This is a genomic window from Candidatus Dadabacteria bacterium (assembly GCA_026705445.1).
Lineage (GTDB): Bacteria > Desulfobacterota_D > UBA1144 > Nemesobacterales > Nemesobacteraceae > Nemesobacter.
On record JAPPAR010000022.1, the window covers coordinates 1 to 55,922 of the forward strand.

Consider the following 55,922-nt stretch of genomic DNA (forward strand, 5'->3'; position numbering starts at 1 on the left):
AGCTCGGCCAACGTTATTTTTAAGCTGCTTGAGATCTTCAATCCTAAAAGCGCCAAGGCCAAGCCGTCAAAAGGCAAGAATGACGGTCTCATATCTGGAAGTTCTGAGTTATTAGGGTTTAAAGTGATAAACGACGAGAGGACAAATTCCATAATAGTGATTGCCGACCCGAGGGATCTTCCCCTGATAAAGGAGACGATCGCTGTTTTGGACATCGAGAGCGAGCACGCAGAACAGGACGTTTACGTTATACCGGTTAAAAATGCCGATGCTGAGCAGATAATCGAAGTTCTGGGAAATCTGTTTGCGGAGGGGAAAGGAGGCGTAGTGTCTTCAGTTTCCTACCAGGATCAGACGCGGCAATCCGGCAGAACCGGCCAGCCTTCAAGTCGTCTCGGAGAGGGGAAAGTGGGCGGTAGCGGAGGTGTCGGTGGTTTAGGTTCCCAAGGCGGGAACATCCAGAGGGGAGGGAGCGAGCAGACCGGTTCTTCAGTCATAGTGTCTTCGGGCGATGGGCTTAAGATAACTTCGGACCCGGCGACAAATTCCATCATAGTGATCGGTTCTCTCACGCAGTACAGAATGGTCAAGCAGATAGTGGATAAGCTTGACGTAAGGAGAAGGCAGGTGTTCGTGGAAGCTGCCATACTCGAGGTGGGCCTTGATAACCTTAATGCGCTGGGAACCAATTTCGGTCTCGGCGTTACAATCGAGGGCGACAACCTAGGTTTTATCGGACAGCAGCTGCCGGGCATCCCAAGTCTTCTCGGAGTTGCGGCTGATCCCACAATTGCAACTGCTTCCATAGGCAGTCTCTCGGGGCTCTTTCTCGGAGTGGTAGGAGAGGAAGTTGACCCCGACGGTTCGGGTCCGCTTCCGTCTCTTCCTTCGTTCTCCGCGGTGTTTCAGGCGCTGAGTTCCGTGACCGACGTCAATGTTCTTTCAACCCCGAGTATTATTACAACCGACAACGAACCGGCCGAGATAGTGGTGGCTGACGTAATACCGTTTCCGATGGGTAGCACTGTTGGAACAAGCGGCGTTACAGTTCAGACGATCGAGAGATTGCCGGTAGGAATAAGGCTCAGCATCACCCCTCAGATAAGCGAAGGAGAATACCTTAACCTTGACATAGTGACCGAGGTTTCCTCTACCCGAGAGGCGCCCGCGGGACTTAACACCGCCCAGTTCGGCATTGCGACTACAACAAGAAGTGCCGATTCGTCGGTTATAGTCAAAAATGGGCAGACCCTCGTTATAGGTGGGCTGGTTCAGGACAGAGAAGAGGTGCTCCACAACAAAACACCTCTGCTCGGAGATATTCCGCTGATTGGAAACCTGTTCAGGTTCAAGCGCAATCAGAACAGGAAGCTTAACCTGATGATACTTCTTACCCCAAGGATAGTTGAGACGGAAAGCGATATGAAGCAGTTGCTTATGGATTACCAGAGAAGAAAGACCTTGCTTCATAGAAGGGATCTGAATACGCTTGAGTAGGGAAGTTTTTAGAAAATGAAGGCCCTTGACGAAATAATAGGCAGGCGTTACCCCGAGGTTATGGGGAGGATTGAAGAGCTTAAAGGGAAAAACGGTCGGAACACAGAAGACATACTGCTTAAAACTGACTTACTCAAAGACTCCCCGGCTCTAGATGTTCTTTCCGAGTTTTACGGAGTCGAAAAAGTCGAATCGATTCCCGAAGACGATATAGATTATGAACTGATAAAACAGTTTCCGATCAGCTTCGCGAAGAGATTCAGAATACTCCCTATAAGCAAAGACAACGGAACGCTCAAAGTCGTATTCGCACCGCCTCAAGAGCTCTATGCCCTTGACGAGGTCCGCTCCCGCTTTAACTGCTCGCTTGAAACTTACATTACCCTTGAGCGCGTGCTGACCGACAGCATTAACAGGGTTTACGAGCAGGGCAAAGACGTTGTGTCAGAGGATATAAACGAAGGTTCGGGACTCTCCGACATGGAGTTTACCGAGCCCCAGGATCTGATTGAGGCCGAAGATGAAGCTCCGATCATAAAATTCATAAACACGCTTCTTTTTCAGGCGGTAAGGGAGCACGCAAGCGATATTCACATAGAGTGTTTCGAAAAAGAAGTGCTGGTACGGTTCAGAAAGGACGGCATTCTGCACGACGTGACGAAAGTTCCGAAGACAGTTCAGTCTTCGGTGATCTCACGTGTGAAGATCATGTCTGAACTTGATATAGCCGAGAGAAGAAAGCCTCAGGATGGAAGCATAAGGCTGAAGATCGGAGGAAGGGATATCGACGTAAGGGTTTCGACGGTTCCCACCTCATGGGGAGAGAGCGTGGTAATGAGGCTGCTTTACAGGTCTTCGGTGCTGATGAGCTTCGAGCAGTTGGGTCTTGAAGGAAAAAAACTCGAGACGGTGGAATCCCTTATCAAACGTCCTCACGGGATCATTCTCGTTACGGGACCCACGGGAAGCGGAAAGACAACAAGCCTCTATGCTGCCCTGCAGAGAATCAATCTTCCCGACAAGAAAATAATCACTATAGAAGACCCGGTTGAATACCAGATACAGGGAATTAACCAGATCCAAGCCAACACCAAGGTCGATCTTACGTTCGCAAACGGACTTCGCTCAATACTCAGGCAGGACCCCGACGTTATACTAGTCGGGGAAATAAGGGACAGGGAAACTGCCGATATTTCCATGAACGCTTCACTCACTGGGCATCTCGTATTTTCCACGCTGCATACCAATGACTCGGTAAGCGCCGTGACTAGGCTTGCCGATATGGGAGTGGAGTCCTTTCTTATAGCTTCTACCCTCTCAGCGGTCATAGCCCAGAGACTTGTCAGGATTCTTTGCATGCAGTGCAGAGAGCGGTACGTGCCGATTGATGAGGAGATCGGTCGTATAGGACTTGCTTGCGAGGCCTGTCCAGAAGGAAAGATATACAGAGCCAAGGGATGCCAAGAGTGCATGGGGACGGGATTTTCGGGAAGAATAGCGATTTTTGAGATACTGCTTATCGATGATGAACTCAAAAACACTATTCTTACACACCCGGATTCTTCAACGCTTAAGGAAAAAGCCCTGAGAAACGGACTCATTACCCTTAGAATGGACGGTGCCGACAAAGTCGCAAAAGGCATAACGTCAATTGACGAAGTGCTCAGGGTTACGGAAGAGGAGCTGGCGGAGAGCTAGACCGCGGCTATCTTTAACATCGGTATTTCAAATGCCTGTTTATAACTATAAAGCCATCAACGACAAGGGCGAATCGATAAAGGGAGTTATCAGCGCGGAATCGGTCAAGATCGCAAGCGACAAGCTCAGAAAAGGCGGCATCTATCTTTCCTCTATAAAGGAGGCGAGTGGATCTCGCCGCTCGTCGGTGAGCCTTCCGTGGAACAGGGTGAGCATCTCGGAACTTGCCGTTATGACAAGACAGTTCTCAACCCTGATTTCATCAGGCCTTCCTCTTGAGACCTCACTTGTGGCCCTTTACGAGCAGACTGATGACCAGAAACTCAAGGGAATTCTCTCTCAGGTGCGAAGCCGGGTGAGTGAAGGCAGTTCTCTTCACGCCGCACTTGAGGAGCACAAAGGGGCTTTCTCTGATCTTTACGTGAGCATGGTTCGTGCCGGCGAGGCTAGCGGCACTCTTGAAGTCGTCCTCGACCGTCTTGCGGATTTCCTTGAAAAGCAGCTCGAACTGACTTCGAAGATCAGGGGTGCCATGATATATCCGGCGATAATGTTTGTCGTCGGGCTCGGGGTACTGGTTTTCATGATGACTTTCGTAATTCCCAAAGTCGCCGGTATATTCGAGGCCAGTAACAAGGCTTTGCCGTTTGTTACCGTAATGCTTATAGGTGCAAGTGATTTTCTCAGGGAGAATTTTGTCCTTCTGCTGGTTTTCTTGGCCGTAGTATTGTTTTTTGGACACAGGTACGTAAAAACTCCTTCCGGAAGGAAGGTCTACGACAGGTTTTCCCTGAGGATTCCAGTGTTCGGGAAAATGTCTTCAAAAGTGATGATTTCCCGTTTCACAAGAACGCTTGCCACGCTACTTTCAAGTGGCATTCCTCTTCTTGAGTCCATCAGGGTGAGCGAATCAGTTATGGGAAACAGTCTTTATGTTGACAATATAAGGGATGTTCGGGTCAAGGTTGCAGAGGGAGCGGCGTTCGGAGGTTGCCTTGGGCAGACCGGGATTTTCCCTCCCCTGATGGTGAGAATGGTGTCTGTGGGCGAGGAGGCGGGTAAAATGGAAGTCATGCTGTCGAAAGTGGCCGATATGTATGATACCGAGGTCGACGGCATGCTTGCCACGCTGACTTCCCTTCTTGAGCCGGTAATGATACTGATTATGGGCGTCGTGATGGGTTTTATAGTTTTTGCTATACTTTTACCTGTGTTGAATCTAACTTCTGTAATAAGCTGAACAGGGAGGTAGAGAAAAATGAGATCCCAGATGGGTTTTACTCTGATTGAAATTATGGTGGTCGTGCTTATCATAGCGGGGCTTGCCTACATAGTGGGAACGAACGTGATAGGTCAGGGAGAGAGGGCAAAGGAAAAACAGGCCATGATTCAGATCAAGCAGTTTGAGCAGGCGCTCCAGCTGTTTAAGTTTGATAACGGTTTTTATCCTGAAACCCAGCAGGGGCTACGCGTTCTGGTCGAACCGGTAACGGTGGGCAGGGAGGCCAAGAGGTGGAGACGTTATCTTGAATCCGCGAGCGTTCCACTTGATCCTTGGGGGAACGAGTTTGTGTATTTCGGGGTCGATCAGACCGAGGACGGATTGTACTATATAAGGTCTAACGGTCCGGATGGGATAGGGAATTCAGACGATGATCTGTCCAACAGAGACAGATGAGAAAAAAATCCGCTGGTTTTACCTTAATTGAACTCATTGTGGTCGTTTTTCTGCTCGGAGCTTTTTTCTCCGTGGCCATGCCCAGAGTCCTCAAAACGAGTGACATGAACCTTCGCAGTGCTTCAAGAGGGCTTGTCACTACGATAAGGCATATTTACAGCAAAGCCATTTTTGAAAAACGGATATACAAGCTTTCTTTCGATATCAATACCGGGGAATACTGGGCAGAATTTCTTGAGGAAAACCAGTTCCGCTTGGAAGAGGATTCCACATCTGGATTCAGAAAGCTTCCCAGCGGGGTTTTTTTCAGCGATATACAGACGGAGAGAACCCAAGGAAAGATTGGTTCCGGAAGAGACGCATTTATACTTTTTCTGCCGACGGGGATTGTTGACTCGGCGGTTATTCACCTGCGAACTGGTGAGGACAATTTTTTCACGCTCTCCACAAACCCCTACACTGGGGCCACTAAGATTTTTGACGAGTACGTCGAATTTAACAACCGGTTTCAGAACCTGGCGGAACGGTAGGGAGAGGACTGTATGAAGGCCTCGAAAAGCAGCATTTGCGGATTTACGTTGCTCGAAGTCATGGTTGCCGTGGGATTACTTGCCTTCGCGATGGTGTCAATCCTCGGCATTGTAGGTCACAATGTAAATCTTGCTACAAGGTCTACCAACTACCTGATAGCCACAAGTCTGGCCGATGACATAGCTTCACGGATCGACGCTGAAGGGCTCACGTCGGACTCGAAGAGAAGCGGGAAATTTGAAAATTATCCCGGTTTTGAATGGTATCTCACAGTTTCCCCTTACAACTTAACCCAATTCGAAGCAAAAATGACCATTATCAGTGTTCTTATAACTTGGGACGACGGGGAGGAAAGCTATGAAATCAGCTTCGTCGATTCGGGATGATAAAAGCGGTTTCACCCTTATAGAGGTTCTTATCGTCGTCGCCATAACGGTCATCGTGCTCACGATGCTCTATAGTTCCTTTTCCCAGCTTATAACAGTCAAACGCAGGGTTGAGGCGGAAAACGAATTGATCCAGGAAGCGAATACTATCCTGCTTAAAATGCGCCATGACCTGGTAAATGCTTTTCCCAGAGGGAGCATCAATTCCGAGGTTTCTTCTCCTTCCGCGTATAGCTACTTTACCGGGAGACTCGAAGGGGATAACAGCAGAATAGTATTCACCTCTTTTGCGAAGGACCCCACCCATTATTCCACCCAATCCGGCCAGAGCGAGATCTCCTACTATCTGGTTCCGCTCCGCGGAGAGCGCGAAGATATGTTTGCCCTTATGAGGAAGGATAATTACTGGATCGGAAATGATGAGGCTGGAGCCGCATATCCGATTTCGGAAAGGGTGCTGAGTTTCAGGGTGAATTTTCTTTCCGGACGATCCCCGGCATCGGCTAACGAGCAAGAGGTGTGGGAGTGGAATTCGTCAGTAATGCGAGGATTTCCAAAGGCGGTTCAAGTCCAGATCATTCTTTTGGGAGCAGGAGATCAGGAGGAGGCTTATTCCATGATTGTTGCTATACCGGTGGCTGACTGAATGCGCAGAGCAGATCCGAAAACAGCGCAGAAAGGAATAGTACTTGTTATCGTTGTCATAACGATTGCAATACTTTCCACAATCGTGATTGATTTCATATACTCGACCCGTGTGAGTTACGAAATTTCCGCGAACAGCTCAAGCGATGTCCAGGCAAGACATATTGCGAAATCAGGGGTGAGAGTCGTGCGGGGGGTGCTGAGAAAGAAAACGCCGGAGGACCTGCCCTTGCTGCAGGGGATCCTTGGGCAGGCAATAAGCTCAGAAAACGGTTCCGGTGGCTGGAAGCTTTCCATCATCTCTTTTCCCATTGGAGAAGGAAACATATCTCTTCAAGTTGTAGACGAGAGATCGAAGGTCAATCTCAATGCTCTTGTGGACCAGAGATCGGGCCGGGTGGATTTTCAGGTCCGAACGCAGCTAAATGAACTTTTCCGCTTTCTCGGGGTGGAGACGGACAAGGCCGATCTCTTCGTGGCAAGTCTGGTGAACTGGCTTGACGGGGCGGCGCCGGGTAGCGGAAACGATCAGGATCCCGATGGAGCCGGTGGGAACTATTACGCAAAACTTGATAATCCTTATTATATCAAGGACGGACTGCTTGACAGCGTTGAGGAAATTAGGATGATTGAGGGGATGGATAAGGATTTCTTTTTCCAGGTCAAAGACTATCTCACCGTATATCCTAAAGACAAGAAGGTGAATTTCAGCACCGCTTCAAAAACGGTGATAATGGCTACCATTAAGGCTGCGGGGGTCTCGGTCAACGAGAGGCAGAACGATCCCCGGGAGATAAAAGACAGCCTAGTCGGGAGGATGGCCGACGAGATAATCCTTCGCAGGAGCACCAAGAGAGTCATATCTGCCAGCGAGACCACGAAAATCTTAAAGGGAGTGGATTCCAGTCTAAAGATAAGCTCCGGCATTTCGGGAGTGGTTCTTAAGGGCGGGAAAAGTGATGTCTACACCGCTGTTTCCACGGGTATAGTGGGAGAGCAAATTCCCGTTACAAGGCAGGTTCAGGCCGTTATCCGTAAAGACCTGAAAAAGAAAAATTCGTATCCGACCGTGGCGTCTTGGAGAGAAAGATAAAAGCCGAAGTGGCGGAATAGGCAGACGCGCAGGATTCAGGATCCTGTGGGCATTGCGCCCGTGGGGGTTCGACTCCCCCCTTCGGCAGAGCATAAAAAAAGGGGTGCCTTTTCGAAGGACACCCCTTTTTTATCAGCTTTTTTCCTGCTTATACGTCATAATAAAGCATGAACTCATACGGTACGGGCCTCAACCTGATCGGGTTGATTTCATTTTCCGTTTTGTAGTCAATCCATGTCTCGATTACGTCCTCTGTGAAGACTCCTCCTTTGAGCAGAAACTCGTGGTCATCTTCAAGGGCTTTAACGGCCTCTTCAAGCGAACCTGGTACGGAGGGAACGCTTGCTAGCTCCTCGGGCCCCAGAGCATAGATATCCTTATCCAGCGGATCTCCCGGCTTGATCTTGTTTTCGATTCCGTCAAGTCCAGCCATCAACATAGCGGAAAACGTCAGGTAACCGTTGCATGAAGGATCCGGGAACCTGGTCTCTATTCTCTTTGCCTTGGGGCTGGGAGAATACATGGGGATCCTTACCGCAGCACTTCTGTTTCTCGCCGAATAGGCGAGGTTAACAGGAGCTTCGAACCCGGGAACGAGCCTTCTGTATGAATTCGTTATCGGGTTGCTGAATGCACATATGGCCCTCGCATGCTTCAATATTCCGCCTACATAATGCATCGCAAGGTCGCTCAGTCCCGCGTACCCCTTTCCTGCGAAAAGAGGCTTTCCGTTTTTCCACAGGGACTGGTGAACATGCATTCCGGAACCATTGTCGTCGAAGACGGGTTTCGGCATGAAAGTGACCGTTTTCCCGTGTTCCCGGGCAACGTTCTTTACCACGTACTTGTACCATTTCATGTTGTCTCCCATGTCGACCAGCGGGGCGAAACGCATATCGATTTCAGCCTGCCCCGATGTCGCAACCTCGTGGTGATGGGCTTCGACGGAAATACCAAGGCTTAGAAGCGTGCTTACCATTTCGGAGCGTATGTCGTGCATGCTGTCTGAAGGAGGCGTTGGAAAGTAGCCCTCCTTGTGCCTGAGCTTGTGACCGAGGTTCGGCTGCTCATCAGCCCCGGAATTCCAGATGCCTTCCTCCGAATCTATGAAGTAGTAACCACCACGTGGACTCTGATCGTATCTTACATCGTCAAGAATGAAGAATTCCAGTTCTGGACCGAAGTAGGCGGTGTCTGCGACCTTTGTACCCTGCATGAAGGAAACAGCTTTTCTCGCTATGTTTCTCGGGTCTCTGGTATAAGGTTCCCTTGTTATGGGATCCTCAATATTACATATTATGACGAGAGTCTGGGCCTGCATGAAAGGATCGACCTTGCAGGTGGTGGAATCCGGCATAATGAGCATATCGCTTGTGTTAATCGCCTGCCATCCCCTGATGCTTGAACCGTCAAAACCAAGGCCGTTTTCAAAAAACGACTTGTCAACTTCCTCCGCCGGTATGGTGAAGTGCTGCCACATTCCTATAAAATCAAGAAATCTGAGATCGACAAACTCGATCTCGTAATCTTTTATGAATTTTATTACTTCAGCCGGCTTCTTCGGAGAAGCGGGCTGACCCGACTTAGTAGCCATGATTAATAATCCTCCTTAATGCAATTGTTTCCAGAGAAAAGTTTCTTTGGTGCGAGCGCTAATTATATAGCATCCTCGCCCCTTTCTCCAGTTCTAATTCTTATTACGTCTTCGGCCGGGAACAGGAATATCTTTCCGTCTCCTATCTTTCCGGTTTTCGCGCTTTCCCTTATGGTCTCGATTACCTTGGAGACCATATCGTCGGAAACCACTATTTCCAGCTTTATCTTAGGTAAGAAGTCAATGACGTATTCTGCACCCCTGTAAAGTTCCGTATGACCTTTCTGACGGCCGAACCCCTTTACCTCGACAACTGTCAGACCCTGAATTCCTATCTCCCTGAGAGCCTCCTTTACGTCCTCCAGTTTGAACGGTTTGATAATGGCCTCTATCTTCTTCATGGTGGTAAAATCCTCCTACGCTTATTATTCAACTACAATTAAAGTATCAAAAAATATACCATTTCTTTTGTTTCTAAGTGAACTGGTTCTTAAAATAGAGGCATAGAATAACTGTTTCTTTTGCGAAGGGGAAGTTTTTTGTTTTATAACTAATTCTTATAATTAAATATTTTTCAGAATCCGAGGTCGACCCGATTTATATTTCTGTTCGTAAAAAAATCTCTTTTTCCCGCGAACGGTGTTTCAGATTTTTCCGACGATGCACGTTTATTGTGCATAACATCTTAAAATTTAATCACTCCTGCGGCGATGTTGATTTTGAATGTTGTTAATGATATTTTCTCCCAATGACTCACCGAAAACTTGGCTATGAGTTCAAAGATCCCTCTCTGCTTGAAACGGCGCTTACCCACAGTTCATATGCAAACGAGTTTTCATGTCCCAGCAACGAGAGACTTGAGTTCCTCGGAGATGCTCTGCTTGGATGCATGGTTAGTGTACTGCTTTACGAAAAATACCCTTCATACACCGAGGGAGATCTCTCAAAGATCAGAAGCCGGGTGGTAAGCGGTGCGAATTTTGCGAAATACGCCGAGATGCTAGGACTGGGAGAGCAGATAAGGCTTGGAAAGGGAGAAGAAAGCACCGGGGGGAGAGAAAGAGAGTCAAACAACGCAAATGCCTTTGAGGCACTCATAGGAGCGCTGTATCTTGATGCGGGCTACGAGAAAACTTTCGAGGTTGTGTCTCGACTGTTTCAAGACGCTGTTGAGGAAGACGATTTTCCCCATGACAGCAAGACGCAGCTTCAGGAAGTTTCCCAGAGCGTCTTCGGAAAGACGCCCGAGTACAGGGTTCTGAGCGAAGAAGGTCCCCCGCATGAAAGGACTTTCACAGTGGAGGTAAGAATTTCTTCCGACCTGGCGGGTACGGGCAAGGGCAGAAGCAAGAGACAGTCCGAGCAGTCCGCGGCGCGCGATGCGCTCAGGAAGCTTGGGTATTAGGTCTTAATTCCTTTCTATTTCCAGGTCGTTTATCTTTTTTGACAGGGTGTTTCTGTTTATCCCCAGTATTGCTGCCGCCTGTTTCATGTTTCCGTCAGTTTTTGCGAGAATGACTTTGATTAACTGTTTTTCAACTTTCCCGATTACTTGCTCGTGGATGTTCTGCAGGGACAAGTCAGAATTTTCTACCATCATGCGAACAAGCTCTTCGGTTTTCCTATCCGTCGTTTCCGTTTCTCCGTAGCCGGTTTGCGAATCGACAGCTTCTTTTGTCTCCTCACCGCTTACTATGCTGTCGGGAGTTAAAACCAGAAGACGTTTTATAGTGTTTTCAAGTTCTCTTACGTTTCCGGGCCAACTGTGGCTGATCAGTAACTGCTCCGCTTCGGGGGAGAGCACCTTTTTCTCGGTGCCGAATTCAGCGGAGTATTTATTCAAAAAATGTCGAACCAGCTCCTTTATATCCTCTTTTCTTTTCCTGAGAGGGGGTAGGTTTATGCTTATGACGTTTAGCCTGTAAAACAGGTCCTCTCTGAAAGAACCTTCCGTGACAGCATCTCTTAGGTTTTTATTTGTGCTTGCGATTATTCTGGGGTCAACGGAGACCGGTTTTTCACTGCCGAGCCTGTAGATCTGTTTTTCCTCGATGGCCCTTAGGAGCTTTGACTGCAGGTCGGTTGAAAGTTCCCCTATTTCGTCTATGTGAAGGGTTCCGCCGTCGGCTTCTTCAAATCTTCCCTTCTTCAAGGTGATGGCGCCGGTGAATGCCCCTTTTTCGTATCCGAACAGTTCACTTTCGATAAGTTCCTTGGGGATCGCGGATATATTTACGGATACCAGTCTTTTCTTTCTTCTCGGACTGTTGTAATGGATGGCTCTTGCGATAAGCTCTTTCCCGGTGCCGCTTTCCCCTGTTATCAGCACGGTGATGTTTTTGGAGGCGGTGCGACCGATAAGCTTGTATACGTTCAGCATGTCGGGTGAACTGCCGACTATTTCTTCGAACGAAATATTCTCCTCGGAATCCTGAGACAGCCTTATTTCTCTCTCGGCTTCGTAGTTCTTTATGGCCCGCTCGGCAAAGAGTTTTACCTCTTCGAGGTCAAACGGCTTGGTCAGATAGTCATAGGCCCCAAGCTGTATTGAATCTATGGCGTTGCTGACGGTATTCTGCGCGGTAATGAATATTATTGGCGAGTCAATTTCTCTGTTTCTAAGCTGGTTGAGAACTTCAAACCCGTTCATATCCGGCATGTTTATGTCAAGAAGAATCAGGGAGTATGGATCCTCGCATGCTTTTCGGACGGCGTCTTTTCCGTTCTCGGCACACTCGACTTCAAAGCCCGATTTCTTAAGGGATGTCTCGAGTATCCACCTGATGTCCTCTTCGTCGTCGGCTATTAGGATACGATTCTTCATGATCTGGTTTCTCCAGCCGCCAGGTCGCGATTGCGTTGCCTGTTCCCAAGAAGCTGATAATTTCTAGCTTGCCGGGAGCTGTATCTTGAATTCGGAGCCCGTTCCCTCTTCACTCTCCGCGGTAATTATTCCTCCGTATTTGGCTATTACTTGGCTCGATATAAAAAGACCAAGCCCTGTTCCTTTCCTTTTGCTCGAGAAAAACGGGGTGAATATTTTTTTCAGGTCTTTTTTCTGTATTCCTGTTCCGTTGTCTTTTACCGATATCAGGACCGTGTGTTTATTGCGTATCTTGTAATCCGTTACCCACTTGGTGCTGACCGTTATCTGCCCTTTGTCCTTTATCGAACTCACCGCGTTTTGGATAATGTTTATGAACACCTGTTTCAGGGAGTTGTAGTCTCCTGGTATGGGAGGAATGGTAATATCGAGCTTGTGCTTGAATTTTATGTTTTTATGCAGATTCGATTCAAGAAATATTATGTCAATCAGGATTTCATTTATATCTACCGACATCAGATGCTGCGTTGATACCGATGACGGTTTCACGAGTCTGTCAACCAAGTCTCTCAGTCTTTCCGTTTCCTTTATTATTATCTTCGAACACCGGTTCTTCTCCGTTTTTGACAGCGTGCCGTTTAGAAGTTGTGCAGCTCCCTTTATGCCGCTCAGGGGATTTCTTATTTCGTGCGCGAGCCCCCTTACAAGGGTTTCGTAATTTTCTTCCAGGCTGCAGTTCCTGCTGATGATGGACATCATGTTCATTTTTTCAGTGTTTCTTATCTGGATCACAAGTCCATTCATCCTGCCGTCGCTTCCGTGTATCGGAGATACGGTGCATTCCACGTTGATCGAAGAGTTGCGGGATATGCGGAAAAGCAGATCGTTTTCTTGCACAACTCTTTCTTCTTTTACCGCCCTTGAGCAGAGGGTGGTTATTTCTTCCGGCAGAAACTTTGATATATGATTTCCGATTGTCTTTCGCCTTGAGATATTGAGTATGGTCTCAGACGGCTCGTTAACGGAAATTATATTAAGATCCTTGTCAGCTACTATCACTCCCTCGGGAAGTGAATCCAGAAGATCCTTGTAGAACGTCGCATGTTCCTGCGGTTCTATGCCCGTAAGCATTTTTCTCGCTACGGCTGGTTCTCTCATATTTCTTCGATTCTTATGAAAATTGCGTCGGCTACGGATGTCATGGATTTTCTTATCCTATCAAGAGCTTTCCTGAGACTTTTCTCCCACGACTCGTGGGTCATTATTATGATGGGAACCTCCCCGCCGTTTGTTTCCCTTGTCTGCTGAATTATGGACTCTATGCTTATTCCGCACTTCCCGAGAATCGTGGTTATTTTCCCGAGCGTGCCGGGCTTGTCCTCGACCTGGAATCTAAGGTAGTAACGGCCCGTAAGACCGTCGGTGCTGACAAGAGACCTGCGTCCGGCGTCTTCCGCGTAAAGCATGGGAGGAGCAGGCTGCGAACCGTTTTGGGCGGTTTTTGCAATTGAAACCAGATCGCCCACAACGGCGCTTGCTGTCGGAAGCATCCCGGCCCCCATTCCATATAACATTGTCGGACCTACCTTGTCTCCCACGATATGGATTGCGTTAAACGCGTCTTTTACATCGGCAAGCTGAGTGTTTTTTCTTATAAGGGCCGGATAAACTCCAGCCTGTATGCCCGAGTCGGTTAGCTTGGCTATTGCAAGCAGTTTGATCTTGTAGCCGAGCTGCTCGGCGAAGCTTATATCGATTGAAGAGATGTTTCTTATCCCCTCGACGTATATGTTCTCGAATTTCGGAAAGAATCCGTAGGCAAGCATTATCAGAATCGACAGCTTGTGTGCGGCGTCAATGCCGTCTATGTCAAACGAAGGGTCGGCTTCTGCGTATCCCTCTTTCTGGGCGCGCTGCAGCATTTCGTCAAACCCTTTTTTCTCCTCCGACATGTTGTGGAGTATGTAGTTGCACGTCCCGTTCATTATTCCGTGTATGGAGAGAATGTTGTTTGCCACATAGCTCTCATGCGTCGCCTTGATTATGGGTATTCCTCCTCCGACGCTTGCTTCAAACGCCACGTGAACCCCGTTTGCGGCCGCTTCCCTGAATATTTCACCCCCGTGGTGGGCCAGAAGGGCCTTGTTTGCGGTTACGACGTTTTTCCCGTTTCGTATCGCGGCCAAGACCAGCTCGCGCGCTGCCGTAGTTCCACCGATAAGCTCGATTATTATCGAGATGCTCTCGTCGTCTATGAGTTCGCGTGCATCGGTGGTAAAAAGTTTCCTAGGGATTTTTACCGGGCGTTTTCTCTTTATGTCGATATCGGCTACTTTCTTGATTTTGAGCCTTATCCCGGTTCTTTTTTCTATTATGTCTCTGTTTTCGCTTATTGTCTTATAAACTCCGCAACCTATGGTTCCGGCGCCTATAAGACCTATATCTACGGAATTCATCCAACAATCTCCTTTTTTTAACGCACAAAAAGAAAATTATACATAATCCGCTTTACAATACAGAGGGGCCGCTGTCTTGGAGCGGAGGTTTGACAGTCATGTTTCCTGAAATAGACTAATTACTCCTGTTTTTCGTGGGGCCGTAGCTCAGCCCGGGAGAGCGCATGAATCGCACTCATGAGGTCGCGGGTTCAAATCCCGTCGGCTCCACCACTTTTCGTTTACTGTAGAGGGTGAGTTTGCTTAGCTGTGGCGATGAAGGAAGATATACTGGAACAGATTGTCGAGGATTATTTGCTCCACGAAGGGTATTTCGTTCGGCATAATTTGAAGTTTCGCCCACGTAAAGATCATCCCGATTTTAAACCGGAACAAGATTCTGTCCATAGCGATATTGATGTGCTCGGCTATCATCCTTCTAAGACTGGTCATGACAAAGTGTGGGTTGTAAGTTGCAAGAGTTGGCTAGGAGGTTTTTATCCGTCTGGGATACTTGAGGCGATTTTGGATAACAAGAAACTCAATGGCCGCGATGCTTGGAAAGGTTACCGTGAGCTTACCTGTCCAAAATGGTCAGAAGCCTTCTTGAAGGCCATAAGGGATGCTACTGGTGAAGGTTCTTTCACTTACTTTCTTGCCGTGACTCGCATAAAGACTAAAAAAGGCAAAAAGGCTAAAAGCCAGGAAGAAGAGAGGCGGACATGGGAAAGCCACAAGCCTTTTCAGGAGGCACTGGACGGAAATCCGCACCGGATCATTACGCTTCACGAAATGACTGACAAAATCACTGGAAAAGTAGCCAAGACTGGGACTCCAGAGACAACAGAAGTTGGGCGAATGATTCAACTTTTTTTGGCCGCTGAGATAATTACTGCTCCGAAGACAGATTGACCTGAGTGATGTTCTTTACCCTTCAACCTGATGAGAGATACGGGGAGGGTCTTTAGGGTTTTTCTTACATGTTTATCGCCCACTGTGGATATGAGGTGGCCTTGAGCTTCACCAGCAAGCCGTGAACACCTCGAGACTCTTGTCATCAATGAGGAACTAAGGTAGAGCCCCGAACCATTCATTGATGATGTTCAGTTTTTCTCGTCTGTTCTGGAAACACCGGCGAGCTTATACTATTAGTTTGACATGCGCTCGCCTTGAAACTAGATTTATAATTCTGTTTTATGCGGGGCCGTAGCTCAGTTGGGAGAGCGCATGAATGGCATTCATGAGGTCGCGGGTTCGACTCCCGTCGGCTCCACCATCCCTCATACTATGAGCCGGGAATTAGAATATTCCTTCGGAAAAACTATTTTTTTCTCTCCGTCCTGCCACTGGGTTACCAGCATTCGGTGTCCCGTCTGCCGCAGGGTCTCGGGATCAATACGGAAATCCCCGTAAAAAGTCGTGAATTCAGAGCGTAGGGCTTGGTGCAGAAGTGCCTGTTCGTCCGTTTCTCCCGTTCTTTCGATGAGTTTCTTGATTATAAGCCCCATATTGTAGGACTGTGCGGCGGTGTAGTCGGGCGTGTATCCGTAGGCGCGGGCAAACCTGTCTGAAAACTCCTCGGGGCTCGGGCCGAAATTCGGGGACAAAGAAAGCGTCGGTTCCCATTGGCTTGTTGAAACAAAACCGTCTGCCTCTAGGCCGAGACGTTTTTCAAACTCGTTTACCGCCGCCGCAAGCGTCGCCACTACCCCGAAGTCAAGGTCTGAGTTCCTCCGTATCCACTTGGCAAGATTTATGTCGTCTTCCATTCCCCCGCAACAGAGTACGCAGGAAGCGCTACGGCTTTTTTGGCGGGCAAGTATGGTGGAGAAGTCTTCTGTGCCGGAGGGAAAATCATAAACGGCTGCCGAAATACCTAGTTTCTCCGCGCGAAGCAAAGCCCCTTCGCACACGGTCTGGGAAAAGCGGCTTCCCCCAAGACGCAAAACGAAGAGTTCCACAGCTTGGTTATAGCAGCCATGGATCATATCCACGACCGCTTGGAAGTAAGAAGATGCCCCGGTTATCGCGCTTACCGTTTTTCCTTGGGCGCGAGAAGGAATATCGTCAAGCGACCCACCGTAATTCCACACTATTCTCTGGGCGCTCTCTGCAGTTTCAACGCACGCAAGCGTGAGGCTGCTTGAATATGGTCCCAGCAGTATGTCTACTCTGTCTTTTTCTATAAGGCGGAGGGTGTTCTCCTTTGTTTTTTCGGGGATACTCTCGTCGTCATAGAAGACGAGTTCCGGAACCAGGAATTTTCCATCCTGCGTCTCTATTCCGCCCCTAGCGCGCAGTTCCTCGGTAAAAAGTTTTATTCCTCGGAGGCTTTCCCTGCCCTGGATCGCGTGGCGTCCTGAGAGCGTTGCGGAAAGGCCGATTTTAAAGGAGTCCATTTCGAATCAGAGCAGGATTTTTACCGCCTCTTCAATTCTGTTTAAGCCCTCTTCTATGTTCTCCATGGATGTCGCGTAGGATATCCTGAGGTAGTTCTCTTTTCCGAAAGCTATGCCAGGAACTACGGCTACTTTCGCTTCTTCGAGCAGGAATTCGGTAAACGAAATGGATCCGTCGATTCTCTTTTTTCCGTAGGCTTTCCCCACGAAACCGCTTATGCTCGGGAACACGTAGAACGCTCCCATGGGGTTAAAACAGGTAAATCCCGGGATTTCGTTCAGCCTTTTTACTATGAATTTCTTCCTTCTCTCAAATTCTCTAGCCCTTTTGCCTAGCAGCTCCTGCGGTCCTCTAAGCGCCTCAAGGGCTGCCATCTGCGAGATTGAAGAGGGGTTTGAAGTTGACTGGCCTTGCAGCTTCGCCATTGCGCTTATTACTCTTTTGTCTCCGGCGGCGTATCCTATGCGCCATCCGGTCATTGAGTAGGATTTGGATACTCCGTTTACGAGTATAGTGGATTTTTTAGCCTTGTCACTAAGAGAGCAGACAGGTACGTGTTCAGTATCTGCGTAGATTATTTTTTCGTATATTTCATCTGAAATTATAATCAGGTCGGCGTCCAGGGCTACTTTTACTATCTCCTCAAGTTCCCCGCGCGAATAAGTGGTTCCCGTTGGGTTCGAAGGATAGTTAAGAATAAGGGCCCGCGTCCTTTCGTTTATCTCTGCCTGAAGCTGCTCCGGGGTGATTTTGAAAAGCCCTTGTTCGTCTGTGTCCATGATCACCGGAGTCGCGCCCGTAAGCGCCACCTGCTCGGGATAGGAAACCCAGTAGGGGGCTGGAATTATGACTTCGTCTCCGGATTCGAAAAGTGCTTGGGTGATATTGTATATCGAGTGTTTTGCCCCGCAGGAAACCAGTATTTCGTCCCTTGAGTACTCAAGGCCGTGATCTTTTTTCAAAGACGCCGCTATCGCGTCTTTGAGTTCGTCGATTCCACCCACGGCAGTATATTTCGTAAAACCGCTTTTAATTGCGGCCACGCCTTCTTTTTTCACGTTCTCCGGGGTGTCGAAATCGGGTTCCCCCGCTCCGAACCCTATGATGTCGACTCCCTGGGCGCGAAGCGACTTGGCTTTTGCCGTTATGGTCAGAGTTGCAGAAGGCTTCAGATTGCTGACCCTTTCTGAAAGTCTCACTTTATCATTTCCTCCGTTCCCCGGCCGGGCGAAGTTTTTCAATCAGTTTTTCCTCAACCACTGCTGGCACAAAATCTTTTGCGGAACCTCCCAGAGAAATGATTTCCTTTATCAGAGAGGAGCTTATGTGGGAGAACTGGCTGTCGGTCACCATAAACAGTGTTTCCACTTCTTCGTTCATAAGCTTGTTTGCGGTGGCCATCTGAAGTTCGTATTCAAAGTCCGAATGACACCTCATTCCGCGCAGTATGGTGTTGGTTTCCTTCTCTCTTATGTAGTCGGCCAGCAGTCCCTCGAAGCTTTCAACCTCGACGTTGGGGAAATCCTTGGTCACCTCGGCGATCAGAGATACTCTTTCTTCGGTCGAGAGAGTCGTTTTCTTTGAAGTATTGTGTCCGACCGAAATTATTATCTTCTCGAATATTCCCGCCGCCCGGGTGATTATGTTAAGGTGCCCGTTTGTGAAAGGGTCGAAGGAACCCGGATAGATTACAGTTTTGCCGTTCAATCTAGCCTCCTTAGAAAACTTACGGAGGTACCTCCGTATTTTCTGGTTCTCACGTCAAGTCCTTCAGAATTAATAACGTTTCTGGATGGATGTTCAATAACCATTACTCCCTTCTCCCCGACGACGCTTCGTATATCGCGGGCAAGCTCATGAGGCTCGGTCTTTTCGTAAAGCTCGTACGGGGGATCGACGAAAACAACATCAAACCCGCGATTTTCCGCACTTAACATACTCAATGCTTTTCTGAAATCAAAATTGAGTATTCTCGATCGTTCTGTGTATCCCAAGGAACGCAGATTCTGGGCGATTATTCCCGCTGTGCCGGGGTTTTTCTCAACGAAGACACAAAATGCGGCTCCCAGGCTCAGAGCCTCGATTCCCAGATTTCCCGAGCCTGAGAAAAGATCAAGCACCCTTGTTCCCGCCATTTCGGGACTCAGTATGTCGAAAATGGATTTTTTTATTCTGGACGCCGTGGGCCTAAGCGATTTTCCCCTTGGGACCTTCAGTTTTTTGCCCTTGGATTGTCCTGTAAGTATGCGCATATCGATTATTTCAACTCTTTCGTCAAGATCGAATTTACTCCCCGTTTTGCTCTGGAATTCATGAATTTATTCATGTAAAATATCATTCTAACCGGTTTATTTCACAACCATTCTTTTTCTTTTCTCCGGAGGGCTTTTTCAGGAATGGACACTTCATCCAGAGTGCAGACTGTAAACATTGAAGATGAGATGAAGGAGTCCTATCTCAGCTACTCAATGAGCGTGATAGTCGGAAGGGCTCTTCCCGACGTACGCGACGGACTCAAGCCCGTTCACAGGAGAATTCTCTACGGAATGAATGAGGTCGGAAACGTTTGGAATCGACCCTACAAGAAATCCGCCAGAGTGGTGGGGGATGTCATGGGTAAATACCACCCTCACGGAGACTCGGCGATCTACGACTCCCTTGTCCGGATGGCCCAGGATTTTTCCATGAGAATTCCGCTTGTCGACGGACAGGGCAACTTCGGTTCCGTTGACGGGGACAGTCCGGCGGCCATGCGCTACACGGAAGTAAGGCTCTCGAGAATCTCTTCAGAGATGCTTGAGGACCTTGATAAGGAAACAGTCGAGTTTTATCCGAACTACGACGGGGGAGAACTCGAGCCGAGCGTGCTGCCGACCAAGGTGCCCAACCTGCTTCTGAACGGTTCTTCGGGAATCGCGGTGGGTATGTCGACCAATATTCCTCCTCATAACCTTGGGGAGCTTCTCGACGCCGTAGTGGCGCAGATACGAGATCCCCAAATCACCGTGGACAGGCTGCTTGAGATCATGCCTGGACCGGATTTTCCCACGGGCGGTTTCGTAAGCGGTAGGGATGACATTCGCACCGCCTACGCCACCGGTCGCGGAATAGTCAGGATGAGGGCTAGGGTTCGCATAGAGAAGCAGAAAAAAGGGGACAGGGAAGTGATAATCGTCACCGAGCTCCCCTACCAGGTTAACAAGGCGCGGCTGGCCCAGAAAATCGCAGAGCTTGTGAGAGAGGAGAAAATAAAGGGTATCTCCGACATAAGGGACGAGTCCGACAGAGAGGGTATAAGACTTGTTATCGACGTGAAAAGCGGAGAACACGCCCAAGTGGTTCTAAACCAGCTCTACAAGCATACGCAGATGTACACTTCTTTCGGCATCATAATGCTCGCGCTTGTGAGAAACCAGCCGAAGGTCCTTAGCTTAAAAGAACTCCTTGCCCACTTCGTAGAGCACAGGAAGGAGGTAATTACCCGCAGAACCCAGTACGAGCTTCGAAAGGCCGAGGAACGCCTCCACATCCTCGAGGGGTTCAAGATCGCACTTGATAATCTGGATGAAATCGTGGAACTCATAAAAGGTTCCGAAAGTCCAGCGGCCGCGAAAGCTGGTCTTGTGCGGACCTTCGCGCTTTCTGAGCGCCAGGCCCAGGCCATTCTGGAGATGCGTCTTCAGAGACTTACGGCGCTTGAGAGGGACAAGATACTTGAAGAAAGACGCGAGCTTATAGCAACCGTGGCGAAGCTCAGGGAGATACTGGGGAGCGAAAAACTCATACTCGATCTCGCGGTGGAGAAACTCACAGAGCTCAGGGAAAAATTTGGGGACGCGAGGAGAACTGAGATAGTAGAAGACGTCGGAGAGATATCCATTGAGGATCTCATAACCGACGAGGAGATGGTGGTTACCACCACCTACGGGGGTTACATAAAGAGCATCCCGCTCAGCGTTTACAGGAACCAGAGAAGAGGCGGACGTGGAAGAACCGGAATGAGTACTAGGGACACAGATTTCGTTAACGATTTGTTCACGGCGTCGAGGCATAACAGCATTCTGTTTTTCTCAAGCCTCGGGAGATGCTACTGGCTCAAGGTCTACCAGATTCCCGAGGCCTCTCCCACCGCGCGGGGAAGGGCAATGGTTAACCTGCTCAACCTTGACAAGGGGGAGAAGGTGGCGGCCGTGCTGCCCGTAAAGGACTTTGCCGAGGACGTCTCAGTGGTCATGGCGACTCGAAACGGAATCGTTAAGAAAACGAAGCTGAGAGCGTATTCAAATCCCCGCGTAGGAGGGATAAAAGCCCTTAACATACTCGAGGGAGATGAACTTGTGGGAGCGGCGCTTGCGTCAGAGGATGACGAGGTGCTCCTTACTTCAAGGAACGGCCAGGCGATTAGGTTCAAAGGCACGGACGTCAGGAACATGGGCAGGGTGTCGACAGGTGTTAAAGGCATAAGGCTCAGAGAAGGTGACGAGGTGGTGAGTCTTGAGGTCATAAGGAACCAGAACGCGCAGATACTTACCATAACCGAGATGGGCTACGGCAAGTGCACCCTAATCTCGGAGTACAGGCTTACGAAAAGGGGAGGTATGGGGGTGAAGACCGTCAACATAACCGAGCGAAATGGAAGAGTGGTCGGGGGGTTCCAGGTGGATGATGATACGGAGATAATGCTCATAAGTAATCAGGGCGGCAAGATTATAAGAACGAGCGTTTCCGAGATACGTAACACGGGCCGAGCCGCCCAAGGGGTGAAGGTCATAAATCTTGAGCCCGAGGAACTTGTAGCCGCGGTTGCGAAAGTTGCGGAGGGTGACTGATGATAAAGGAAATAGAAAACGTGCTCTCCGGTTTTCCGGGCTATAACTGCTTTGCGTGCGGTCCGCACAATGAGCACGGACTTCGCCTTAAGTTTTTTCATGATCAGGAAACCGATGAGGTGTTTACTACTATCTGTACGGATGAGCATTTCTGCGGCTGGCCGGGGATAGTGCACGGGGGAGTTCAGTGCGCCCTTGTCGACGAGGTTTCTTTCTGGGCCATGTTCAATGAAACCCGCAAGATTGCCTTTACGGCGAAGATAGATATTGCTTACATGAAGAAGGTTCCAAGCGGCACAATGCTTGACGTGAGAGCCAAGATAAGGGAGATCAGGGGAAGAAGAGTTGAAGTCGATTCGGTCATAAGGGATGAGGACGGAACGGAACTCGCAAGTGCCGCCGTTACCTACGTGTTTCCCCGAAAGGAAACTCTGCGCCAGATACTGGGCCCTGAGCTTCTGAGCGAAGAATTCTTACAATACGTGAGGGATTAGATGATAAGACTGTATGAGCACCCGCTTTCTGGGAACGCCTATAAGGCAAAGCTTCTTCTGCACCAGCTTTCGGTCGAATACGAAGGAGTAACGGTGGATATATTCTCGGGGGAACATAAAAAGGAGGAATTCTCAGCGCTTAACCCCAATTGCAAGATCCCGGTTCTCTCGGACGGAGATTTCGTCATGTGGGAATCAAATGCGATACTTTTTTACTTGGCGAAGAAGTTCTCTCCGAATCCCTACCTCTCTGACGATCCGGAGACCTACGGCCTGATTGCGCAGTGGACTTTTTTCGGAAAGACGACCGTAGATCCGAACCTTGCGCTTGCGAGATACTTTGCGAAGTTCCTGCCACCCGACCAGGTACCCCCCGGGGCGATGGAGAAGCTTCACGTACAGGGAAACGTAGCGCTTGCGATCCTTGACGATCATCTCTCCCGAACCGAGTTTCTCTGCGGGGACTACTCAATAGCTGACATTGCGTGTTATCCCTACACGATGCTTTGCGAGGAAGGGGGTTTTGACTTGGAAGCGTATCCGTCGATCAGAAGATGGTGCGAAAGTGTCGAGGGAACTCCCAACTTCATTGCTTTTGCCTGCTAGTGCCGGGCGTATTTTATGGAAAAGGAAGTCGAGCTCTTTTTGGAACTGTTGGAGAAGACCCAAGGAGGGGTTGCCTTTACGGGAGCCGGAATAAGCACCGAATCCGGAATACCCGACTACCGTTCTCCAGGGACGGGCATGTGGGAGAAAATGGACCAGTCGGTGGTCTCGCTTTCCGGGTTTTTGAGAAATCCCGAGAATTACTATTCGTATGCCATGGAATCCTATCCTGTGAGGGCGGCCGCCGAACCCAACGCGGGTCATTACGCGCTTGCGCGTCTCGAGAAAAGGGGCTGGCTCAGGGGTGTTATAACGCAGAACGTGGACGGCCTCCATACAAAGGCGGGTTCTGAGAAAGTGTTTGAGCTCCATGGTTCCGTAAGGCGGGTCGTTTGCCTCCAGTGCCGGGAGTACTATCCGATGGATGACACGATGAGCAGGGTTGCCGGAGGGGAAAATCCTCCTCTCTGCCTGCAGTGCGGAGGGATTCTGAAGCCCGATGCCGTTTTTTTCGGAGAGGCCCTTCCCGAAGAGCCATGGGGAAAATCGATCGATCTCGTATCAGACTCAGAGGTGCTCATAGTTATGGGCTCTTCCCTCCTGGTTGCTCCGGCAAGCGGACTTCCACGTCTGGCTCTTTCCAAGGGGGCTGCGTTTGTGATCATAAACCTGATGGAGACTCCTTTTGACGATGAGGCTGACATGGTGATCCGTCGGAGAATCGGCGAATTCTTTGAAGAAACCGGAATATGAAAGGTGTAGTGTGGTGAGTGGAGCGGGAAACGGGATTCGAACCCGCGACCTTCTCCTTGGCAAGGAGACGCTCTAGCCAACTGAGCTATTCCCGCAACGAAAGCGAACTGAAAACATATCAAGAGCCTCCTTTGTTGTCAAATAGGATGGATTTTCGTATTTGGGTACAATAGAACCGCCATGAGTGAACAGGAGAGAAAAGATCTCATTGAGAAGGTAAAGACCGCCGTCATCAAGATAGGAAGCAGCGTGCTTACCCACGACGACGGATCTCTTAACGAATCCGTTTTTAAGGAGATAGCTAAGCAGGTCTTTAACCTTAAACAGAGGGGAGTGAGGACAATCATAGTTTCTTCGGGAGCCATAGCGTCGGGGATGAAGAAACTGGGTCTTTCGAGCAAACCTGTAGAGATAGACGTAAAACAGGCGATTTCCGCCTGCGGTCAAACCGAGCTTATCAGAAATTACGAAGAGGCTTTTTCTGAGTTTGGCCTTAATGTGGCGCAGATTCTGCTTACCCGTGACGGGTTCTCCGACAGGAAAAGGTTCCTTAACTCTAGAAAGACCATCCGGCGGCTGCTTGAGATGGAGATAATTCCCGTTATAAACGAAAATGACACGGTTGCTTTCGAGGAGATCATGTTCGGAGATAATGACAATCTCGCGGCACTTGTGATTTCTCTTACGGAAGCGGACCTTCTTGTACTGCTAAGCAACGTGGAGGGCTTTTTCGACAAGGACCCGGCGAAAGACGAAAACGCCAAGCTGCTTTCCACAATCGAGGAGATAGATTCCAGAATAGAATCCTTTGCCGGAGATACTTTCGGCAAAACCACTTCTGGAGGAATGAGAACCAAGGTCCAGGCGGCAAAATCCGCCGCCGCCTTTGGGGTGCCCACTATAATCGCGAACGGGAGAAGAAAAGATTCTCTTCTGAACATCTTTAAAGGCCATGAGTATGGAACCGTGATACTTCCGAAAAGGGAAAGACTCACAGGGAAAAAACACTGGATTGCCTATACGCTTAAGCCTCAGGGGAAACTTATACTGGACGAGGGTGCGGCCGAGGCTATTACTAAAAAAGGCAAAAGTCTCCTTCCTTCGGGTATAAGGGAAGTTCAGGGGGAGTTCGAGATAGGAGAGCTTGTGAGCTGCTTTAACTCCTCTGAGGTTGAAATATCAAGAGGACTTTGTTCCTACGGTTCTTCAGAGGTGAGGAAGATCCTCGGAAAGAAATCATCTGAAATAGAGGATGTGCTCGGGTACAGATACAGCGACGAGATAATCCATCGAAACGAGATGGTGATACTTTCCAGATGAGTGAGACTCGTAGATTTAACCGGTTCTCAAAGGGACTTGTGGTTTTTGTTTCCTCTCTGCTGGCTTTGTCTGCCTGGTTTTATTTCCTAGACGGCTTTCCAACTGAGACAAAAATTGTCGAGATACCGCAAGGCCTTGGCCTGTCCGCTATAGCGGAGAAACTTGAGGTAGAGGGAGTGGTAAGAAGAGCAGAGGTTCTTTTTTTTTCGGCTTTTCTGAGCGGAACCCATAGGAAGCTTAAGCACGGCGAATACGTCTTTTCGGCCGGCGAGGCGCCTTATGCTGTTCATAGAAAGTTGCGTCGCGGCGAAGTGTCCTTAAAGAGAGTTACCTTCCCCGAAGGGATTACTCTTGTGCAGATGGCCGGAATTCTCGATGCCTCGCAGATAGTTTCCCGGGAAGAGTTTCTCGCGGTTGCGGAAAACAGTGAGTATTCCACGAAAAAACTTGGCGTGGACGTTTCGAGTCTTGAAGGATTCCTTTTTCCCGACACTTATTTCTTTGCGCGTGATTGCTCTGCGGAGAAGGTAATTGAAACAATGCTAGATAGGTTTCGGGAAGTTTATGCGACGCTTGGTATTGCGAGTCCGCAACCCGATATCAAGGAGATTGTGACTATTGCATCACTAATAGAGAAAGAAACGGCTTTTCCCCCGGAGAGGCCTCTTGTATCCGCCGTAATACGCAACCGGCTTCGCAAAGGGATGAAGCTTGAATTTGACCCGACGGTGATCTATGCTCTTGGCGAGAAGTTTGACGGCAATATTAGGAAAAAAGATCTGAGTTTCCCTTCTCCCTATAATACCTACGTGGTTTCGGGACTCCCTCCGGGTCCGATAGCGGCTCCCGGTCTTGATTCAATCCGCGCGGCACTCGAGCCGGCGGATGTTGACTATCTTTACTTCGTTTCAAACGGAGGCGGGGTCCATGTTTTCTCAAGCACATATAGGGACCATCAGAATGCCGTGAAAAGGCTTCTAAAGAAGGAAAAGCAGTGACTTTATGCGCGTCCAGAGCACTTTTGATCAGGTGCGCTAGAGTTCTCCCCTGAACGCTTTTGCGAAGCCGTCATGCTGCGATCTGGCAATCTTTTCTTGCTCCGCCTGCAGATAAGCTCGGTCCTTTCTTTCTATACGTATTATGTCGTCCCGGCCCTTGGACGCCATGAACTGTGTTCCGACCGTTTCTTTTGAGAGTATTTCAAGTATTGGCGGGTAGTTCTTCGATCCGATGAATATGGAGTGTATGCAGACGCCTATACTCTTTGCGCGCACCCTCTGCACTTCTACATTGGGATCGCCGGAAGTTGGAATCCCGTCGGTTATAAAGAGTATGTGCTTGTTTCTAAGCCCTCTGCCTCGGAACTCCTTAAGCGCTTCTCCCAGTGCTTCTTCATAATTTGTGTTTCCGGAGCAGTCCGTGCTCTCCGCCAGCCTTTCTATCCAGCGGTAGTCCCTGGTGAAAAAGCGGGAGTTCTTCGTGTGTTTTCTTGAGCGGTGGTTAAATTCCAGATAGCCGATTCTCATCCTCTTTTTTCTCGCAAGCTCTATTACTCCCTTCACGACGGATGAAGACCACTCGCTGTACACTCCCATCATCGAAGTGCTTATGTCCCTGAGAATTGCTATCTCCCCTCCGAGCGTTTCCTTTTCGCGAAGGTGAACTCTGGGCAGCCTGGGGGAAGTATGCTCGGACCATATGAACGCCTCGACGGGATCTATATCCTCGATCTCGTCAAAAGAGGACATGCGCTTCCATTTTCTTGGAGATCCTCCCGGGTGGGAAGTCTTTTTTGCCATGCTTTTCTGGAAATTGCCTTCGAGCACTCTCATGATGCGTTTTATGTTCTCGGCTGTTTCCGTATTTCCCCTTCCCGGTATTACTGTTTCATCGTCTTCTCCGGCCTTGGACGACTTGCTGCTCATGTATGCGCGCGCGGATTTGTCCTCCCTCTCCGTGTTCCCACTGTCCTGTGGATTTCCGGTGGGGTCGCTCGGCACGTCCTGGCCTTCTGGAGGAGCCATTTCGCTCTGGTTGTTATCGAGGTTCTGCTTAAGGTCCTTAAGCGCGTCAAAGAATGTTTTCTGGGCCTCGGCGAGCGGATTCTCGGTTTCCTTATCCGATTCCTCGTCGGGAATTTCCCCCTTGGGTTCCTGGGAGAAATCCTGATCGAATTCCGAATCAGGGATCTGATCCGGATCCGGGGTCAGTTTGTCATCTGGCTTTTTTTTTTATCCTGAACGATATTCCGAAGAATATTGTCCATCTGTTCGTAGACGTCGGGGGGGACACGGAAAGCAGTCATGTATCTTAAGACGTCAAGGTCTTCTTTCGAGCATACATCCCGTTCGTTGAGAAGCGCGTGGGAACGGATAAGCTTGAGTGCTTTCACGAAAAACGTCCTGTCGGAAATAAGCGAGTTGGTCTCGTTGAGCCCGAAGTCCTCGATCATTATGGCCGCGAAATTCGCAAGACCTTCCTGCACGTCGGGCGGAATCAGTATCTTTTCAAGTGTTTTGTAGCTTTTGTCGAAAAGTTTTTTGCTTACCCTTTTCGGTATCTTTTCTTCAAACGGCCTTTCCGAGTAAAGCTCAATGACCTTTCTGGCTTCATCCCATTTTTTTCCGTAGGAGATTCCCAGAGCCTTTACTTGGAGAATGAAACGGTCAAGGTTAGCCGGATCAAGGGGTTCGTTGTAGTATTCGTCAGCCGTCGGGTTGCTCGTCGCTATTGCGGTCAGAAGCGGGATGGGTTCGTTGAAGAATTTCCTTTCGTTAAGTATTCGAAGAAGTATGTTGAGCGATTCCCCGGGCGCGCGCGATATGTCGTCTAAAAGGCATATCTCGGATGTCAGTATCCCGCCCTTTACGATATCCTGTTTTATCCTCTCCCCTGATTCGGTTTCCTCTTTTACTATAGTCAGGTCTCCGACGAGTTCCGAGAGCCTGGTGTCTCTGTGAAGCTGGTAGAAAAAGAAGTTGAGCTGGGCCGCTTTGGAAACGATTTCCGAAAGCATTGTCTTCGCTGTACCCGGAGGGCCTTCGATATAGATGTGTTCTCTTGAGATTATTCCGAGAAGGAGAGCGGTTTTTACCTCGTCGTGCCCGACGACATGCTTATCCATTTCTTCCCGGAGGGAAGCAAAAGGGTTATCGGGGTTCATTCATCCACTCCTGAAAAAAGGCAATGAGCGTTATTATTACATAAAGGGATGTTTTTTTCAATTTGTTTTGGTGTGTATTTTTTTTCCGGGTTCGGGTGTTTCTGATCCGCAGCAGCAAAAGGAAGAAACAGTGGAACTTGGAGCATGATCCCTGATGCCGAAGCCACACACGGAATGCCCCTTCATATTCACACTGGTTCCGATACCGATCTTGCTTCCATAAATAAGGCAGATTCCGGTAAGGCGAAAGTTCAGAAGTAAACAACCGCTTTTATCGAGAAACCGGTTTCGTTTCCGTCAAGTGATACGGGAACCTTTATGTTATTGCTGTCGGGGAAAGTCCCCCGGTCTTCTTTCTTGTAGAGTGTGTGGCGCGCTTCGGCCCGGATTCCGGTTTTGCCCCCGATCATCTTCTCAACGCCTCCCCCGAACGTAAGCGCGTTGAAGGTCTCGTCGTGGGAGTCGGTACCTCCCTCAAACTCATCGGTACCGCAGAGCCTGTCGCCGACAAAGCACCCGTAGTAGTCAATCTCAAACTCCGCGTTCACTCGGCGCACCCCGCCGAGAATGTAGATGCTGCCACCTGTACCCAGAAGTGAAGCCAGAGACGGAGGGTTTGCCCCAAGCACAAGCGTCGCACCGTAACTGTTTTTCCTGTCCACGCTCCACTTATCGGGCCATGCTTCCCCGCGCTGGTTCCGGCCCTGTGATTTTCCCTCTCCGGGAAGCGTTCCACTCACTGTGCCGTCGTGGATCTGCCCGTCAACTTCGATTCCCAAATAAAGGGTGTCGTTCGGGTCGAGACTAAGCCGATAGCCGACAAGAAGACCGCCGCCAAACCCCGTTTTGCTTGCCGAGTCACTGGTGCTGTAAATTTTTCCGGCCTGCAGGAAATCACTCGGGGCCTCAGTGTTGTCAACGGTCTTGGCATGTTCGATGTTATAGTATTGAACTCCGCCCGAGACGCCGACGTAAAAGCTGGCGCTTTGGGCAGCCGCGTTCGCGGAGATGCCCAAGGTTGTTGCAACCGCGACTATGAAAATCCAGAAAGCAGACTTTTGGTTTTTAGTTATCTTCATAATTTCTCTCCTGAACTTGTTGTTTGCAAAGCCCGTCCACACGCAGAACTTAACCTTCAGGCATATGCGATCTCAATAGATTTTATATCCTGAATATACTGCGTTGTAAAATGAATAAGGATGCGTTTGGGGTTGCTCGGGAGGACCCCGTCTTTGCGGAAAAACGGTTATAATCAGAATCTGCAAATGTGGCTTTTTATCCTGTTACAGGTTTTTTAACTCCGGGGCTGGATCTAATGGACGCGGAAAAAATATTTTACGGCGTAGACGAAGTAAAAAAGAGAAAATACCCGCTCAGGCTTATCCTGATAGCAGTTGTTTTTGCACTCGGTCTCGGGGCCTTCAAGTCTGGATTTTTCCCCGAGCCGTGGTTCTGGGAGAGCGACGATATTTCCCGAAAACTGATCGTTAGGAACACTGAATCCCGATGGATAACCACCAAGAAAGGCTATCTTTTTTTCGTTCGAGGGGAGATCATGAACGAAAGCGACGTTCCCGTCAGCTACATAAAGCTCAGGAGCAGTTTTCAAGTGTCGGGGCGGACCGTTTACGTCCAGGACTTTTACTCGGGCAACACCCTTTCGATGCGGGACCTCAGAAACGCCGACACGGAGCATCCTCTTCAGAAGTTAAGCAGGAAAAGCGGGGATGACCTCTCGGCACTTACCGGGACAGAGGCCTCGGCCAATTTCAACATAAAGCCCGGCAATACCGTTTTCTTCAGCACTTTCTACCTTTCCGTGAGCAAGATACTTGGTCTTAAGTATCAGATCGAGATTACGGATTTCGAGGAGATGTCTGAGGGTTAGGGGAGCCGTTTGGGGCTCCGGACTTGACGTTGCTCCCGGGTCGGGCAGCGCGCGGGATGGCAAGACCGGCACGTGGATTCCGCCTGCCGACATGTCTCTATTTATTGGGTGTCAGGACGAGAGGTGCGCAGAGTGCAAGTCGCCAGCTTCGAGATCGGCAAGTACAATGCATTTTAAATTGCTTTATTAAGCTGTTTTTAGTAAACTATAGCCCCTTTATAGAAATAATCCGGTGGGTAAGCGATGAAACCTACACGAATAAAAATAAGCATAAGTCAGGACGGTTCGCTCTCCAAAGAATCCGTCGAGACCCTTGATTTCGAGTTTCCACTCATTCCGAGAAAGCTTCTGAAATCCATGGGATTTGAAAAAGTTGATGACACGACTTACGTGGGTATAGTGTCAGTTTTTCTGAATCTTCTGGATAAGGAGCAGGAGATAGAGATTGAACTAGGGGTGGAGGCTTCCGACGCGAGAAAGAAAATTCTGGATCTTTTCGCTAAGGGTTTTCAAAGTATGGGCGGAAGCGGGGCTCCTGACGCTGAAAGAAAACCAAAACCCGCCCCGAAAACAAGAAAACCGAGGGCAAGGAAGGTTTCCGCCGCCAAGAAGGCTGGCTAGCTGCTATGCAGGATTTTGTTTTTGAAGAAGCGCTTACCTTTGACGACGTAATACTATCTCCGCGCTATTCCGAAGTTCTGCCGAGCGAAGTTGATGTTTCGGTAAGGCTTACCCGGCGTATAAACCTTAATATTCCCATACTAAGCGCGGCCATGGATACCGTAACGGAATTCCGCACGTCAATCGCCATGGCGCAGGAAGGCGGCATAGGGATAATCCATAGAAACCTCTCCATCCCTGCACAGGCGGGAGAAGTCGAGAGAGTAAAGAAATACGAAAGCGGAATGATAGTTAATCCACTGACCGTACGTCCCGGAACCCGGGTTAGCGAAGCCCTCGAGATAATGGTTGAAAACGACATCTCAGGCCTTCCTGTTGTAAAGTCCGACAACACGCTTCACGGAATAATCACCAACAGGGACATAAGATTCGAAAAGAACATGGATCTTAAGATCGACAAGGTGATGACTCCCAAAAAGGAGCTTGTTACCGTCAAGGAGGGCACCACTCTTCTCGAAGCCAAGGAACTTCTTCACAAGTTTAAGATAGAAAAACTCCCGGTCGTTGATGACAGCTTCAAGCTTCGTGGCCTTATAACCATGAAGGATATAGAGAAAATAGAGAAGTTTCCCAAGGCGTCTAAGGACGTGATGGGAAGGCTTCTCGTGGGAGCCGCGGTCGGGGTTGACAAGCACAGCCAGGAGCGGGTGGACGAGCTTGTTGCAGCAGGCTGCGACGTAATAGTGGTCGATACTGCACACGGACATTCGAAAAGAGTGCTAGACAGCTTGGCCCATATAAGAAAAAAATACCCGGAGATAGATTTGGTGGCCGGCAACATAGCCACCTCCGAAGCGGCCGAGGATCTTATAAAAGCTGGTGCGGATTGTCTCAAGGTGGGGGTCGGTCCCGGATCGATATGTACGACGCGTGTGATAGCCGGTATAGGAGTGCCGCAGATAACCGCCATAAGGAAAGTCTGTTCCGTGGCGAAAAAGCACGACATACCCGTAATAGCCGACGGAGGGATAAAGTACTCGGGGGATATAACAAAGGCGCTTGCCGCCGGAGCAGATTCTGTGATGATAGGGAACCTGCTCGCCGGGTCGGACGAAGCCCCCGGGGAGGTTGTCCTCTATCAGGGGAGAACCTACAAAGTCTACCGTGGCATGGGTTCCATTGAAGCGATGAGGGCCGGGAGCAGAGACCGCTACGCCCAGGACGATGAGATGATGGAGGCTAAGCTTGTCCCCGAAGGAATAGAGGGAAGGGTTCCTTACAGGGGCAATATAGGGGCCATAGTCTACCAACTGGTCGGAGGGCTTCGTGCGGGAATGGGCTACACCGGTTCCGCGACGATAAGGGAACTTCAGGAAAAGGCGAAGTTCGTAAAGATTACCAATGCCGGGCTTCAGGAAAGTCACGTTCACGATATCGTAATTACCAAGGAATCTCCCAACTACAGGATCGGGTGATAACGGTTTTCTTATCTCGCAAAGTCAGCCTCAGAAAGCGCGGTTTACCCTTCAGGGTTCTTCGGATTTTATCGCAACGGGGGAGGCGGTCGTAAATGCGGGAAAAAGTTCTTGTTCTTGATTTCGGTTCCCAGTATACGCAGCTTATCGCCAGGCGCACCAGGGAACTCGGGGTTTATTCCGAAATAAAGCCCTATAACACTTCCACAGACGAAATAAAGAAAGACCATCCAGGGGCGATAATACTCTCCGGGGGGCCCTCAAGCGTCTGGGCGGATGATTCTCCTAGGGTGGACGGGGAAATACTGGCTTTGGGAGTACCGGTTCTGGGTATCTGTTACGGGCTTCAGGTGCTGGTTTTCCAGCTCGGTGGTGAAGTTGAGCGCTCCGAGAAGAGGGAATACGGTCCTGCCGTCTTGAACTTGGTAACGGAAGACCCGCTTTTCTCGGGCGTGGAGAAGACCTCGGGAGTCTGGATGTCTCACGGCGACAGGGTTTTGAGTATGCCCGAGGGATTTACGGCGATAGCCGATACCGAGAACACGGAGTGCGCGGCGGTAAGAAATGCAGGCGGAAACATCTACGGGGTGCAATTCCACCCGGAGGTCGTGCATACGGAATTCGGAGCCCGGATACTCTCCAATTTCCTTTTTCAGGTGGCGGGGCTTGGCGGAAACTGGACGGCGGGTTCGTTCATAGAGCATTCAATGCACGATATAAGGGAAAGGGTCGGGAACGGCAAGATCATATGCGGGCTCTCGGGAGGAGTGGACTCCTCGGTCGCGGCTGCTCTTATTAACGAGGCGGTGGGCCGCAGGCTTTACTGTATTTTCGTTGATACGGGATGCATGAGGCTTGATGAGGCTCAGGAGGTCTGTGACGCTTTTTCCGAGTTTGAGATGAATTTTATTCACGTGGATGCCTCTGAGAGATTTCTCTCTCATCTTGAAGGTGTTGAGGATCCCGAAACGAAAAGAAAGATCATGGGCGAGCAGTTCGTGAGGGTCTTCGAGGAAGAAGCTGAAAAGATATCCGATGTCCGTTTTCTAGCCCAGGGAACGCTCTATCCCGACGTTATCGAGAGCGTGAGTGTCAAGGGCCCCTCGGCCGTCATAAAGTCCCACCACAACGTCGGAGGGCTTCCGGAAAAAATGAACCTAGAGATAGTAGAGCCTCTTCGGGAACTTTTCAAAGACGAGGTGAGAAGCGTTGGCGAGGCTCTCGGGCTCCCTTCCTCTCTTATAGGCCGTCATCCCTTTCCCGGTCCGGGTCTTGCGATCAGGATAATGGGAGAAGTCACGCGCGAAAGACTCTCCATACTGAGGCATGCGGATAGCATTTTTATAGACGAGCTTAAAAAATCGGGGGCCTATGATGAAGTATGGCAGGCCTTCTGCGTTTTTATCCCGGTAAAGACGGTGGGAGTGATGGGCGATGAGCGCACCTATGAAAACGTCTGCGCCCTGAGGGCTGTGAGCAGTACGGATGGAATGACCGCCGACTGGTCGAAGATATCCTATGATCTGCTCGGGAAAATCTCGGTAAGGATCATAAACGAGGTAAAGGGAATAAACCGGGTCGTATACGATATATCCACAAAACCTCCCGGCACCATAGAGTGGCAGTGAAGTCTAGCTGACTTTCTTTTTGAATATGGCGAATTCACCCGTAATGGTGGCAAGTTCCCAGCCGTCCTTACCAAGCGAGACAAGAGAATCTTCAAGGTTTTCCCTGGCGTTCTCCCTTCTTGAATCAACCTCTTCCTTGTAGACCGCTATATCATGGTCCTGGGGTCTTTTAACAAGCACATCAGTCGAGATTACCTTGTATTCCCAGCGCTCCATTATTCTTCTTGCTCCCCGGTTTCCTCTTCTTCGTCAATGAGAAGGGATGTTGCCTTGTCACTTACGTCGGGCAGGGATTTTACGTGTTTTTCGTAATCCTTCTGGGTGATATGCCCTTCTTTTATATATCTTTTGTAAATCCGTACATCAAAAAATTCTTCGTTATCCTGCATTATCCATCCTCCGAAAGAAAAACAATTTTAACCACGAGTGAGGTTTTTTCAAAGACAGAGACTTCGGGCTGCCGTCAATTCCTCTCCTGCAAAAACCAGTTCCATGTTCTAAAAAGGCCTTCGCGCAAGGCCATCTGCGCGCTCCATCCGAGCTTCTCGGCCGCTAGGGAGCAGTCAAGACTAATTCTTCTTACTTCCCCGGAACGCTCTTTTTCGTGAACAGTCGTGAATTCGGTTTTAGTTGCCTCCCCCAGTATGCGCACTATGTCGTTTACGGAACTCTCGATAGAAGTTCCTATGTTGAAAGTTCCCTCTTGCATGAGGCTTGCGGCGAGCAGGTTTGCCCGCGAGACATCGGAGACGTGCACGTAATCCCTCGTTTGTTCTCCGTCTCCGAATATGAGGCAGGGCTTCCCGCTGATTATTTTCTCGCAGAAAATCCCTATCACGCCGGCCTCCCCCTCGGGGTTCTGCCTTTCTCCGTACACGTTTGAGTATCTCAGGATCACGTGTCCGAAACCATGATTCCTTGAATGGTATCTTATGTAATTTTCCGTTGAGAGTTTCGAGATTCCATAAGGGGAAAGAGGAAGGGCGGGGGTTGACTCATCGGCCGGAAGTTTCTTTGGCTCTCCGTAGAGAGCGCCTCCGGTGGATGAAAAAATGAATTTTTCGGTTTTGTGATCCCCGCAGAGTCTAAGAACGTTAAGGGAACCGCCTATATTTACATCAGCGTCAAAGCCGGGGTTCTCGACGGAATTTCTTACGTTTATCTGTGCTGCGTGGTGGTTGACGACTTCAGGGCGGAATTGGCGAAACGCCTTTTCAAGTCGGGCGGAATCCCTTACGTCGCACTCAACAAACTCGGCTTCAGGGGGGATATTGTCCTCAGACCCCGTTGAGAGGTTGTCGACCACTAGAACCTCGTGGCCCTCGGAGATATGCGCTTTGCATACCCAAGAGCCTATGAATCCCGCTCCGCCTGTGACTATTATTCTCACTTTTTTTCCTTCCGGATGCCGTGAATAATAGTTTTCCCCTAGGGTTTTGTCAAAAAGCAGATTCGGTATAAATCCTGGGATTGTTTAAATCGTTAAGCAAAAAAAGAACGGGCATGCAGGATTGTTGTTAACAACCTGATGCCCGTTGCTATTTTACGCTCGGCCGTTTCGTGGTATTCCAATTATCGTTTCATGGGAGACAATACGCCCTGACTATCTAAAAGGTTATGGCAGTCCCTCAAGCCGTCGTCGTCTGTCAGATATTTTGCCAATGCGGGATGCACGGTGTCTCCGCCCATTTCACCACAATCGCCTGCTCCTATGTCTTCTAACCCAGCAGTTCCTGCTGGTACCATCACATATGGACAAATTACCACAGGTTGATAGGCTGTGGCATCTGCGGCGCGACGGTAGGCATAGCCGGCCCAGTAACCGGTATATATCGTGTCTGCCTCAATGTCAGCGTCGGTTTTTGCTACGAGAAAATATGCTCCGGGCCTGTCAAAATTTCCATCCGTCTCACTTACGTAATAGGTTGAAATGGTTTCGGCATTGTAATCGCTTTCGCCTACCTTTACTCCTACCTGTAGAAAGGTTGCAGACCCAAAAGCGACGCCCCTTGCGGTGATCCTGACGTTAGGCTCGCTGAGATCTCCTGCATCTTCCTCGCGCAGGTCAATGTCTTCATTTGTACAATCCGTTGTACCATCCGCATTAACACTGGTGTAGAATCCTCTCATCTCAATTGGTTGCGCTTCCGCTTCATCATCGTCATCATCACAGGATGAGAGTGCTAGCAATCCTGTAAGGCAAAATGCTACTGATAAAGCAAAAATTCCGAGACTGCGTATCCCTTGAAAACGGCGCAACACAAGACTATTGTAAAACTTCCACATAACAAAATCCCTCCTTTTAAGACTAATAGTTCCACTATAACACAATTCGTAGTAGGAAAGACTATGGAATTTTTATTTATTTTAGGGGCCCGTTCTCGTATCAATATCCAAGGAGATTTTAGTGCTTCGGTTTGTCCGGTTTTTAAGTTATACTCCCCTCAAAACCGGTTTACCTGCGTTCGGAATTAACGATATCCTGTTGTTCCAGAAGCGCCTGCACCTGTAAATTAACAAGTCAGATCACGATAACCGGACTTGATTAGCCATGCTTCTCGCAATTGATGTCGGCAACACTAGCATAATGGTCGGAATATTTTCCGGAGAGGATCTCGTATACAGCTTCAGGGTGGATACTGACAGAACCAAAAGCCCCGATGATTACGGAATCATCTTGTTTGGAAAGATGGACGAGAAAGACATATCTCCTTCCTCGTTCACCGGCGCCATACTCTCCTGCGTGGTCGCCGAGATGGAGGAGGGAGTGGCGAAACTAGTGGAGAAATATTTCGGTCACCGGCCTATAATTGTGGGTCCTGAGACAAGAACGGGAATGCCGATTCGGATTTACAGTCCTGAAGAGCTCGGGGCCGACAGAATAGCAAACGCTGTTGCGGCTTACCACCGCTTCGGTGGAAGCGTGATAGTGGTTGATCTCGGTACGGCGACCACTTTTGACTGCGTTTCCGAAAAAGGAGAATACCTGGGCGGAGTCATAGTCCCTGGGATCGAGCTTTCCACGGTGGCGCTTTACCACGGAACTTCCAAGCTTCCGAAGGTTGATCCCGAGAGGCCCGAGCAGGTGATAGGCAAAGACACCGTCGAGTGCATACAGTCGGGTCTGTTTTACGGTTACGCCTCGATGATTGACGGGCTTTGCGCGAAACTCAAGGAGGAGATGGGTTCTTCTCCCGAAATCGTGATGACCGGGGGTTTCGCCGAAGCGATCTCTGAGGAGTGCGCCTGCGTGAATCGGGTCGACAATGACCTTGCTCTCCACGGCCTGAGACTGCTCCATGAACTCAACTCTCAGATACTCTGTTAGGAAAATCGTCTCGGAAACCACCTGTTTTGTTCTTTCCCTAGGACTCAAAGACGGTCATCGCCACTGGGTTTTTCCAAATGCGGAATGGATGGACAAGAGGGAGAAGGCTATCGGGATCGAATTTGGGGAAAATGACCTTTGGGCCTTTCTCTGCGGGCAGTGCCGCTCGGCAAAAGCCGATTTTTCAGTTTCCGGGAGGTACGTTTCGAATTACCAAGGTCCCTCCAAGCTCTCTTTTAATCTCGATGGTTCACCGCTCCTTCAGGGCAATTACATTCTGCTTTCTCCAAGCTGGGGGCGCCATTCGAAAAGAAAGATGTGGGTTCTAATCCCCTCTTCGGGGCGGGAGCGCGGACGGCAGTAGGGGGCTATTTCAAGCCAGATCAGAGGGTGCCTGGGTGTGGATTTCCGTTTTCGGGAGAAGTTTAGTTTGCCTTTCAGATTCCTCGGGTCCGGGGTCGTAAAAAATTTCCTTTTCGTTCGCCAAAAACAGATCCTTCCATAGCGCGTACCCCTTTCTGTTCATGTGGAGACCGTCTTCGGTGAACAGTTCCTCCCTTATATTCCCGCTTTCATCCAGCATGTGGTCGTAAACATTCAGGTAAAAGGCATTTGGTTCTCTTGACAGGAACTGTCTTACGAGATCGTTTGACGCCTCGATTCTGTCAAGAAAATGAAATCTTACGGGGCTCGGCTTTATTGAAACGAACGTCATTTTTGTGTTGGGATAGAACTCTCTGAAACGATAATAAAAATCCACAAAGAAATTCAGCACCTGTTTTGGCAGACATCCGTCTCCAATATCGTTATCGCCTGCGTAGAGAACCAGGGATTTAACGTCATTCGGTTTTATGAGCCGCTCGAAATAGTGCAGGCAGTAGGCGATTCTGGCGCCTCCGAAGCCAAGATTCAAGACGTTGTAATCGAAGAAGTTCCTTGCCATGCCCCTCCAGAGGCGGAAACTTGAACTGCCATAAAATACCGTTGCGTTACTCTTTTTCCCGACATGGCGCCTCTCAAGCATCCTTACGTCCTGTTCAAACAGGTTTTTATCGATTACTGGGAGCTGTTTTTCGACTTGCTCGAAGGTTTTTAAGTTGATCTTGGTGGATTCCGCGCGCTTTGCCAGTCCCACTGCCTCTTCGACATATTTCCTGTACTCGGTTCCGTATTCCTTAATGAACTCAAAGAGCTTCTCTTTGTTATCCCCGGGATTCCTTACATGATCGGATATCTTGAAAGGTTTTTTTATTGTCAGGGAGAACACGTTCTGGTTTATTCTCTTGTCAAAGTTCGCTACCGCTATGGGAACGATATAAGGCTCAGGCGAAACGGATGCCGCCAGAAGAAAGGCGCCGAGCTTGAACGGACCGGGAGATTCCTCCGTCCTCATGCTGGTTCCCTCGGGGCTTACTACTATGTTAAAGCCTTTTTTCAGATACTTCTCTGCGGTCCTGTAGAATTCTTCTCTCCACGCTTTCTTGCGTTCCGGGGTCTGCCCGACAGGGTTGGATTCACCAGTGTAGACGTTAATATGTCCGAGTCTTCGGTAGTAGTATTCGTGTCCGTATTCTTCTGCTCTGGGGACGCGTACGACGCGTACCCCGGCCTCGCCGTACTTAGCGTAGAGAACCATCGAGCTTATGAAGTGGGAATCGAGCGTAATCTGAAAATTATTGGGAAGGGTATTGTAGGGATGGTTCACCAGGTGATTGTATATAAAGATGTGTCCCGGTTCATCGGGCAGATTCTCCCATCCTTCGATTACGTAAGGAGTGCTCTTGAAAACGCCCACGAACTGTTTGGCCGCCATGGTTCTTATCTCACTTGGAGAAAGCGATTCCGGTGCGGCGGTAACGGACTGATAGACGTTTTTTAGTCCCTCGAAAAAGTTGTATTCCTTGTAGATCTTTCCGAGAATATCAAGGCTGAGACGGGACAGCTCCCTCTCAAGGCTCTCTCCTTCTTTTTCCAGCCTGAACAGAAGCCGAAAAGCGTCATCCAGCGTAAGCGGGCTGTTTAGCAGGTGGGCGAGTTTATGGATGGGGGAGGTGACGCTTAACTGCATGGAGTTTTGCTCTATAAGGTTGCTTATAGCCAGTATTTCTCGTTCGTATCTTTGCGATATGAGCCCCGCGCGGGCATTTCGAAGCCGTATTGACACCAGCCATAAAAGTCTTCTGGCCAGAGCCAGGGCCAAGGTGGGATCCTGATTCAGGATTTTATGAAGATTGCGGGCGCTTATGTGATAGATAACCGAATTTCTACTTGCAACAGCGGTGATGTCGTTTGATGTGGCGGGAGCGGCGCCCATCCATCCGACCAGATATCCGGGGAGGTTAATCAGATGAAGCGCGGCGGATTCCTCAACTCCTCCCTGCGCCCCGTCGGGAGAGAAGCACAGTGCCGCCTTTCCGTAAGCCAGTATGTCTATTCCTTTGGGGGTGTCCCCCTGGTTGAATATGGGTTCGTTGTTTAGATAATATTTTTTCTGGGTCGCTTTTGCCAGCTGGCGCAGCGTCTTGTCGGGGAAAATCTCGAAAAAAGGAGATTGCCTGAGAAGCTGAAGCGGGTTAGGTACGGATATGTATCTCCCTGCTTGGGAAAAACCGCCCGTTTTTCCCGTTTCAATGTCCCAGTTTACGTTGTTGTATTCCGCAAGCTCGGCCCTGACATGTTTTAGAAGGTTTATGCTTTTGCCGAGAACGAAAAGCAGGAATTCGCGTCCCAGAAGGGGTTCTTGGTCAAAGAATTTTTCAAGATTCTGGTGACTCCACTTTAGCAGGACGCAGGGCCTCTCGCATGTGATCGTTGTGTAGTAGCGTTTGGGAGAGCGAAAGCCCGACCAGCCTGCGGGAGTGAATTTCTCGTCACTTCTCCCCACCGAGAATTCATTGGTTCTGTCTTCGACACTGATTGAGAAATTCACCAGGCCCTCTACGAGGAAGTAGAAAGAATGACTCGGTTCGAACTGTTTGGTGAGAACGTAGCGTTCCGGCACTTCTATCAGTTCGCCTATCTTAAGCAGGAAATCGGTTTTGTCTTTCTCGAAATTCGAAACGAACGGAAGTTCGCTGAATATCTCTCTTTTTTCCCACATAAAAACAAATCATACCTTTTTTGTTGGCATAATATACTTTAATAGCCAGAAGTCGTCTGACCGTCCGGACAAGATCAAGGGCTTTTTCGCAATTTTGTTAAAAACAAATTACATTGTTCGGAAAAACTGCAGAAACTTTTTCCAAGGAGACTCAGGTGATAAAACGTATGGTGATGTGGAAACTGAAGGATTCGCACGAAGGAATGAGCAAGGATGAGCTCATTGCCAAGTTCAAACAGAAAGTAGAGGGATTGAAAAGCGCCGTTCCGGAGATAAAGACTATGGAGCTTGGCAAGAGTTTTAGTGAGCTTCCCGTCACGTACGATGTAGCTCTCTATTCTGAGTTCGACTCGAAGGAAGATTATGAAGTTTTCCTGAAGCATCCCGAGCACATGAAGGTCGGAAAGTTCATCCGGCAGATAAGAACGGACGTGGCTCTTGTCGAATACGAAACGTGATTTTCTTGGGTCCGCCTTGCCGTTGAATAAGGGGATATATCGAGCACAGACACCCTGTTATCCGCTTTTACCGGCATAATATGTACTCTGTTGTCAAAAGCCGGATAGCTGCCTAGGCAGGATGGAGGATTTTTCGCAATTCCAGAAAAAATAGTTTATACTGCTTGGTACGGATATTTTTCCAAGGAGACCTAAGTGATAAAGCATATAGTGATGTGGAAGATCAAGGATTCGCACGAAGGTGCGGACAAGGGTGAGCTCATGGACAGGATCAAGGAGGAACTCGAAGGGCTCAAAAATGTCATTCCGGAGATAAAGACAATGGAGATCGGCAGGAATTCTAACGAGCTTCCCACATCGTTTGATATCGCTCTTTATTCAGAGTTCGAATCGCAGGAAGATCTTGAGATCTACAAGGAGCATCCCGAGCACCAGAAGGTCGCGCAGTTCGTTCGGCAGGTAGCTATGGATGCGGTTGTTGTCGACTACGAAACATGATTTTTCTGGCTCCGTCTAGCGGTTGAATAAGGAGATATATCAAGTGCGGACACCCTGTTATCTGTGTACATATGGTAACCGAGCGTGGCTATCATGGCCGCGTTATCAGTGCAAAGAGCGGGCGAGGGGATAAAAACATTTATTCCTTTGCTTCTTATTCTCTCTTCGCTTAGCTGCCTTAACCTTGAGTTGCAGGCTACCCCGCCTGCTAAAACAACGCTCCCCACTCCGTTTTTCCTCGCGGCATTAAGCGTTTTGTCAATAAGAGTTTCCACTATGGCTTCCTGATACCCGGCGCATACGTCAAAGAGGTTCTCTTCGCTTTTAACCGGGTTTTTCCTTATGTGGTTAAGAAGAGCGGTTTTAAGCCCGCTGAAACTGAAATCAGGGGATTCATTGTTAAACGGTCTTGGAAAACTGATGGCGTCGGGGTCGCCGTTTTTTGAAAGCCTGTCTATTTCGACTCCTCCGGGATATCCGAGCCCGAGAGCCTTCGCTCCTTTGTCAAACGCCTCCCCCGCGGCATCGTCTCTCGTGCTTCCGAGCAGTTCGAAGTCAAGAAACCCCCTTACCATGTAAAGGTTCGTGTGTCCTCCGGAAACTATGAGTGCGACAAACGGGAAATCAATTTCGTTCTCCAGATGCGCCACCGCTATGTGCGATTCCAGATGGTTTACTCCCACAAGGGGTTTCCCATGGGAGAACGCAAGGGCCTTCGCGGTCGAAATTCCGACCATGAGCGAACCTATGAGCCCGGGTCCCTGGGTTACCGCTATGGCTTCAACTTCCCCCGCTGAAGTCTCGGCAGTCTCGAGCGCTTGATTGATTACCTGGAGGATTATTTCCGTGTGCATGCGCGACGCTATCTCCGGGACGACTCCGCCAAAGGCGTTATGAACGTCGATTTGAGAGGAAACCACATTTGAGAGCATCTGTTTTCCGTCTCTCACCACTGCTGCGGAAGTCTCGTCGCATGACGTCTCAATACCCAAAATGAGATAAGACATAAACCGGACCTCTTTGATAAACTGGACAATAACTTTACCCAAGTGTTCAATTTAGTGAACGGGAATGGCTTTCGGTTTTACCCAGTTTCCATGAGAAGGTGTTCCGGTTAGCATTCGGTGGGTTGTGAGTGTTTTTATATTGTAGAGGTTTTGATGCCGAAGATCTTCAGGGTGCTGATTCCATCTCTTTTTATTTTTCTGTTGTCTGCCTGCGGCTGCGGGGAAAGAACCGCCCCAGACGAGCGTGTTGAGATTCCACCAGAATCGATATCCGAGGAACCTCATCCGGAACCAATGCCTACTGAAACTCCTGGGGAAACAGCGCCCCCGGAGATTCCCGTGGACCCAATGCTCTCGGGCATATCCCTTCCCGAGGGTTTTTCGATCTCCCTTTATTCAAACGAAGTGCCCGGTGCACGCTCGCTTGCTCTTGGAGCCGATGGCACATTGTTTATCGGTACTAGGTCTAAAACCGTGTATGCCCTTAGCGATACGGACGGTGATAACTACGCCGAAACTGTCCATATAATTGCGGACAACCTCAATACTCCAAACGGTGTTGCGTTTCGGGACGGGGCACTTTATGTCGCGGAAATAAGCCGGATTCTCCGCTATGACGGAATCGAAAGCCGTCTCTCATCTCCTCCAGTCCCCGTAGTCGTCATTGATACGCTTCTCAGGGATACGCATCATGGGTGGAAATTCATCCGGTTCGGACCGGACGGAAAACTCTATGTTCCGGTCGGAGCGCCGTGCAACGTCTGCAAAAGGGGCGACGAGCGTTACGCAGCGATCCTGAGGGTCAATCCCGATGGAACGAATCTTGAGGTTTTCGCCCATGGAGTGAGAAACACCGTGGGTTTTGACTGGCATCCGGAATCTGGTGTGCTTTGGTTTACAGATAACGGAAGGGATAACATCAGCAGAGACCAGCGAATTAATGATAACAGCCCTCCGGACGAACTTAACCGTGCCGGGGAAGCCGGACTTCATTTCGGTTTTCCCTACTGCCACGGGACAGATGTTCAGGATCCGCAGTTCGGTTCGGAGCGCGGCTGCGATGAATTTACTCCTCCCCAGTGGGAGTTCCCCGCGCACGTTGCGGCGCTTGGCATGCGGTTCTATACGGGTTTCATGTTCCCCGCATCTTGGAAAAACGTGATTTTCATCGCGGAGCACGGCTCATGGAACAGAAGCGTGCCCATAGGTTACAGAGTGACATCAGTGCGCCTTGACGAATCGGGGAACGCGGCTTCATACGATGTGTTCGCACATGGGTGGCTTGGGAGTGACGGAACTGCTTGGGGAAGGCCGGTTGACGTTCTGGTTGCCCCCGACGGAGCACTGCTCGTATCCGATGACCGCAGGGGAGCCGTTTACAGGATTTCCCGCTGACAGATTGCAGCATCGCCGAAGCCTTTTTGTTATCTGTAGTTTCGAGTTCTAAACGCAACTATATCCTGCATTGCGGGTGTTGTTCCAAAGAGCAAACGTTTGGTCTTCAAAAAAAGCTTCCCAATCGATATTGCCATGTACCGCCACATGGTATATACTGTGATATATCAATACAGGAGGTGACCATGCCCACTGCAAAAATCTTTAAAAATGGTCGTAGCCAAGCCGTTCGCATTCCGAAGGATTTTGCTTTTGAGGGAGTGACCGAACTGACCGTGAGGAAGGCGGGTCAGAAACTGATCCTGGAACCCGTACGCAAGTCCTGGTTGACTCTGAATGAAGAAAGCGAACCGGTAGGCGATGATTTCCTGGCAGAGCGTCCAGATTTGTTCGCGATTGACGAAAGCCGGGGAAAATTTGAATGACCTACATGCTTGACACCAATATCTGCAGTTACATAATGCGGCAACATTCGCGGTCTATTCTGGAGACCCTTGAGAACCGGGCCGCTGAGGGCCACATTCTCTGCATGTCAGTTATCACCTACCAGGAGTTGCGGTTTGGTGCCGAGCGCGTCGGTTCCGCAAAATACCACGCGCGCATTGATAAGGTCTGCGAACGCCTTGATTACGTGGCCGACTGGACGACTGAATGCGCGGACCGATTCGCCGTTACGCAGTCGTCGCTGCTCAGAAAAGGAAGCCCCATCGGATTTGCTGATGCGATGATCGCTTCCCATGCCCTTATAATTAACGCTACGCTTGTAACCAACAACCAGAAGCATTTTTCCCAGGTGGAAGATCTCCGGCTGGAAAACTGGTTCTCCGCCTGATTCGGCTTGGACTGCTTCCTCAAATTACTCTATGCGAATTCAGATCTGTTAATGTGAATCCGATATCTTTCTACCATATGTAAGTTGCTTTGGTTTTCTCATTCAAACGTTCCTTTTGATTTAAATCGGGTGTGGCGTTACGAACTTGAAACCACGATCCAAAATTATTTGTAAAGGACCCTATAATCCCCTAAACTAATCAATGTCCGAAGCGTTTTTTGCAAGGGAGCCATTGCTCATGAGTTCTTCTCGGAAAAAAGAAAAAATACCTGCCGGGTCCGTGATAACCAGAGACCCCTTTCCCAAATCAAAAAAGGTATACGTGGACGGAAAGATCCACGACATAAAGGTGGCCATGAGGGAGGTTGAAACCGACGATCTCCTCTCGGATGCCCCAGACGCTGATCGCTTCAAGATAACCCTTTACGATACCAGCGGCCCCTATACCGATCCCGATTTCGATATTGACGTTCACAGAGGTCTTCCGCCGCTTCGCGAAAAGTGGATCAGAGATCGGGGAGATGTTCAGGAACTGCCCGATTTCTCCTCGGAATTTGCCAGGAAAAGACTTGAGAGTGCAAACGGGATAACTTTCGGGAACATAAGAAAACCCCTTCGTGCCGCGCCATCGCGAAACGTAACCCAGATGCACTACGCGAAAAAGGGAATCATAACGCCCGAGATGGAGTATATCGCCATAAGGGAGAACCAGAGAATCGACAAGATGAGGGAGGTCTACGGACACCTCGGGGCTTACCACGAGGGAGTAGATTTCGACGCGCGTATTCAGACCAGCCCTATCACCCCCGAGTTCGTAAGGGAAGAGGTTGCCGCGGGGCGCGCCATAATTCCGAACAACATAAACCACCCGGAAAGCGAGCCCATGATAATAGGGCGCAATTTTCTCGTGAAAATAAACGCGAACATCGGAAATTCCGCCGTCACCTCAAGCATTGAGGAGGAGGTAGAAAAAGCAGTCTGGGCATGCCGGTGGGGAGCCGACACCATAATGGATCTCTCGACCGGGGACAACATCCACGAAACCAGAGAGTGGATAATAAGAAATGCCCCGGTTCCCGTGGGAACCGTTCCCATATACCAGGCCCTTGAAAAGGTTAAGGGAAAACCGGAGGAACTTACCTGGGAGATTTACAGGGATACACTCATAGAGCAGGCGGAGCAGGGAGTTGACTACTTCACGATACATGCGGGAGTGCTCCTTCGCTACATTCCGCTTACCGTCGACAGGGTCACTGGGATAGTTTCAAGAGGCGGGTCGATAATGGCCAAGTGGTGTCTCTCGCATCACAAGGAAAGCTTTCTCTACACCAATTTCGAAGAGATCTGCGAGATAATGAGAGCATACGACATAGCGTTTTCTCTGGGTGACGGCCTTCGGCCGGGCTCCATAGCCGACGCGAACGACGCTGCGCAGTTCGCCGAGCTTGATACCCTCGGAGAACTTACCCAGATAGCCTGGAAGCACGATGTTCAGGTTATGATAGAAGGTCCGGGACACATCCCCATGCAAATGATAAGGGAGAACGTGACCAAGGAGCTTGAGATATGTGGAGAAGCTCCCTTTTACACTCTGGGTCCTTTAGTTACCGACATAGCACCCGGCTATGACCACATAACTTCTGCCATAGGGGCGGCGATGATAGGATGGTACGGAACTGCTATGCTCTGTTACGTCACCCCGAAGGAGCATCTCGGTCTTCCGAATAAAAAGGACGTAAAGGACGGAGTCATAACCTATAAGATCGCCGCGCACGCGGCGGATCTTGCGAAGGGTCATCCCACGGCACAGCTTCGCGACAACGTGCTAAGCAAGGCCAGGTTCGAATTCCGGTGGAATGATCAGTTCAATCTCTCTCTTGATCCGGATACGGCGCGCGAGTTTCACGACGAGACCCTCCCTGCCGAAGGGGCAAAGGTTGCGCATTTCTGCTCCATGTGCGGTCCGAAATTCTGCTCGATGAAGATCACGCAGGATATAAGGGATTACGCGAGGGAGCAAGGTCTCTCGGAGATGGACGCCGTTCAGAAGGGGCTTGATTCCAAGGCGAGGGAATTTGCGGATAAGGGGAAAGAGATATACGTTGAGTGTCCGGATTAAGCTGACCGGCAGCTATATGAGTATTGACAAGGCTGTCTTTTCTTTGACGGTATGTCAGTAAGGATGTTATGGATAGCGTCTTCACGATTGAAGCCAAGTGGCATGAAGATATGTGGGTTGCGACAAGTGAGGGTATACCTGGACTAGCAGTTGAAGCACGCAATTTGAATGAGCTTTGCAATCTTCTGAATGTGATTGTCCCTGAATTACTGGAGGAGAATTCTCATCTTGTCGAACAGAAAGACTCGCCGGTCATTTTAAATGCTCATCTTGGAGATTCCAGCAGTTTTGTGAATGGGTGATTTTTTAACTGTGGATAACGGGAAACCTTTTCGTGGAAGTCTTTTTTCTCATGATTTTCTCAGTCAGTCTATAAGCGAACTGCCCGACTGGAAAGATCTTGATTCTGATTCGGTAGAAAGTTTTTATGAATCCCTAAGGGAGATATTCAGCAGGTTTCCTGTCGGACAGAAACCCAACGAAAGCCAGACGGAAACAGACCTGATCTGGCCCATGCTCGAATGCCTCGGCTGGGCATCAAGTCTGAGACAGCAGAATCTTGCCGCACAGGGAAGACAGGATGTGCCCGACGGTCTCCTGTTCGCGGATGAATCGGACAAGGAGCAGGCCAACAGCTTCGCTGAAGAATGGAAGCGTTACCAGTTCGGTCTCGCAGTGGTTGAATAGACATATGCCAGCAGACGGGGAGTCCGATATAGCAGGGTTCCTATCCACATTAGGTTACCTATGCCACAGACTGAGGGAAAGAAAACTTGCCGCTCGACATCTTATTTTTCTCAAGGTTGTATTTTACGGAGGGCTTCTTCAGGCAGCTAAGTCTGATCTTTGCTCCTTGTGTTTCCGGTCAAGTGCCACCGTATGAGCATGCATGATGATTGTACGAGTTATAGGGAATATGTTCAGCCATTCAAGGGAAGCTGTGGATTTGCTGGGAAAGACAACCATCCCCTTGTGCAGCTTTACAACGACGGAACCCTTCAGTTGGCCTTAACACTGCTTATTGAGAAATGGAGCGAGCTTCGGGGTCAGAGGGACGTTTCGCTTTTTATACCGTTTTCGACATCTGAAATCGTCTTTTTCAGTTCCGCATAACGGCATCTGCGCGGTGAGAGCTTTTCAAGAGAACTCAAACGAATGGTTTTCTGCTCGGGAACTTCTCGATCAAGCACCTCCGTTGGAAGAACATAGAAATCCCACTTGCTTGTATCAAGTGAGTGAAGAGGCTTTTCCCCTGTGAAAACGCAGAATATGTAGATATCAGCCCAACGCTTGACGCCTTCTCTGTATTCTCCGGTTTCGGCGTTCCAGCTTCTGTGAGGAGCAATGCCGAACTCAATAACGGAGGGTTTGGCTTGTTCCCACGACTGCACGTACGCGGAACTTTTGACTTCAATTGAGCTGCCGGATGCCATGCGGATATCAGACTCATCCCACTCTCTTCTCGGTTTTCTTTGGAGATCCAGTGCCATGGCGACGAGAAATTCTGCCATGATGCCGCGAGAGGTGTTGTCAAGAAGCGCCGAACCTTGCCACCTCCAGTAATCAATCAGCAGCAGCGGTTGCGTGATCCCCGGCCCGTGAAACGGTTCCTTGCCATTAAGCAGCTCGATTTCGTGCTGGGGCAACCCGTCATTCATGGATACATTGTACAGAGATGTTAAGACAAACGAAAACCTGCACCGCAAAACAGGAACAGTCTCCCCGACGGAAGGTTCTTTATATTGCCTGTAAGCACGTTATTGAGTATATATTTGCAACCCGATTAGAAGCTTTTCCGTTCCATGCCCAAGCGAACTGACATAAAAACCATAATGGTCATCGGATCCGGTCCGATAGTTATAGGACAGGCCTGCGAGTTTGACTATTCAGGCACCCAGGCCTGCAAGGTACTGAGGGAAGAGGGCTACAGGGTCGTTCTGGTAAACAGCAATCCGGCTACCATAATGACTGACCCTGACTTTGCCGACAGCACTTACGTGGAACCGCTCGTTCCCGAAATACTGGAAAAAATAATAGAGAAGGAAAAGCCCGACGCCCTACTTCCTACAATAGGCGGACAGACCGCCCTTAATCTTGCCGTTTCGCTTGCTGAATCCGGCGTGCTCAAACGCCACGGCGTGGAACTCATAGGCGCAAAAATCCCTGCGATACAGAAGGCGGAAAACAGGGATCTTTTCAAAAAAGCCATAGCTGACATAGGCCTTGAGGTGCCCAGAAGCGGTATCGCGCACAACATGCGGGAGGCCTGGGAGGTCGTGGACGATATAGGGTTTCCGGTCATCATACGGCCTTCCTTCACCCTTGGCGGAACCGGCGGAAGCGTTGCCTACAACCGGGAGGAATTCGAGGAGTTTGCCAGGGCGGGCATAGAAAGCTCCCCGTCAAGCGAGATACTCATAGAGGAGTCCATAGTGGGGTGGAAGGAGTTTGAGTACGAAGTGATGCGGGATCACATGGATAACGTCGTCATAATCTGTTCCATAGAGAATTTCGACGCCATGGGTGTTCACACGGGGGACAGCATAACCGTAGCTCCCGCCCAGACCCTCACCGACAAGGAATATCAGCATATGCGCGACGCGTCCATAGCCATAATAAGGGAAATCGGCGTTGAGACCGGAGGTTCCAACATCCAGTTCGCCGTCAACCCCGCAGACGGGCGCATGATGGTGATAGAGATGAACCCCAGGGTCTCGCGAAGTTCCGCGCTTGCCTCAAAAGCCACCGGGTTTCCGATTGCCAAGATAGCCGCGAAGCTCGCGGTAGGCTATTCGCTCGATGAGATCTCAAACGACATAACGAAGTACACCCCCGCGTCTTTTGAACCGACGATAGATTACGTTGTGGTGAAAATACCGAGGTTCGCGTTTGAAAAGTTCCCGCAGACAAGTCCAACTCTTACAACGCAGATGAAATCCGTGGGTGAAGCCATGTCAATCGGGAGAACCTTCAAGGAGTCCCTGCAGAAGGCGATGAGATCCCTTGAAATAGATTCCCACGGTTTCGAGAAGGTATCTCGGGACCTCGAAGAGGTAAGGGAGGAACTCAGGGTTCCCTCCCCTCGGCGGCTGTGGTATATAGCCGACGCGTTTCGTCTGGGCATGGACTTGGAGGATATCTACTCGATTTCTCACGTGGATCCCTGGTTTCTTCGGAATATAAAGCAGATTGTCGATTTCGAGTCGGATATTGCCGAGGACGGGCTCAACAGCGAAACCATGCTCGAGGCCAAGCGCCGCGGTTTTTCCGACATTGAGATCGCGAAGATTCTTTGCGCTGAAGAAGGGAAAGTGAGGGATTTTCGCCTGAGCGAGGGAATTGAGCCTGCTTTTAAGATGGTTGATACCTGCGCCGCCGAATTTGAGGCTTACACACCTTATCTTTATTCTACTTTCGACAGCGAAAGCGAAGCGCCTCCCACGGACAGGAAAAAAGTAGTTATACTCGGCGGCGGGCCGAACCGCATAGGCCAGGGAATAGAGTTTGACTACTGCTGCGTGCACGCGTCTTTCGCGCTCCGGGAAGAAGGATACGAGGCCATTATGGTTAACTGCAATCCCGAGACCGTGAGCACGGATTATGATACTTCGGACAGGCTTTACTTCGAGCCGCTTACCCTTGAAGACACGCTGGCTCTTATAAGAAGGGAAGACCCATGGGGAGTCATAGTTCACCTTGGAGGCCAGACACCGCTTCGCCTGGCCCTTGCGCTTGAGGAGCAGGGGGTGAGGATAATAGGCACTTCCCCTGAGAGCATAGACCTTGCTGAGGACCGCGACAGGTTCAGAAAGCTCGTTTCGGATCTGGGACTCCTCCAGCCCCAGAGCGATACCGCGAGAAGCGAAGGGGAAGCCATCGGCATAGCAAGCGAAATCGGATATCCGGTCATGGTCCGCCCGTCTTATGTTCTGGGCGGGCGCGCCATGGAGATAGTTTACGACGAGGAGTCTCTTCGGACTTACATACGGGAAGCCGCGAGCGTCTCGCCAAACCACCCGATACTGATAGACAAGTTTCTCAAGGATGCAAAGGAAGTCGACGTGGACGCGGTTTGCGACGGGAAAACCGTTGTCGTGGGCGGGGTGCTTGAGCATATAGAGGAAGCGGGGGTTCATTCCGGAGACAGCGCGGCGATTCTTCCCCCGTTCTCTATAAGTCCCGAAATAGTGGAGGAAATAAAATCCCAGACGAAAAAACTTGCGCTTTCTCTGGATGTAAAAGGACTTGTCAACATTCAGTTTGCCGTAAAGGACGGAGAGGTTTACATAATCGAGGTAAATCCCAGGGCAAGCCGCACCGTTCCCTTCGTTAGCAAGGCCATAGGGGTTCAGCTGGCCAAGATAGGCACCAAGGTGATGACAGGAAAATCCCTTGAGGAACTCGGCTACACCCGGGAAATCGTACCCGGGCACTACTGCGTAAAGGAATCGGTCTTTCCTTTTCTCAAATTCCCGGAGGTTGACACGATTCTGGGCCCGGAAATGAAATCCACCGGCGAGGTCATGGGAATTGCCCCTGACCTTGACCAGGCGTTTGCCAAGTCCCAGATTGCGGCCGGCAACAGCCTTCCCTCAGGCGGAGTGGCTTTCATAAGCGTAAAAGACGAGGACAAGTCAGAGAAGATGCTTGACATAGCCCGGAGGCTGAGCGATGCCGGTTTTGATATAATGGCTACAGGGGGTACATCTGAATTTCTCAATAAAAATGGTATATTTTCCCAAACGGTGAACAAAGTTAAACAGGGTCGCCCTCACATAGTCGATCACCTTAAAAACGGTGAGGTGCAGCTGGTTGTAAATACCACTTTCGGGAAAGAGGAGATTGCGCAGTCCTATTCGATAAGAAGAACCGCGCTTGTAAACAACGTTCCTTACTTCACCACCTTGGCTGGCGCGGTCGCCGGAATCGGTGCCATTGAGGCCCTGGTGAGAATCGGTCTCGACGTAAAGGCCCTGCAAAGCTACTATTAATTTTAAGTGGGGTATGACTGAGGCGAGGAGGAGATCTTAATGAGTGTCCAAAGAGTTTTAATTACTCCTGAAGGCTGGAAAAAGCTTCGGGATGAACTTCACAGATTAAAGACCGTCGAGAGACAGGAAGTAATCAGGCTTATAGAATATGCCAGGTCCCTAGGGGATCTTTCCGAAAACGCCGAGTACGAGACCGCCAAGCAGAAACAGTCGTTCATAGAGGGAAAGATACAGGAAATAGAAGACCGTCTTAGCCGCGCGGAAGTAATTGATCCCGAGAAAATCACTTCGCGGGACAGGGTGGTTTTCGGTCTTACGGTTACGGTGGAGGATATTGATTCCGGGGACATAAAAAAGTACAGGCTTGTGGGAGAGGATGAATCAGAACCCGAAAAAGGCTTTATATCGGTCACCTCTCCGGTCGGCAGCGCGCTTATCGGAAAGAGGGTTGATGACGAGATACAGGTCAGAGCTCCCGGAGGAATTAAGGAATTTCTGGTTATTGATATAGAATAGTATCTGCTATGGGCAGACCGGTTGACAATCTCAGGAAATTCATACTGTTTTCAGTTGTCTTCCATGTTCTTATATCTGTTGCCTGGGGGAAGATTGTCGTGCAGAAAAGCGTTCCCGTATACGGCGATCACATAGAAGTGTCCCTGAGACATTTTGAGTTCAAAAAGCCCGCCCCCACAAAAAAAGTCGTAAAGAAAAAGAAGGTTGTTAAGAAGAAAAAAGAAAAAGTCGTAGAAAAAGTGAAAAAGCGGGATGATTCCCTGGCGCTTAAAAAGGAGGCAAAACCCGCCCCGGAGCAGTCCGAAGAGAATTATGCCGCCACCGCGAGGCCGTCTTACGGTCATACTCCCAGGCCCTCTTACCCCACGCGCGCCATAATGCGCGGTTACGAGGGCAGCGTGCTGCTTGATGTGCATGTGCTTCCGAACGGGGAGCCCGAGGAAGTAACCGTTTTCAAATCCTCGGGTCACAAGATTCTTGACAATGCCGCTTTGAAGGCGGTAAAAAAGTGGAAATTCGTCCCGGCGCAAAGGGGTTTCAAAGCGGTTTCAAGCTGGGTCAAGGTTCCGATAGAGTTTCGGCTTGAATAAGGTTTGAGCGTCTGCCGTGGGCTTGCGGGATTTCTTTCGGGGTCGGGATTCCTTGTTTTTTTCATGAGAAATTATTCAAACGTATTAGTCATATCCTTTCTGGTAGTATTGCTTGACCAGATGACCAAGTGGCTCGTTAAGGCCCACGTGCCGTTTCTATCGAGCATAAACGTGTTTTCATGGTTCGATATAACGCACTTGCGAAATCCGGGAATCGCGTTTGGCATGTTAAGGAACATGTCTGAAGATATAAGGCTTTACTTTTACATAGTTGTTTTCGTTCTGGTTCTGGCAGTGATTTTTTTCTTTCTTCGCAGACTTGAAGAGGAGCAGAGAATTTTTCGATATGCCATTGCTCTGGTGCTGGGGGGAGCTATTGGAAACTCAATAGACAGGTTTGCCTACGGATACGTGACCGATTTTATCGCAGTCTACTGGCCGGGGAACCCGCAGTTGCTCTGGCCCCCTTTTAACGTGGCCGACTCTGCGATCACGGTCGGGGCGATTTCGATCCTGATTTCCGGAGTCGTGTGGAGGGACAAGGAGAGTTAGATGTTCAGCGGTATAGTTGAGGACATTGGCGCGGTGCAGGCACTTGAGAAAAAGGACAAGGGCGTTCTTTTAAGAATCGGGGTTCGGAAGATTGATGCCGGGGAACTGGATCTGGGAGAGAGCGTGGCCGTAAACGGCGTATGTCTTACTGTGGTTTCCGCGGGAGACGGTAGTTTTTCCGTTGATGCGTCCCACGAAACGCTTTCCAGGACAAACCTCTCCGGCCTCCGGACGGGGAGCGGAGTGAATCTCGAGAGATCTCTTCGGGTCGGAGACAGGATGGGTGGACATATCGTCACGGGCCATGTGGACGGAGTTGGTGTCGTTCAGTCCATTACTCCGGTAGGAGAATCCAAGGTTTTTTCTTTTTCAATTCCCGCATCGCTTGCGAAATATGTGGTCGAAAAAGGATCAATCGCTGTTGACGGCGTAAGTCTCACCGTCAATTCGGTAAAAGACACTGAGTTTTCGGTAAACATAATTCCCTACACGCTTCGGGAAACGACTTTTTCCGAATTTCGCCGTGGCAGGGAAGTCAATATAGAGTGCGACATAATAGGCAAGTACGTTGAGAAAATGCTCTCCGGCACAAACCCCCCTGCCGAGGGTTCTCCCGTCGGAAGAAAATTGTAGGTTGATTTGAGCGAGAAACGACATATTTTTCTTACGGGGTTTATGGGAGCGGGCAAAACAAGCGTCGGCAGGAAGCTTTCCGGAAAACTGCGAATGGATTTCTACGATCTTGACAGTGAAGTGGAACGGGCCGAAGGTCTTTCAGTATCCGAGATATTTGAAGCGGAGGGAGAGGAGGGCTTCAGGCAGAAGGAAACAGAGATGCTCGCCGCCCTTTCGCAGAAAACACCCCCGGCAGTGATCTCAACGGGGGGAGGTGCGGTCCTGCGACAGCAGAATCGTGAAATAATGGAGGCCTCGGGTGAGGTTTTCTATCTGCGGGCGGATATCGATACCCTTTGGAACAGGGTGAGGAGCAAGAAGGGAAGGCCCCTTCTTGACGTCAAAGACCCTAGGGCTGAGTTTCATGAGCTTTTCATGAAAAGAAAGGATATTTACGAACTCTCGCCGCATGTTGTTCTTACGGATGATATGAGTGTCTCAGAAGTTGCTGATAAAGTAATTTGGATGCTCAAATGAAGCTGGAGGCTTTAACTATGAAGAGAACTGTTTTCTTGTTTTTTGCTGCCTGTTTTTTGCTTGTGGGTTCCCTTTCGTGCGCTAAAGTGGAGGAAGACGAAGAAAGCTCTGGGTCCCTGTCGCGGGAAAATGTCCCGGAACTTCTTTCTTCTTCAGGTTCTTCTGTAAAATTTCCCTCCCTTGCGGGTCTTGTCGAGAAACAGAAGCATTCTGTTGTGAACATAAGCACCACGAGTGTCGTAAAGCGGGGAAAGGTGCTTCCTGATTTCGGCGAGGGGGATCCTTTCGAGGAGTTTTTCAAGAGATTTTTTCCGAATGACCGGGAACGGGAGTTCAGGAAAAAGGGCTTGGGCTCCGGGTTCATAGTTAGCAAAGACGGCTACATAGTTACCAACAACCATGTGATCAGCAGGGCAGAAGATATACAGGTCGTTCTCTATGACGGGTCGAGGTATACGGCCGAGATTGTGGGACAGGACACCAAAACGGACCTTGCGGTTCTGAAGATAAAACCTGAAAAAAAACTGAAGCCCGTTGTTTTCGGAGATTCGGACAAGCTTAGAATCGGCGACTGGGTTATGGCGATTGGAAATCCCTTCGGACTCGGCTACACCGTGACGGTCGGAATAGTGAGCGCGAAGGGAAGGTCTCTGGGTCTCGGGGCCTACGATGATTTCATTCAGACCGATGCGTCCCTCAACCCAGGAAACAGCGGAGGTCCGCTTTTTAACCTGGGAGGGGAGGTGGTTGGTGTTAACACCGCAATAGCAGCCAGAGGCCAGGGAATAGGGTTTTCTATCCCAACCAACATGGCCAAGGGGGTCATATCCCAGCTCATGGAAAAAGGCAAGGTGGTCAGGGGGTGGCTGGGAGTCGTTATTCAGCCTATAACACAGGAGATAGCCGAGAGCATAGGACATGAGAGCACCGATGGGGCTCTTATATCCGATATAAGCCCGGGAAGCCCTGCGGAGAAAGCGGGTCTGCGGAGGGGAGACGTGGTAGTGAAATTTGACGGAGAACCCATAAAGGAGTTTACGTCTTTATCCAAACTCGTGGGAATGAAAGCTCCCGGCACCTCCTCTAAAATCACGGTTCTCCGCGACGGGAAGCGCGAGGAGATTTCCGTTGTTCTCGGCAAGATGCCGGATGAAGAGACTCCTGCAGAGTCTCAGGGGGACGAAGATATTGAATTAAGTGACATTACCCCGGATATCGCCGCACGGTTCGGCGTTGAGGATAAAGCCGGGGTGCTGGTTACGAACGTAAGCCGTGGCAGCTCAGCCTGGGAGGCGGGATTTCGTCCCGGAGACGTGATACTGGAGGTTAACAAGAACCCCGTGGCGAACCTCGGGGACTACAACAAGATCATAAACGGCCTGAAACCCGGAAAGCAGTATCTCTTTCTGGTAAAGAAACGTAAAAACACGATTTACATCGGCTACGCCCCTAAAAACAAAGAGTAGCGGACAACTATCGGTGATTATTCTCCAGGGATGATTTTCCTTCGGAATTCCTCCGGCATCCGCACGGTTTTTCTCTCTTTGTAGTTAAAAAATACGAGAGAGGTCTTGACCTTGGCGATCTCCTTGCCGTTTTTTTCGTTCACCAGTGCGTAAATAAGTTCAAGAAAATTGTTGCCATACTCGCCGATGCCGATGCTTATTTTCATTACGTCCCCGTAAAACGCTTCCGAACTGTAAGTGATCCCTACGTCTCCCATTATAATTCCCACTCCCTCTATATCGGCTTCAGTGTAGCCGTGTGCCGCGAGGAATCTTACGCGGGCCTCGTGCGCAAGGGTTAACACGGAGTCGTGTCCAAGA

At 49.7% G+C, this 55,922-nt stretch carries 56 protein-coding genes, 4 tRNA genes and 1 pseudogene (1 of these 61 running past the window's edge); 40 read left to right on the forward strand and 21 right to left on the reverse strand.

What is annotated here, in order from left to right; translation table 11 throughout:
• From OXG75_05495 to OXG75_05535, 9 genes are all read left to right on the forward strand, one after another.
• Positions 1-1,497: hypothetical protein (locus tag OXG75_05495; protein ID MCY3625427.1), on the forward strand; the 1,497-nt coding region annotated here is incomplete at its 5' end.
• Positions 1,498-1,512: 15 nt separating this feature from the next.
• Complete coding sequence (gene gspE, locus OXG75_05500) at positions 1,513-3,195, forward strand: type II secretion system ATPase GspE (GenBank protein ID MCY3625428.1); 1,683 nt, start codon at positions 1,513-1,515, stop codon at positions 3,193-3,195.
• A gap of 31 nt (positions 3,196-3,226) precedes the next feature.
• The gene (gene gspF / locus OXG75_05505) at positions 3,227-4,435 is read left to right on the forward strand and encodes a type II secretion system inner membrane protein GspF (protein MCY3625429.1); all 1,209 of its coding nucleotides are present in this window, start codon (positions 3,227-3,229) and stop codon (positions 4,433-4,435) included.
• Positions 4,436-4,453: 18 nt separating this feature from the next.
• Positions 4,454-4,873: a type II secretion system major pseudopilin GspG gene (gspG, locus tag OXG75_05510; GenBank protein MCY3625430.1), complete on the forward strand. Its 420-nt coding sequence runs from the start codon at positions 4,454-4,456 to the stop codon at positions 4,871-4,873.
• Positions 4,870-5,403 (forward strand): type II secretion system protein, encoded by a 534-nt coding sequence (locus OXG75_05515; protein ID MCY3625431.1) that lies wholly within the window; start codon positions 4,870-4,872, stop codon positions 5,401-5,403. Before gspG ends, OXG75_05515 begins: the two co-directional genes overlap by 4 nt.
• A 12-nt stretch (positions 5,404-5,415) precedes the next feature.
• Positions 5,416-5,790, forward strand: coding sequence for a prepilin-type N-terminal cleavage/methylation domain-containing protein (locus OXG75_05520; GenBank protein MCY3625432.1), 375 nt, complete (start codon positions 5,416-5,418; stop codon positions 5,788-5,790).
• A complete protein-coding gene (locus OXG75_05525; GenBank protein MCY3625433.1) occupies positions 5,762-6,436 on the forward strand; it encodes a prepilin-type N-terminal cleavage/methylation domain-containing protein in 675 nt (224 codons plus the stop codon). Before OXG75_05520 ends, OXG75_05525 begins: the two co-directional genes overlap by 29 nt.
• Positions 6,437-7,528, forward strand: a complete 1,092-nt coding sequence (locus OXG75_05530) for a type II secretion system protein GspK (GenBank protein ID MCY3625434.1) — start codon at positions 6,437-6,439, stop codon at positions 7,526-7,528.
• Positions 7,529-7,530: 2 nt separating this feature from the next.
• Positions 7,531-7,615: transfer RNA gene (locus tag OXG75_05535), tRNA-Leu, on the forward strand.
• A 61-nt stretch (positions 7,616-7,676) separates the two neighbouring features.
• Here the strand turns inward: OXG75_05535 and glnA are convergent.
• Both glnA and OXG75_05545 read right to left on the reverse strand, forming a co-directional pair.
• Complete coding sequence (gene glnA / locus OXG75_05540; GenBank protein MCY3625435.1) at positions 7,677-9,122, reverse strand: type I glutamate--ammonia ligase; 1,446 nt, start codon at positions 9,120-9,122, stop codon at positions 7,677-7,679.
• Positions 9,123-9,184: 62 nt separating this feature from the next.
• The gene (locus tag OXG75_05545; GenBank protein MCY3625436.1) at positions 9,185-9,523 is read right to left on the reverse strand and encodes a P-II family nitrogen regulator; all 339 of its coding nucleotides are present in this window, start codon (positions 9,521-9,523) and stop codon (positions 9,185-9,187) included.
• 347 nt (positions 9,524-9,870) lie between these two features.
• Here OXG75_05545 and rnc point away from each other — a divergent pair, with 347 nt between their 5' ends.
• On the forward strand, positions 9,871-10,527 hold the full coding sequence (gene rnc, locus OXG75_05550) for a ribonuclease III (GenBank protein MCY3625437.1): 657 nt from the start codon (positions 9,871-9,873) through the stop codon (positions 10,525-10,527).
• Between the two features lie 3 nt (positions 10,528-10,530).
• Here rnc and OXG75_05555 read toward each other — a convergent pair whose 3' ends face one another.
• The 3 genes from OXG75_05555 to OXG75_05565 form a co-directional block, all read right to left on the reverse strand.
• Positions 10,531-11,946, reverse strand: coding sequence for a sigma-54 dependent transcriptional regulator (locus OXG75_05555; protein ID MCY3625438.1), 1,416 nt, complete (start codon positions 11,944-11,946; stop codon positions 10,531-10,533).
• A 63-nt stretch (positions 11,947-12,009) separates the two neighbouring features.
• Positions 12,010-13,104: an ATP-binding protein gene (locus OXG75_05560; GenBank protein MCY3625439.1), complete on the reverse strand. Its 1,095-nt coding sequence runs from the start codon at positions 13,102-13,104 to the stop codon at positions 12,010-12,012.
• A complete protein-coding gene (locus tag OXG75_05565; GenBank protein ID MCY3625440.1) occupies positions 13,101-14,402 on the reverse strand; it encodes a homoserine dehydrogenase in 1,302 nt (433 codons plus the stop codon). The genes OXG75_05560 and OXG75_05565 overlap by 4 nt, the downstream gene beginning before the upstream one ends.
• Before the next feature lie 136 nt (positions 14,403-14,538).
• Between OXG75_05565 and OXG75_05570 the strand changes: the two genes are divergently transcribed.
• From OXG75_05570 to OXG75_05580, 3 genes are all read left to right on the forward strand, one after another.
• Positions 14,539-14,615 (forward strand) — tRNA-Ala (locus tag OXG75_05570).
• Positions 14,616-14,657: 42 nt separating this feature from the next.
• Entirely contained in the window at positions 14,658-15,293 is a 636-nt protein-coding gene (locus tag OXG75_05575; GenBank protein ID MCY3625441.1) for a hypothetical protein, read from the forward strand.
• Between the two features lie 288 nt (positions 15,294-15,581).
• Positions 15,582-15,657, forward strand: a tRNA-Ala gene (locus tag OXG75_05580).
• 4 nt (positions 15,658-15,661) lie between these two features.
• On the opposite strand, the gene OXG75_05585 is transcribed toward OXG75_05580, so the two are convergent.
• The 4 genes from OXG75_05585 to rsmD are packed head-to-tail and all read right to left on the reverse strand — an operon-like array spanning position 15,662 to position 19,033.
• Positions 15,662-16,780: an amino acid ABC transporter substrate-binding protein gene (locus OXG75_05585; GenBank protein ID MCY3625442.1), complete on the reverse strand. Its 1,119-nt coding sequence runs from the start codon at positions 16,778-16,780 to the stop codon at positions 15,662-15,664.
• Between the two features lie 6 nt (positions 16,781-16,786).
• Entirely contained in the window at positions 16,787-17,980 is a 1,194-nt protein-coding gene (locus OXG75_05590; GenBank protein MCY3625443.1) for a pyridoxal phosphate-dependent aminotransferase, read from the reverse strand.
• A 4-nt stretch (positions 17,981-17,984) separates the two neighbouring features.
• Positions 17,985-18,488, reverse strand: coding sequence for a pantetheine-phosphate adenylyltransferase (coaD, locus tag OXG75_05595; GenBank protein ID MCY3625444.1), 504 nt, complete (start codon positions 18,486-18,488; stop codon positions 17,985-17,987).
• The gene (gene rsmD, locus OXG75_05600; protein ID MCY3625445.1) at positions 18,485-19,033 is read right to left on the reverse strand and encodes a 16S rRNA (guanine(966)-N(2))-methyltransferase RsmD; all 549 of its coding nucleotides are present in this window, start codon (positions 19,031-19,033) and stop codon (positions 18,485-18,487) included. Before rsmD ends, coaD begins: the two co-directional genes overlap by 4 nt.
• Positions 19,034-19,177: 144 nt before the next feature.
• Between rsmD and gyrA the strand changes: the two genes are divergently transcribed.
• The 4 genes from gyrA to OXG75_05620 are packed head-to-tail and all read left to right on the forward strand — an operon-like array spanning position 19,178 to position 23,463.
• On the forward strand, positions 19,178-21,610 hold the full coding sequence (gene gyrA, locus OXG75_05605) for a DNA gyrase subunit A (GenBank protein MCY3625446.1): 2,433 nt from the start codon (positions 19,178-19,180) through the stop codon (positions 21,608-21,610).
• Positions 21,610-22,104 carry a PaaI family thioesterase gene (locus OXG75_05610; GenBank protein ID MCY3625447.1) on the forward strand — a complete coding sequence of 165 codons (495 nt, stop codon included), beginning with the start codon at positions 21,610-21,612 and terminating at the stop codon, positions 22,102-22,104. The genes gyrA and OXG75_05610 overlap by 1 nt, the downstream gene beginning before the upstream one ends.
• Complete coding sequence (locus tag OXG75_05615; GenBank protein ID MCY3625448.1) at positions 22,105-22,710, forward strand: glutathione S-transferase family protein; 606 nt, start codon at positions 22,105-22,107, stop codon at positions 22,708-22,710.
• A 15-nt stretch (positions 22,711-22,725) separates the two neighbouring features.
• The gene (locus OXG75_05620; GenBank protein MCY3625449.1) at positions 22,726-23,463 is read left to right on the forward strand and encodes a Sir2 family NAD-dependent protein deacetylase; all 738 of its coding nucleotides are present in this window, start codon (positions 22,726-22,728) and stop codon (positions 23,461-23,463) included.
• Positions 23,464-23,481: 18 nt separating this feature from the next.
• On the opposite strand, the gene OXG75_05625 is transcribed toward OXG75_05620, so the two are convergent.
• A tRNA-Gly gene (locus OXG75_05625) sits at positions 23,482-23,558 on the reverse strand.
• Between the two features lie 85 nt (positions 23,559-23,643).
• On the opposite strand from OXG75_05625, the gene proB reads away from it, so the two are divergent.
• Positions 23,644-24,783 (forward strand): glutamate 5-kinase, encoded by a 1,140-nt coding sequence (gene proB, locus OXG75_05630; protein ID MCY3625450.1) that lies wholly within the window; start codon positions 23,644-23,646, stop codon positions 24,781-24,783.
• On the forward strand, positions 24,780-25,781 hold the full coding sequence (gene mltG, locus OXG75_05635) for an endolytic transglycosylase MltG (GenBank protein ID MCY3625451.1): 1,002 nt from the start codon (positions 24,780-24,782) through the stop codon (positions 25,779-25,781). Before proB ends, mltG begins: the two co-directional genes overlap by 4 nt.
• 36 nt (positions 25,782-25,817) lie before the next feature.
• On the opposite strand, the gene OXG75_05640 is transcribed toward mltG, so the two are convergent.
• The 3 genes from OXG75_05640 to OXG75_05650 all read right to left on the reverse strand — a co-directional run bounded on the left by OXG75_05640 (position 25,818) and on the right by OXG75_05650 (position 29,025).
• The gene (locus OXG75_05640; protein MCY3625452.1) at positions 25,818-26,807 is read right to left on the reverse strand and encodes a VWA domain-containing protein; all 990 of its coding nucleotides are present in this window, start codon (positions 26,805-26,807) and stop codon (positions 25,818-25,820) included.
• 182 nt (positions 26,808-26,989) lie between these two features.
• Positions 26,990-27,946 (reverse strand): MoxR family ATPase, encoded by a 957-nt coding sequence (locus OXG75_05645; protein ID MCY3625453.1) that lies wholly within the window; start codon positions 27,944-27,946, stop codon positions 26,990-26,992.
• 251 nt (positions 27,947-28,197) lie between these two features.
• Positions 28,198-29,025, reverse strand: coding sequence for an outer membrane beta-barrel protein (locus OXG75_05650; protein MCY3625454.1), 828 nt, complete (start codon positions 29,023-29,025; stop codon positions 28,198-28,200).
• Positions 29,026-29,261: 236 nt separating this feature from the next.
• Here OXG75_05650 and OXG75_05655 point away from each other — a divergent pair, with 236 nt between their 5' ends.
• The 4 genes from OXG75_05655 to guaA all read left to right on the forward strand — a co-directional run bounded on the left by OXG75_05655 (position 29,262) and on the right by guaA (position 33,558).
• Complete coding sequence (locus OXG75_05655; GenBank protein ID MCY3625455.1) at positions 29,262-29,834, forward strand: hypothetical protein; 573 nt, start codon at positions 29,262-29,264, stop codon at positions 29,832-29,834.
• Positions 29,835-30,077: 243 nt separating this feature from the next.
• Complete coding sequence (locus OXG75_05660; protein MCY3625456.1) at positions 30,078-30,455, forward strand: hypothetical protein; 378 nt, start codon at positions 30,078-30,080, stop codon at positions 30,453-30,455.
• 5 nt (positions 30,456-30,460) lie between these two features.
• The gene (gene guaB, locus OXG75_05665) at positions 30,461-31,930 is read left to right on the forward strand and encodes an IMP dehydrogenase (protein MCY3625457.1); all 1,470 of its coding nucleotides are present in this window, start codon (positions 30,461-30,463) and stop codon (positions 31,928-31,930) included.
• Positions 31,931-32,025: 95 nt separating this feature from the next.
• Complete coding sequence (guaA, locus tag OXG75_05670) at positions 32,026-33,558, forward strand: glutamine-hydrolyzing GMP synthase (GenBank protein MCY3625458.1); 1,533 nt, start codon at positions 32,026-32,028, stop codon at positions 33,556-33,558.
• Between the two features lie 3 nt (positions 33,559-33,561).
• On the opposite strand, the gene OXG75_05675 is transcribed toward guaA, so the two are convergent.
• The 4 genes from OXG75_05675 to OXG75_05690 form a co-directional block, all read right to left on the reverse strand.
• Positions 33,562-33,774, reverse strand: a complete 213-nt coding sequence (locus OXG75_05675; GenBank protein ID MCY3625459.1) for a hypothetical protein — start codon at positions 33,772-33,774, stop codon at positions 33,562-33,564.
• The gene (locus tag OXG75_05680) at positions 33,774-33,947 is read right to left on the reverse strand and encodes a hypothetical protein (protein ID MCY3625460.1); all 174 of its coding nucleotides are present in this window, start codon (positions 33,945-33,947) and stop codon (positions 33,774-33,776) included. The genes OXG75_05675 and OXG75_05680 overlap by 1 nt, the downstream gene beginning before the upstream one ends.
• Before the next feature lie 74 nt (positions 33,948-34,021).
• On the reverse strand, positions 34,022-34,948 hold the full coding sequence (locus OXG75_05685) for an NAD-dependent epimerase/dehydratase family protein (GenBank protein MCY3625461.1): 927 nt from the start codon (positions 34,946-34,948) through the stop codon (positions 34,022-34,024).
• 182 nt (positions 34,949-35,130) lie between these two features.
• Entirely contained in the window at positions 35,131-35,844 is a 714-nt protein-coding gene (locus tag OXG75_05690) for a hypothetical protein (GenBank protein ID MCY3625462.1), read from the reverse strand.
• Positions 35,845-36,109: 265 nt separating this feature from the next.
• Between OXG75_05690 and OXG75_05695 the strand changes: the two genes are divergently transcribed.
• Both OXG75_05695 and OXG75_05700 read left to right on the forward strand, forming a co-directional pair.
• Positions 36,110-36,886 carry a type III pantothenate kinase gene (locus OXG75_05695; GenBank protein MCY3625463.1) on the forward strand — a complete coding sequence of 259 codons (777 nt, stop codon included), beginning with the start codon at positions 36,110-36,112 and terminating at the stop codon, positions 36,884-36,886.
• Complete coding sequence (locus tag OXG75_05700; protein ID MCY3625464.1) at positions 36,858-37,250, forward strand: hypothetical protein; 393 nt, start codon at positions 36,858-36,860, stop codon at positions 37,248-37,250. Before OXG75_05695 ends, OXG75_05700 begins: the two co-directional genes overlap by 29 nt.
• 9 nt (positions 37,251-37,259) lie before the next feature.
• Here the strand turns inward: OXG75_05700 and OXG75_05705 are convergent, their stop codons facing one another.
• Positions 37,260-39,986 carry a cyclic nucleotide-binding domain-containing protein gene (locus OXG75_05705; GenBank protein ID MCY3625465.1) on the reverse strand — a complete coding sequence of 909 codons (2,727 nt, stop codon included), beginning with the start codon at positions 39,984-39,986 and terminating at the stop codon, positions 37,260-37,262.
• 155 nt (positions 39,987-40,141) lie between these two features.
• On the opposite strand from OXG75_05705, the gene OXG75_05710 reads away from it, so the two are divergent.
• The gene (locus OXG75_05710; GenBank protein ID MCY3625466.1) at positions 40,142-40,444 is read left to right on the forward strand and encodes a Dabb family protein; all 303 of its coding nucleotides are present in this window, start codon (positions 40,142-40,144) and stop codon (positions 40,442-40,444) included.
• Between the two features lie 195 nt (positions 40,445-40,639).
• Positions 40,640-40,942, forward strand: a complete 303-nt coding sequence (locus OXG75_05715; GenBank protein MCY3625467.1) for a Dabb family protein — start codon at positions 40,640-40,642, stop codon at positions 40,940-40,942.
• Positions 40,943-41,010: 68 nt separating this feature from the next.
• Here the strand turns inward: OXG75_05715 and tsaD are convergent.
• Positions 41,011-41,949: pseudogene (gene tsaD, locus OXG75_05720) on the reverse strand (tRNA (adenosine(37)-N6)-threonylcarbamoyltransferase complex transferase subunit TsaD).
• 294 nt (positions 41,950-42,243) lie between these two features.
• Between tsaD and OXG75_05725 the strand changes: the two are divergent.
• The 6 genes from OXG75_05725 (at position 42,244) to OXG75_05750 (ending at position 46,982) form a co-directional block, all read left to right on the forward strand.
• On the forward strand, positions 42,244-43,344 hold the full coding sequence (locus OXG75_05725; protein MCY3625468.1) for a PQQ-dependent sugar dehydrogenase: 1,101 nt from the start codon (positions 42,244-42,246) through the stop codon (positions 43,342-43,344).
• A gap of 185 nt (positions 43,345-43,529) precedes the next feature.
• The gene (gene vapB, locus OXG75_05730; protein MCY3625469.1) at positions 43,530-43,769 is read left to right on the forward strand and encodes a type II toxin-antitoxin system VapB family antitoxin; all 240 of its coding nucleotides are present in this window, start codon (positions 43,530-43,532) and stop codon (positions 43,767-43,769) included.
• Positions 43,766-44,176, forward strand: a complete 411-nt coding sequence (locus OXG75_05735; GenBank protein MCY3625470.1) for a type II toxin-antitoxin system VapC family toxin — start codon at positions 43,766-43,768, stop codon at positions 44,174-44,176. The genes vapB and OXG75_05735 overlap by 4 nt, the downstream gene beginning before the upstream one ends.
• 238 nt (positions 44,177-44,414) lie before the next feature.
• Positions 44,415-46,295, forward strand: coding sequence for a phosphomethylpyrimidine synthase ThiC (gene thiC, locus OXG75_05740; GenBank protein MCY3625471.1), 1,881 nt, complete (start codon positions 44,415-44,417; stop codon positions 46,293-46,295).
• A 68-nt stretch (positions 46,296-46,363) separates the two neighbouring features.
• A complete protein-coding gene (locus OXG75_05745; protein ID MCY3625472.1) occupies positions 46,364-46,597 on the forward strand; it encodes a DUF1902 domain-containing protein in 234 nt (77 codons plus the stop codon).
• Complete coding sequence (locus OXG75_05750; protein MCY3625473.1) at positions 46,590-46,982, forward strand: hypothetical protein; 393 nt, start codon at positions 46,590-46,592, stop codon at positions 46,980-46,982. The genes OXG75_05745 and OXG75_05750 overlap by 8 nt, the downstream gene beginning before the upstream one ends.
• A gap of 359 nt (positions 46,983-47,341) precedes the next feature.
• Here OXG75_05750 and OXG75_05755 read toward each other — a convergent pair whose 3' ends face one another.
• Positions 47,342-47,953: a hypothetical protein gene (locus OXG75_05755; GenBank protein ID MCY3625474.1), complete on the reverse strand. Its 612-nt coding sequence runs from the start codon at positions 47,951-47,953 to the stop codon at positions 47,342-47,344.
• A 144-nt stretch (positions 47,954-48,097) separates the two neighbouring features.
• On the opposite strand from OXG75_05755, the gene carB reads away from it, so the two are divergent.
• Genes carB through OXG75_05790 form a run of 7 tightly spaced genes read left to right on the forward strand, consistent with a single transcriptional unit; the run spans position 48,098 to position 55,562 of the window.
• A complete protein-coding gene (gene carB / locus OXG75_05760) occupies positions 48,098-51,286 on the forward strand; it encodes a carbamoyl-phosphate synthase large subunit (GenBank protein MCY3625475.1) in 3,189 nt (1,062 codons plus the stop codon).
• Positions 51,287-51,325: 39 nt separating this feature from the next.
• A complete protein-coding gene (greA, locus tag OXG75_05765; GenBank protein ID MCY3625476.1) occupies positions 51,326-51,802 on the forward strand; it encodes a transcription elongation factor GreA in 477 nt (158 codons plus the stop codon).
• 8 nt (positions 51,803-51,810) lie between these two features.
• On the forward strand, positions 51,811-52,392 hold the full coding sequence (locus tag OXG75_05770; GenBank protein MCY3625477.1) for an energy transducer TonB: 582 nt from the start codon (positions 51,811-51,813) through the stop codon (positions 52,390-52,392).
• A 3-nt stretch (positions 52,393-52,395) separates the two neighbouring features.
• The gene (gene lspA, locus OXG75_05775; protein MCY3625478.1) at positions 52,396-52,944 is read left to right on the forward strand and encodes a signal peptidase II; all 549 of its coding nucleotides are present in this window, start codon (positions 52,396-52,398) and stop codon (positions 52,942-52,944) included.
• Complete coding sequence (locus OXG75_05780) at positions 52,945-53,577, forward strand: riboflavin synthase (protein ID MCY3625479.1); 633 nt, start codon at positions 52,945-52,947, stop codon at positions 53,575-53,577. It abuts the gene before it with no gap.
• A gap of 6 nt (positions 53,578-53,583) precedes the next feature.
• Positions 53,584-54,096 carry a shikimate kinase gene (locus tag OXG75_05785; protein ID MCY3625480.1) on the forward strand — a complete coding sequence of 171 codons (513 nt, stop codon included), beginning with the start codon at positions 53,584-53,586 and terminating at the stop codon, positions 54,094-54,096.
• Positions 54,097-54,113: 17 nt separating this feature from the next.
• Positions 54,114-55,562, forward strand: a complete 1,449-nt coding sequence (locus OXG75_05790; protein MCY3625481.1) for a DegQ family serine endoprotease — start codon at positions 54,114-54,116, stop codon at positions 55,560-55,562.
• Between the two features lie 17 nt (positions 55,563-55,579).
• Here OXG75_05790 and OXG75_05795 read toward each other — a convergent pair whose 3' ends face one another.
• A protein-coding gene (locus OXG75_05795) for a thioesterase family protein (protein ID MCY3625482.1) crosses the window boundary here: on the reverse strand, positions 55,580-55,922 show its 3' portion. It continues 89 nt past the right edge of the window; only the last 343 of its 432 coding nucleotides appear in the window; its start codon lies off the right edge, out of view — the gene reads right to left on this strand; its stop codon occupies positions 55,580-55,582.

Excerpts from the sequence above, each read along its gene's own strand:
- OXG75_05735 (MCY3625470.1), top strand. The coding sequence starts at position 43,766 with ATGACCTACATGCTTGACACCAATATCTGCAGTTACATAATGCGGCAA.
- OXG75_05565 (MCY3625440.1), bottom strand. The coding sequence starts at position 14,402 with ATGAATTCCGTAGATATAGGTCTTATAGGCGCCGGAACCATAGGTTGC.
- OXG75_05705 (MCY3625465.1), bottom strand. The coding sequence starts at position 39,986 with ATGTGGGAAAAAAGAGAGATATTCAGCGAACTTCCGTTCGTTTCGAAT.
- OXG75_05790 (MCY3625481.1), top strand. The coding sequence starts at position 54,114 with ATGAAGAGAACTGTTTTCTTGTTTTTTGCTGCCTGTTTTTTGCTTGTG.
- OXG75_05750 (MCY3625473.1), top strand. The coding sequence starts at position 46,590 with ATGGGTGATTTTTTAACTGTGGATAACGGGAAACCTTTTCGTGGAAGT.
- OXG75_05755 (MCY3625474.1), bottom strand. The coding sequence starts at position 47,953 with ATGAATGACGGGTTGCCCCAGCACGAAATCGAGCTGCTTAATGGCAAG.
- OXG75_05545 (MCY3625436.1), bottom strand. The coding sequence starts at position 9,523 with ATGAAGAAGATAGAGGCCATTATCAAACCGTTCAAACTGGAGGACGTA.
- OXG75_05640 (MCY3625452.1), bottom strand. The coding sequence starts at position 26,807 with ATGGCTCCTCCAGAAGGCCAGGACGTGCCGAGCGACCCCACCGGAAAT.
- thiC (MCY3625471.1), top strand. The coding sequence starts at position 44,415 with ATGAGTTCTTCTCGGAAAAAAGAAAAAATACCTGCCGGGTCCGTGATA.
- OXG75_05725 (MCY3625468.1), top strand. The coding sequence starts at position 42,244 with ATGCCTACTGAAACTCCTGGGGAAACAGCGCCCCCGGAGATTCCCGTG.
- OXG75_05525 (MCY3625433.1), top strand. The coding sequence starts at position 5,762 with ATGAAATCAGCTTCGTCGATTCGGGATGATAAAAGCGGTTTCACCCTT.
- OXG75_05655 (MCY3625455.1), top strand. The coding sequence starts at position 29,262 with ATGGACGCGGAAAAAATATTTTACGGCGTAGACGAAGTAAAAAAGAGA.
- OXG75_05585 (MCY3625442.1), bottom strand. The coding sequence starts at position 16,780 with ATGGACTCCTTTAAAATCGGCCTTTCCGCAACGCTCTCAGGACGCCAC.
- greA (MCY3625476.1), top strand. The coding sequence starts at position 51,326 with ATGAGTGTCCAAAGAGTTTTAATTACTCCTGAAGGCTGGAAAAAGCTT.
- glnA (MCY3625435.1), bottom strand. The coding sequence starts at position 9,122 with ATGGCTACTAAGTCGGGTCAGCCCGCTTCTCCGAAGAAGCCGGCTGAA.
- OXG75_05690 (MCY3625462.1), bottom strand. The coding sequence starts at position 35,844 with ATGTGGAAGTTTTACAATAGTCTTGTGTTGCGCCGTTTTCAAGGGATA.
- vapB (MCY3625469.1), top strand. The coding sequence starts at position 43,530 with ATGCCCACTGCAAAAATCTTTAAAAATGGTCGTAGCCAAGCCGTTCGC.
- OXG75_05645 (MCY3625453.1), bottom strand. The coding sequence starts at position 27,946 with ATGAACCCCGATAACCCTTTTGCTTCCCTCCGGGAAGAAATGGATAAG.
- gspE (MCY3625428.1), top strand. The coding sequence starts at position 1,513 with ATGAAGGCCCTTGACGAAATAATAGGCAGGCGTTACCCCGAGGTTATG.
- OXG75_05780 (MCY3625479.1), top strand. The coding sequence starts at position 52,945 with ATGTTCAGCGGTATAGTTGAGGACATTGGCGCGGTGCAGGCACTTGAG.
- gspG (MCY3625430.1), top strand. The coding sequence starts at position 4,454 with ATGAGATCCCAGATGGGTTTTACTCTGATTGAAATTATGGTGGTCGTG.
- OXG75_05560 (MCY3625439.1), bottom strand. The coding sequence starts at position 13,104 with ATGAGAGAACCAGCCGTAGCGAGAAAAATGCTTACGGGCATAGAACCG.
- proB (MCY3625450.1), top strand. The coding sequence starts at position 23,644 with ATGAGTGAACAGGAGAGAAAAGATCTCATTGAGAAGGTAAAGACCGCC.
- gyrA (MCY3625446.1), top strand. The coding sequence starts at position 19,178 with ATGGACACTTCATCCAGAGTGCAGACTGTAAACATTGAAGATGAGATG.
- OXG75_05575 (MCY3625441.1), top strand. The coding sequence starts at position 14,658 with ATGAAGGAAGATATACTGGAACAGATTGTCGAGGATTATTTGCTCCAC.
- OXG75_05770 (MCY3625477.1), top strand. The coding sequence starts at position 51,811 with ATGGGCAGACCGGTTGACAATCTCAGGAAATTCATACTGTTTTCAGTT.
- OXG75_05515 (MCY3625431.1), top strand. The coding sequence starts at position 4,870 with ATGAGAAAAAAATCCGCTGGTTTTACCTTAATTGAACTCATTGTGGTC.
- OXG75_05520 (MCY3625432.1), top strand. The coding sequence starts at position 5,416 with ATGAAGGCCTCGAAAAGCAGCATTTGCGGATTTACGTTGCTCGAAGTC.
- OXG75_05695 (MCY3625463.1), top strand. The coding sequence starts at position 36,110 with ATGCTTCTCGCAATTGATGTCGGCAACACTAGCATAATGGTCGGAATA.
- OXG75_05615 (MCY3625448.1), top strand. The coding sequence starts at position 22,105 with ATGATAAGACTGTATGAGCACCCGCTTTCTGGGAACGCCTATAAGGCA.
- OXG75_05610 (MCY3625447.1), top strand. The coding sequence starts at position 21,610 with ATGATAAAGGAAATAGAAAACGTGCTCTCCGGTTTTCCGGGCTATAAC.
- OXG75_05620 (MCY3625449.1), top strand. The coding sequence starts at position 22,726 with ATGGAAAAGGAAGTCGAGCTCTTTTTGGAACTGTTGGAGAAGACCCAA.
- OXG75_05650 (MCY3625454.1), bottom strand. The coding sequence starts at position 29,025 with ATGAAGATAACTAAAAACCAAAAGTCTGCTTTCTGGATTTTCATAGTC.
- OXG75_05675 (MCY3625459.1), bottom strand. The coding sequence starts at position 33,774 with ATGGAGCGCTGGGAATACAAGGTAATCTCGACTGATGTGCTTGTTAAA.
- guaB (MCY3625457.1), top strand. The coding sequence starts at position 30,461 with ATGCAGGATTTTGTTTTTGAAGAAGCGCTTACCTTTGACGACGTAATA.
- OXG75_05745 (MCY3625472.1), top strand. The coding sequence starts at position 46,364 with ATGGATAGCGTCTTCACGATTGAAGCCAAGTGGCATGAAGATATGTGG.
- OXG75_05555 (MCY3625438.1), bottom strand. The coding sequence starts at position 11,946 with ATGAAGAATCGTATCCTAATAGCCGACGACGAAGAGGACATCAGGTGG.
- OXG75_05700 (MCY3625464.1), top strand. The coding sequence starts at position 36,858 with ATGAACTCAACTCTCAGATACTCTGTTAGGAAAATCGTCTCGGAAACC.
- gspF (MCY3625429.1), top strand. The coding sequence starts at position 3,227 with ATGCCTGTTTATAACTATAAAGCCATCAACGACAAGGGCGAATCGATA.
- carB (MCY3625475.1), top strand. The coding sequence starts at position 48,098 with ATGCCCAAGCGAACTGACATAAAAACCATAATGGTCATCGGATCCGGT.
- rsmD (MCY3625445.1), bottom strand. The coding sequence starts at position 19,033 with ATGCGCATACTTACAGGACAATCCAAGGGCAAAAAACTGAAGGTCCCA.
- OXG75_05660 (MCY3625456.1), top strand. The coding sequence starts at position 30,078 with ATGAAACCTACACGAATAAAAATAAGCATAAGTCAGGACGGTTCGCTC.
- OXG75_05680 (MCY3625460.1), bottom strand. The coding sequence starts at position 33,947 with ATGCAGGATAACGAAGAATTTTTTGATGTACGGATTTACAAAAGATAT.
- OXG75_05530 (MCY3625434.1), top strand. The coding sequence starts at position 6,437 with ATGCGCAGAGCAGATCCGAAAACAGCGCAGAAAGGAATAGTACTTGTT.
- guaA (MCY3625458.1), top strand. The coding sequence starts at position 32,026 with ATGCGGGAAAAAGTTCTTGTTCTTGATTTCGGTTCCCAGTATACGCAG.
- rnc (MCY3625437.1), top strand. The coding sequence starts at position 9,871 with ATGACTCACCGAAAACTTGGCTATGAGTTCAAAGATCCCTCTCTGCTT.
- mltG (MCY3625451.1), top strand. The coding sequence starts at position 24,780 with ATGAGTGAGACTCGTAGATTTAACCGGTTCTCAAAGGGACTTGTGGTT.